The sequence below is a fragment of the Streptomyces sp. HSS9-12 genome (genome assembly GCF_054963655.1).
In genome coordinates this window covers 113,741-157,137 of record NZ_JBUEGC010000005.1, presented here as the reverse complement: position 1 = coordinate 157,137, position 43,397 = coordinate 113,741, and the positions used below count along the sequence as shown (strand labels likewise).

At 70.7% G+C, this 43,397-nt stretch carries 36 protein-coding genes and 7 pseudogenes (1 of these 43 cut by a window edge); 19 read left to right on the top strand and 24 right to left on the bottom strand.

Annotated elements, in window-relative coordinates:
• Positions 1–308: 308 nt before the first annotated feature.
• From ACY34J_RS04725 to ACY34J_RS04715, 3 genes and pseudogenes are all read left to right on the top strand, one after another.
• Positions 309–470, top strand: coding sequence for a hypothetical protein (locus ACY34J_RS04725; protein WP_462725192.1), 162 nt, complete (start codon positions 309–311; stop codon positions 468–470).
• 70 nt (positions 471–540) lie between these two features.
• Positions 541–850, top strand: a pseudogene (locus ACY34J_RS04720) (enoyl-CoA hydratase/isomerase family protein); the annotation flags it as partial.
• A gap of 98 nt (positions 851–948) precedes the next feature.
• On the top strand, positions 949–1,575 hold the full coding sequence (locus ACY34J_RS04715; protein ID WP_462725191.1) for a hypothetical protein: 627 nt from the start codon (positions 949–951) through the stop codon (positions 1,573–1,575).
• A gap of 54 nt (positions 1,576–1,629) precedes the next feature.
• On the opposite strand, the gene ACY34J_RS04710 is transcribed toward ACY34J_RS04715, so the two are convergent.
• Positions 1,630–4,239: an outer membrane protein assembly factor BamB family protein gene (locus ACY34J_RS04710; protein WP_462725190.1), complete on the bottom strand. Its 2,610-nt coding sequence runs from the start codon at positions 4,237–4,239 to the stop codon at positions 1,630–1,632.
• A gap of 987 nt (positions 4,240–5,226) precedes the next feature.
• On the opposite strand from ACY34J_RS04710, the gene ACY34J_RS04705 reads away from it, so the two are divergent.
• Positions 5,227–5,874 (top strand): TetR family transcriptional regulator, encoded by a 648-nt coding sequence (locus ACY34J_RS04705; protein ID WP_462725189.1) that lies wholly within the window; start codon positions 5,227–5,229, stop codon positions 5,872–5,874.
• A gap of 221 nt (positions 5,875–6,095) precedes the next feature.
• Here ACY34J_RS04705 and ACY34J_RS04700 read toward each other — a convergent pair whose 3' ends face one another.
• The 3 genes and pseudogenes from ACY34J_RS04700 to ACY34J_RS04690 form a co-directional block, all read right to left on the bottom strand.
• Positions 6,096–6,611 (bottom strand): nitroreductase family deazaflavin-dependent oxidoreductase, encoded by a 516-nt coding sequence (locus ACY34J_RS04700; RefSeq protein WP_462725188.1) that lies wholly within the window; start codon positions 6,609–6,611, stop codon positions 6,096–6,098.
• Positions 6,611–6,903 (bottom strand): annotated as a pseudogene (locus ACY34J_RS04695) (acyl-CoA dehydrogenase family protein); the annotation flags it as partial. The pseudogene ACY34J_RS04695 and the gene ACY34J_RS04700, both read right to left, overlap by 1 nt.
• A 107-nt stretch (positions 6,904–7,010) precedes the next feature.
• A complete protein-coding gene (locus ACY34J_RS04690) occupies positions 7,011–7,499 on the bottom strand; it encodes an N-acetyltransferase family protein (RefSeq protein ID WP_462725187.1) in 489 nt (162 codons plus the stop codon).
• A gap of 512 nt (positions 7,500–8,011) precedes the next feature.
• Between ACY34J_RS04690 and ACY34J_RS04685 the strand changes: the two are divergent.
• A pseudogene (locus ACY34J_RS04685) lies at positions 8,012–8,759 on the top strand (enoyl-CoA hydratase/isomerase family protein); the annotation flags it as partial.
• Positions 8,729–9,025 carry a flavin reductase family protein gene (locus tag ACY34J_RS04680; RefSeq protein ID WP_462725186.1) on the top strand — a complete coding sequence of 99 codons (297 nt, stop codon included), beginning with the start codon at positions 8,729–8,731 and terminating at the stop codon, positions 9,023–9,025. The pseudogene ACY34J_RS04685 and the gene ACY34J_RS04680, both read left to right, overlap by 31 nt.
• Here the strand turns inward: ACY34J_RS04680 and ACY34J_RS04675 are convergent.
• Positions 8,960–10,183, bottom strand: coding sequence for an MFS transporter (locus ACY34J_RS04675; RefSeq protein ID WP_462761936.1), 1,224 nt, complete (start codon positions 10,181–10,183; stop codon positions 8,960–8,962). The two genes, ACY34J_RS04680 and ACY34J_RS04675, sit on opposite strands and share 66 nt — an antisense overlap.
• Before the next feature lie 5 nt (positions 10,184–10,188).
• Here ACY34J_RS04675 and ACY34J_RS04670 point away from each other — a divergent pair, with 5 nt between their 5' ends.
• Entirely contained in the window at positions 10,189–11,598 is a 1,410-nt protein-coding gene (locus tag ACY34J_RS04670) for a recombinase family protein (RefSeq protein WP_462725184.1), read from the top strand.
• Between the two features lie 59 nt (positions 11,599–11,657).
• Here the strand turns inward: ACY34J_RS04670 and ACY34J_RS04665 are convergent, their stop codons facing one another.
• Positions 11,658–12,284, bottom strand: coding sequence for a helix-turn-helix domain-containing protein (locus ACY34J_RS04665; RefSeq protein ID WP_462725183.1), 627 nt, complete (start codon positions 12,282–12,284; stop codon positions 11,658–11,660).
• Positions 12,285–12,600: 316 nt separating this feature from the next.
• Here ACY34J_RS04665 and ACY34J_RS04660 point away from each other — a divergent pair.
• Positions 12,601–13,325 (top strand): annotated as a pseudogene (locus ACY34J_RS04660) (class I SAM-dependent methyltransferase).
• A 224-nt stretch (positions 13,326–13,549) separates the two neighbouring features.
• Positions 13,550–14,134, top strand: coding sequence for a recombinase family protein (locus tag ACY34J_RS04655; protein WP_242329732.1), 585 nt, complete (start codon positions 13,550–13,552; stop codon positions 14,132–14,134).
• Between the two features lie 228 nt (positions 14,135–14,362).
• Here the strand turns inward: ACY34J_RS04655 and ACY34J_RS04650 are convergent, their stop codons facing one another.
• The 8 genes and pseudogenes from ACY34J_RS04650 to ACY34J_RS04615 all read right to left on the bottom strand — a co-directional run bounded on the left by ACY34J_RS04650 (position 14,363) and on the right by ACY34J_RS04615 (position 19,472).
• Positions 14,363–14,569, bottom strand: a complete 207-nt coding sequence (locus tag ACY34J_RS04650; RefSeq protein ID WP_462725182.1) for a DUF7848 domain-containing protein — start codon at positions 14,567–14,569, stop codon at positions 14,363–14,365.
• A gap of 281 nt (positions 14,570–14,850) precedes the next feature.
• Positions 14,851–15,657 carry a helix-turn-helix domain-containing protein gene (locus ACY34J_RS04645; protein WP_462725203.1) on the bottom strand — a complete coding sequence of 269 codons (807 nt, stop codon included), beginning with the start codon at positions 15,655–15,657 and terminating at the stop codon, positions 14,851–14,853.
• A 23-nt stretch (positions 15,658–15,680) separates the two neighbouring features.
• On the bottom strand, positions 15,681–16,190 hold the full coding sequence (locus ACY34J_RS04640) for a DUF6879 family protein (RefSeq protein ID WP_462725181.1): 510 nt from the start codon (positions 16,188–16,190) through the stop codon (positions 15,681–15,683).
• Positions 16,177–16,392 carry a hypothetical protein gene (locus ACY34J_RS04635; RefSeq protein WP_462725180.1) on the bottom strand — a complete coding sequence of 72 codons (216 nt, stop codon included), beginning with the start codon at positions 16,390–16,392 and terminating at the stop codon, positions 16,177–16,179. The genes ACY34J_RS04640 and ACY34J_RS04635 overlap by 14 nt, the downstream gene beginning before the upstream one ends.
• 172 nt (positions 16,393–16,564) lie before the next feature.
• Positions 16,565–16,816 (bottom strand): annotated as a pseudogene (locus ACY34J_RS04630) (hypothetical protein); the annotation flags it as partial.
• 33 nt (positions 16,817–16,849) lie between these two features.
• Positions 16,850–18,121 (bottom strand): MFS transporter, encoded by a 1,272-nt coding sequence (locus ACY34J_RS04625; protein WP_462725179.1) that lies wholly within the window; start codon positions 18,119–18,121, stop codon positions 16,850–16,852.
• Positions 18,122–18,377: 256 nt separating this feature from the next.
• A pseudogene (locus ACY34J_RS04620) lies at positions 18,378–18,599 on the bottom strand (short-chain dehydrogenase); the annotation flags it as partial.
• A gap of 390 nt (positions 18,600–18,989) precedes the next feature.
• The gene (locus tag ACY34J_RS04615; protein WP_462725178.1) at positions 18,990–19,472 is read right to left on the bottom strand and encodes an ATP-binding protein; all 483 of its coding nucleotides are present in this window, start codon (positions 19,470–19,472) and stop codon (positions 18,990–18,992) included.
• Between the two features lie 542 nt (positions 19,473–20,014).
• On the opposite strand from ACY34J_RS04615, the pseudogene ACY34J_RS04610 reads away from it, so the two are divergent.
• Positions 20,015–20,260 (top strand): annotated as a pseudogene (locus ACY34J_RS04610) (hypothetical protein); the annotation flags it as partial.
• Between the two features lie 29 nt (positions 20,261–20,289).
• Positions 20,290–20,706, top strand: a complete 417-nt coding sequence (locus ACY34J_RS04605; protein WP_462725177.1) for a hypothetical protein — start codon at positions 20,290–20,292, stop codon at positions 20,704–20,706.
• A 31-nt stretch (positions 20,707–20,737) separates the two neighbouring features.
• Here ACY34J_RS04605 and ACY34J_RS04600 read toward each other — a convergent pair whose 3' ends face one another.
• Entirely contained in the window at positions 20,738–21,112 is a 375-nt protein-coding gene (locus ACY34J_RS04600; protein WP_462725176.1) for an STAS domain-containing protein, read from the bottom strand.
• 313 nt (positions 21,113–21,425) lie between these two features.
• Between ACY34J_RS04600 and ACY34J_RS04595 the strand changes: the two genes are divergently transcribed.
• Together ACY34J_RS04595 and ACY34J_RS04590 are read left to right on the top strand one after the other, a co-directional pair.
• Positions 21,426–22,007, top strand: a complete 582-nt coding sequence (locus tag ACY34J_RS04595; protein WP_462725175.1) for a sigma-70 family RNA polymerase sigma factor — start codon at positions 21,426–21,428, stop codon at positions 22,005–22,007.
• Positions 22,004–23,371 (top strand): zf-HC2 domain-containing protein, encoded by a 1,368-nt coding sequence (locus ACY34J_RS04590; RefSeq protein ID WP_462725174.1) that lies wholly within the window; start codon positions 22,004–22,006, stop codon positions 23,369–23,371. The genes ACY34J_RS04595 and ACY34J_RS04590 overlap by 4 nt, the downstream gene beginning before the upstream one ends.
• A 13-nt stretch (positions 23,372–23,384) precedes the next feature.
• Here the strand turns inward: ACY34J_RS04590 and purU are convergent, their stop codons facing one another.
• Both purU and ACY34J_RS04580 read right to left on the bottom strand, forming a co-directional pair.
• Positions 23,385–24,257, bottom strand: coding sequence for a formyltetrahydrofolate deformylase (gene purU / locus ACY34J_RS04585; protein ID WP_462725173.1), 873 nt, complete (start codon positions 24,255–24,257; stop codon positions 23,385–23,387).
• 33 nt (positions 24,258–24,290) lie between these two features.
• On the bottom strand, positions 24,291–24,791 hold the full coding sequence (locus ACY34J_RS04580) for an SCO4402 family protein (RefSeq protein WP_462725172.1): 501 nt from the start codon (positions 24,789–24,791) through the stop codon (positions 24,291–24,293).
• A 118-nt stretch (positions 24,792–24,909) separates the two neighbouring features.
• On the opposite strand from ACY34J_RS04580, the gene ACY34J_RS04575 reads away from it, so the two are divergent.
• Positions 24,910–26,235 (top strand): ABC transporter substrate-binding protein, encoded by a 1,326-nt coding sequence (locus tag ACY34J_RS04575; RefSeq protein WP_462725171.1) that lies wholly within the window; start codon positions 24,910–24,912, stop codon positions 26,233–26,235.
• A gap of 83 nt (positions 26,236–26,318) precedes the next feature.
• Here ACY34J_RS04575 and ACY34J_RS04570 read toward each other — a convergent pair whose 3' ends face one another.
• Entirely contained in the window at positions 26,319–27,839 is a 1,521-nt protein-coding gene (locus tag ACY34J_RS04570; protein WP_462725170.1) for a hypothetical protein, read from the bottom strand.
• Between the two features lie 664 nt (positions 27,840–28,503).
• Positions 28,504–29,901: a transcriptional regulator gene (locus ACY34J_RS04565; RefSeq protein ID WP_462725169.1), complete on the bottom strand. Its 1,398-nt coding sequence runs from the start codon at positions 29,899–29,901 to the stop codon at positions 28,504–28,506.
• A gap of 265 nt (positions 29,902–30,166) precedes the next feature.
• Here ACY34J_RS04565 and ACY34J_RS04560 point away from each other — a divergent pair, with 265 nt between their 5' ends.
• The 3 genes from ACY34J_RS04560 to ACY34J_RS04550 all read left to right on the top strand — a co-directional run bounded on the left by ACY34J_RS04560 (position 30,167) and on the right by ACY34J_RS04550 (position 33,431).
• Positions 30,167–30,856, top strand: coding sequence for a bifunctional DNA primase/polymerase (locus ACY34J_RS04560; RefSeq protein WP_462725202.1), 690 nt, complete (start codon positions 30,167–30,169; stop codon positions 30,854–30,856).
• A 149-nt stretch (positions 30,857–31,005) separates the two neighbouring features.
• Positions 31,006–31,824, top strand: a complete 819-nt coding sequence (locus ACY34J_RS04555; protein ID WP_462725168.1) for an ABC transporter ATP-binding protein — start codon at positions 31,006–31,008, stop codon at positions 31,822–31,824.
• Positions 31,821–33,431: a transporter gene (locus ACY34J_RS04550; protein ID WP_462725167.1), complete on the top strand. Its 1,611-nt coding sequence runs from the start codon at positions 31,821–31,823 to the stop codon at positions 33,429–33,431. The genes ACY34J_RS04555 and ACY34J_RS04550 overlap by 4 nt, the downstream gene beginning before the upstream one ends.
• Before the next feature lie 55 nt (positions 33,432–33,486).
• Here the strand turns inward: ACY34J_RS04550 and ACY34J_RS04545 are convergent, their stop codons facing one another.
• The 3 genes from ACY34J_RS04545 to ACY34J_RS04535 all read right to left on the bottom strand — a co-directional run bounded on the left by ACY34J_RS04545 (position 33,487) and on the right by ACY34J_RS04535 (position 38,575).
• Positions 33,487–35,742 carry an ABC1 kinase family protein gene (locus tag ACY34J_RS04545; protein WP_462725166.1) on the bottom strand — a complete coding sequence of 752 codons (2,256 nt, stop codon included), beginning with the start codon at positions 35,740–35,742 and terminating at the stop codon, positions 33,487–33,489.
• 661 nt (positions 35,743–36,403) lie between these two features.
• Entirely contained in the window at positions 36,404–37,270 is an 867-nt protein-coding gene (locus ACY34J_RS04540; RefSeq protein WP_462725201.1) for an alpha/beta fold hydrolase, read from the bottom strand.
• 612 nt (positions 37,271–37,882) lie between these two features.
• Positions 37,883–38,575 (bottom strand): metal-dependent transcriptional regulator, encoded by a 693-nt coding sequence (locus ACY34J_RS04535; protein ID WP_462725165.1) that lies wholly within the window; start codon positions 38,573–38,575, stop codon positions 37,883–37,885.
• A 201-nt stretch (positions 38,576–38,776) separates the two neighbouring features.
• Here ACY34J_RS04535 and ACY34J_RS04530 point away from each other — a divergent pair, with 201 nt between their 5' ends.
• Positions 38,777–39,532: an SIS domain-containing protein gene (locus tag ACY34J_RS04530; protein WP_462725164.1), complete on the top strand. Its 756-nt coding sequence runs from the start codon at positions 38,777–38,779 to the stop codon at positions 39,530–39,532.
• Between the two features lie 13 nt (positions 39,533–39,545).
• Here ACY34J_RS04530 and ACY34J_RS04525 read toward each other — a convergent pair whose 3' ends face one another.
• On the bottom strand, positions 39,546–41,021 hold the full coding sequence (locus ACY34J_RS04525; protein WP_462725200.1) for a PAS domain-containing protein: 1,476 nt from the start codon (positions 41,019–41,021) through the stop codon (positions 39,546–39,548).
• Positions 41,022–41,466: 445 nt separating this feature from the next.
• On the bottom strand, positions 41,467–42,096 hold the full coding sequence (gene pdxH / locus ACY34J_RS04520) for a pyridoxamine 5'-phosphate oxidase (RefSeq protein WP_462725199.1): 630 nt from the start codon (positions 42,094–42,096) through the stop codon (positions 41,467–41,469).
• Between the two features lie 566 nt (positions 42,097–42,662).
• Between pdxH and ACY34J_RS04515 the strand changes: the two genes are divergently transcribed.
• Positions 42,663–43,397, top strand: partial view of a citrate synthase 2 gene (locus ACY34J_RS04515; protein WP_462725163.1) — the 5' portion only. The gene runs 369 nt beyond the window's last position; 735 of the gene's 1,104 nt are visible here — the first part of the coding sequence; it begins with the start codon at positions 42,663–42,665; the stop codon falls past the right edge of the window.

Here is a 43,397-nt window from a genome sequence, read left to right as displayed (position 1 = left end):
CCACTCTCGACAACCACACCACCGGCGGAGACATCACCACCCTGGACAACCACACCACCGGCGGAGAACTCAAGCTGCCCGGCGGACACGCCGGCTGACCCGTAGCAGGGGCTGGCCGGCACAGCGGGGGCACGGCCGCGGCGGCGAGGAGGGGGAGCCGTCGCGGCCGATCACATTCGCACTGTTTGCAATCGCGCCAAGATTGACCCGGTTCAGGCCAAGGCATTCGAACCTCCGGCTGCCCGCCGTTAGTTCTGCGTCACAGCAGGAGAAATAGCAATTCCGGCCTTCTCGCACCAGGAGTCGCAATGTCCCGCGCCAAGAAACTTCTCATTACGTTCGCACTCACGGCCGCCGCAACCGCCGGCGCCGCCGTTCCGGCCGTAGCCGACAATCACTCGACCGGCACGGCGACCACGCAGGACAACCACTCGACCATCGCCAACCCGCGGGGCGACGGCACGGTCTGATGCGGTGGCGCGGCGGCGGTGCTCCGCCGCGCTGCATCTCACCCGTGTTCCGGCCTGGCTCCAGCGCTCAGTCGCGCGGATGGCGCTGATGGGGTCGGCGGAGCGGCTGTCGGCCGCCCGCGCCCACGAGATCGGGCTGGTGTCGGAAGTCGTGCCGCCCGGTGAGGTGGTCGAGTCGGCGCTGCGCGCGGCCGCGGTCACGGCCTCGTATCCGGCCCGAGGCCGTCCAGGGGACCGTACGGGCGGTGTGGTCGGTCCGCGAGGCGGCGCGTGCGCAGGCGCTGGCGGGCGCGCCGCAGCTGATCGCGCTCGGGAATCTGCCGGCGGAGCGGCAGAAGGAGCTGTTCACGGCCCGGACGCGGGAGTACCGGGTGCGCTGAGTGCCGCGCTGGTCCGCGCAGGTCACCTTACGTGGCGCAGGCCCGGAGAGCGGGCGTAGCGTCGAATACAGGACGCACCGGAGACGAGGTGATCCGGGATGTCGCGCATGGCAGGCAATATGCCCGGCTCCGTGGTGGCTCTTCTTGGAGCCGCGGCCGCTGTCTACAGCCCTTTCCGCGCCTGGTACGACGGCCGTCATGGGCAGGCCATCCGCATTGAGGATCTGTTCACGGGGATCAGCGCGAACGCTGCCGCCTCGCTCTTCACCTCGGTGTTCCTGCCGATGCTGGTCGCCGGGGTGCTGGCCTTCATCGGTGTGGTGCTGAGGTCTCGGACGGTGGTTGCCGTCGCGGGCATCGTGGCCCTCGGCTTCACCATCTTGTGGATGGTCCAGCAGGGGCAGGAGCTGGGGAGCCTGACGGCCGGCGGGCAGCAGGGCGTGGGATCCGGGGCGGCGCTCGCGGCCGGCGGAGGTCTGCTGATGCTGATCGGGGCGCTCCTGATGCCCGGGCGGCGGGTGGTGACCGCGCGGCACCGGCGCGGCAGGCGGCCGGTGGAGCGCGAAAGCGAAGGCGAGGCGCAGGCGCGGCACGGCGGATCCGGCGCACCGGGCCTGGCCGAGCGGTCGGGGCCCGCGCCGGCGGCGGACCCCACTCACGGCCAGCCGCCGTCGCCACCGCCGGACGGGCCGTGGGGCCCCCACTGCCCCCGCCATACGTCCTGAACCCCGGGCCTGGCTGAAGGGACGTTGCTGCAGGCGCCAACCGCCGGGCGCGGCCTACGAGGTGGCTGCGCGGGCCTGGCCGGTGCCCTTCAGCGCATCCAGGGCGTAGACGCAGCGGTCCTTGCTGCACGCGTAGACCACGCCACCCGAGACCAGCGGCGAGCCGGTGATCTCGCCGCCCGTCGCCAGCTTCCAGCGCAACTGGCCGCCGCCCGCGTCCAGCGTGTAGAGGCAGTGGTCGGCCGACCCGAAGTGCACCCGGCCGTCCGCGACGACCGGAGCGCCGACGACCTCGCCCTGTGCCGCGAAGCGCCACTTGGGGGTGCCCGTGACCGCGTCCAGCGTGTACAGCGCACTGCCGCTGCCCACGTGCACCGAGCCGCCGGCGACCAGCACCGGCTCTGTCGACTGGCGGGCCTCGGTCGCCAGCCGCCACCGGTCCCGGCCGTCCGCCGGGTCCAGTGCGTAGACGGTGCCGAGGTAGTCGGCGATATAGACACCGCCACCGGCGACCGCGGGCCCTGGCGCGTACGCGGGCGGGCTCAGGAAGACGGCAGGCGCCTCGAACCGCCAGCGCACGTCGCCGCGCGCGATGTCGATCGCCAGGACGCGGGTACCGGCCGCGACGTACACCACGCCGTCCGGCGCGTGCAGCAGTCGCACCGGCACACCGCCGCAGGAAGCGGCGTCGCCGACCGGGTACGACCAGCGCTCCACGCCCGTACGGGCCTCCAGCGCGCGCAGCCGCCCGTCGGAGCAGACGTACACCGTGCCGTCGTGGATGGCCGGCCCGGCCTCGGGCGTCTCGAAGTCGGACTGGGCGCCGGACAGTTCCCACAGCTGCTCGCCGTTGGCCGCTTCCCACGCGCGCACGCCGCCGCCGCGGGTGCCCGTGAGGACGGTGCCCCGGTCGACCTTCAGGGAGTACACCCAGCCGTCGGTGTTCAGCCGCCAGCGCTCGGAGCCGTCCGTCGCGTCGAGCGCGTACAGCGTGGGTCCGTCCGAGGCGTGGATCCGGCCGTCCGCGACGGCCATCGCCCACGCCACGTCACGGGTCTTGAACTGGCGCCGCCCGGTCGCGACATCGAGGGCGTGCACTTCGAACGAGGTGACGTACAGCAGATCTCCGGCGACCGCGGGTGTGCCCCAGACGTCGTTGGACATCCGGAACCGCCACGGCCGCCAGCGTGCCTGGCCGGGCGGCTGGGCGCCCGGCACGCCCTGTCCGCCGCCCTGCGCGCTCAGCCCGCCGGGTGCACCGGGCGAGCCGTCGGCCGGAGCGGGGGACGGCACCGGCGCGGCCGGGGCGGTCAGCGGCCCGGCCGGCACGCCCCTGGGCGGCCGTACCCAACCGGTCGCGGGTCCGGCGCCGGCTCGCGCCGGCAGGTCGCGCACCTCGCCTGCTCTTGGTCCCGGTCCTATCGGCACCGGCGCACCGGGCAGCCGTACGGGGCCTTCCTGGATGCCGCCGGGCGCGACAGTGGGGCCAGGGCCGATCGGGGGCCCGGAGGGCGGTGCGGTGGCCGGGGCGGAGACCGGAGCGGGATGGGCGGCAACGGGGGCGGACACCGGAGCGGGATGGGCGGCAACGGGGGCGGACACCGGCGCGGGGACAGCGCCTGCGCGCCCCTCCTCGGGTGCGCCGTCCGCGGTGTACGGCTCCGGAGCGTACGGCGGAGGCGGCGGAGCGGCCGCGGGTCCGCGCCCCCGGCTCGCGCTTACAGCCTGCGCGCCCCCCTGGGGCGCTGGCGCGCCTGCGGCCAAGGTCCGTCCGCCACGACGCGCTTCGATCATCGAGACGGCGCGCGCGGGCAGCCAGGCGGACGCTGTGCCGCTGTCGTCCCCGCCAGAGGCGAACAGGTGCGGTGCGAGCTGTGACTGCAGGTCAGCAGGGCTGGGCCGGTTCTCCGCAGTCATCTGCATACAGGACTCGATGAGCGGCCGAAGCTCCTCCGGCAGCCCCTCCAGGTCGGGCCCTTCCCGCAGCAGCATGAAAACCGTCTCGACCGGGTTCGCACCGTGGAAGGGCGCGTGGCCGGTAGCCGCGAACACCAGCGTCGACCCCAGCGAGAAGATGTCGCTGGCGCCGGTCACACTGCGCGAGTCACGCGCCTGCTCGGGCGACATGTACGCGGGTGTGCCGACGGCGACGTTGGTCATCGTCAGCCGGGTGTTGGACACCCCGGAGGCGATGCCGAAGTCGATGACCCGCGGCCCGTCCTCGACCACGAGCACATTGGACGGCTTCAGATCCCGGTGGACGAGACCGGCTCCGTGAATGGACTGCAGCGCCTCGGCCACACCGGCCGCGAGCCAGCGCACCGCCTGCGCCGGCAGCGGACCGCACTCATTGACTATCTCTTCGAGCGAGGGCGCCGGGACGTACGCGGTCGCCAGCCACGGCACCGCGGCACGCGGATCGGCGTCCACGACGGCAGCCGTGTAGAAGCCGCTGACCGCTCGCGCGGCCTCCACCTCGCGCGTGAAGCGGACCCGGAACAGCTGGTCCTCGGCGAGCTCGGTCCGGACCGTCTTGATCGCGACCCGCCGGCCCGACGCCGAGCGGGCGAGATAGACCAGCCCCATGCCGCCGGCACCGAGTCGGCCGAGCACCTCGAACGGCCCGATCCGTCTCGGGTCGTGCTGCGTCAGCTGCTCCACCACTTGCCTGCCACCTCCCCGTGGGGCTTGAAGGATTCCAGCCCCGTGCAGCGTCTCACCGTGAACCGTCCCGGGGTACGCAAGCTGATTCTTCCTGGCGAAGGCGGTCGTTGCGAACCCGGGGGCGGATCGGGGTGTGTCGCGCGACAAACCCGAACAAATTCGTAGGCGAGCGGAGGTTACCGGCGGTTAGCTGGAGAGCCCCCGGAGCGGACAGCTGACCGCCCCAGGAGCTCTGCGGCGGCCTGGACGCCTTGGCGAGGTCGATCACCGCGAAGCTCGCGCCCTGGTTGTTCGGGGATGAGCGCAGCCACGCTCCTGCCCTCGTGGAATGCCTGCGCGTAGTGGCCGAACTCCCCCCCCGCTCTCGTGGAACGTCCAGCCGAACAGGTCGCCGCAGAAGCGCTTGCCTCCCTTCAAGGTCCGGAAGCGTCGCGTCGGCCCAGATGGGCTCGGGGGCTCGCCCTCCGCGATTACGGCCATGGCGCCGGCTCCTCCCAATGAGACAAGGGTGGAAAGTGCGGAAAATTCAGCAATCGTCACGCTAGCCCGGGATTATGCACCCCTACGAGATATTGAATCTTCGATCAATTCTTTCGGGGTGAAGCGGATTGGCGGCGAGGCAGCCCTCATTTCGGTTGTCCACCTGAGTTATCCACAGGCTGTTGATAAGAGAATCATTCGTATGGCCGATGGGTCGCATACGAGCCGGGGGAGCGGACCCCGGACGGCCATCTCGCAGTCACCACCCGGCGGACTCCTGATGTTATGTCAGTTCCGTAGCCATACGGGCCTGATGATGCTGATGAGTGCTAAAGAGACCTGAGTTGCCTTGTGCTGCCACCGCAAGCCGGCATCGCGGCCGGTTCGAGGGTCGCCTCAGTACGCACTGTCACCGGTCCTGAACTGGCGGTTCATGCTGCAGTGAGTGCCCTCCCCATTTGCAGGCAGCCGAATCGCGCTTCGATCACCCCTCGGTAAGCTGACGGCATGACAGGACAAGTTCGCACCGTCGATGGACGGGTGGCCGGGCGCCGCGGACAGGCCACGCGGCAAAAGCTGCTCGACTGCCTCAGAGAGATGCTCAGCTCCTCGCCCTACCGGGACGTCAAGGTCATCGACGTCGCCCGCAAGGCGGGGACGTCCCCCGCGACCTTCTACCAGTACTTCCCCGATGTCGAGGGCGCCGTACTCGAAATCGCCGAAGAGATGGCCAAGGAAGGCGCGGGTCTTACCGAACTGGTCGCCGGCCGCTCCTGGGTCGGGAAGTCCGCCTGGCAGAGCGCCGAGGACTTGGTTGACGGCTTCCTCTCCTTCTGGCGCAGAAACGACGCGATCCTGCGCGTCGTCGACCTTGGCGCGGCAGAAGGCGACAAGCGGTTCTACAAGATCCGCATGAAGATCCTCAACCCCGTCACCAACGCCCTGACGGACGCCATCCAGGAGCTCCAGGCCAAGGGCAGGGTGGACAAGGAGGTGAACCCCGCGGCGATCGCCGGGTCGCTGGTCGCGATGCTGGCCGCGGTGGCGTCGCACCAGAAGGGCTTCCAGAGCTGGGGGGTCAAGCAGGCGGAGCTGAAGCCGAATCTGGCGTTGCTCGTGCATCTGGGCGTCACCGGCAAGAAGCCGACCAGGTAAGTGCCGCACGCCTGCTTGGTCAGGCGCGGCGTATATCAGCGGCGCTGACGCGTACGCGCGCCGTGCGCGCCGTGCCTCGGGATTTCGTCGGCCTCATCGGCTTACTGGACCGTCGGCCGCCTGCCCGCGCAGATCTCCGCACGTCCTGTCATCACAGCGGCGGACCACTCGGTTGGGACATCCAGCCCGAGCGGTCCGCCGCTGTGACGCCCGCCCGAGGCTCAGGCCTCGGAGACCTGGCTGGTCTCAGACGCCCCGGCCGAGCTCTCGCGAGGCGTCAGCCGGAAGAGGCGGATCTGCCGTTCCACCCGGGCCTGGTACGTCGCGTACGGGGGCCAGAACCTCAGCACCGCCGCCCACGCCTCCGCCCGCTCCTGACCTTCCAGCAGCCGGGCCCGTACGGCGATGTCGCGGCCCCGCCAGCTGATGTCCGCATCCGGGTGCGCGAGCAGGTTCGCACTCCACGCGGGGTGGCCAGGGCGGCCGAAGTTGCTGCCGACCAGGAGATACGTACCGCCCTCCTCCGGCATGCAGGCCAGCGGCGTACGCCGGGGCCGCCCGCTCTTCGCACCCGTCGCCGTCAGGACCAGCCCCGGCAGCATCCGGGCACTCAGCAGCACTTTTCCGCCGGTCACTCGGTGCACGGCCCGGTCCAGCGCCGGGATCACATACGGCGCGATCCGCGCGAAGGTCCGCGTGGACGACACCTTCTGCACCATCCGCACCCCTGCGGGCATCAGAGCGCCACCGCCTCTCGTACCGACCTGTCGGCCGCATGGCCTTCACCGACGTCTCCACTGTCACGGCTGCCGGCACGGTCGCGCGAACCGTCGAACAGCCCGGCTCCCTCCGCCGCCGCGCAGCCGCGCAGCTGGTGCACGGGCCCGAAGAGCAGCTCGTCAGAGGCTGCCCGTTTGACGTACAGATGCGCATCGTGCTCCCACGCGAAGCCGATGCCACCGTGCAACTGGACCGCTTCGCCCGCAACCGTACGCAGCCCTCCCGCGCCTGCGCGAGGGCGAGCGTCCCACGACCGCGAGGTCACAGTCGCCCCCGCCCACCGCCCACGCCGGCGGCTGGTTCTGCTCGTCGGGGACGGTTGTCCTGGGCCGAGACTGATACGGCCCTGGGCGGGTTCACAGGCGGTGGTGCATGATGTGCAGGCCCACGTAGCCCTTGACCGGGTGCTTGAAGCCCTCCGGGATGGTGCCCAGGATCTCGAAGCCGAGGCCGCGGTACAGCGCGACCGCCCGGGTGTTGGACTCCGCTACGGCGTTGAACTGCATCGCGCGGTAGCCCTCGAGGCGCGCCCACTCCAGGGCGTGCTCGACCAGGGCCCGCCCGACGCCGCGCCCGCTGTGCTCGGGGTCGACCATGAAGCTCGCGCTGCAGATGTGCGAGCCGGGGCCCATCTGGTTGGGGTTCATCTTGGCCGTGCCGAGTACGGTGCCATCGATGGCCCGGGCGACCACCGTACGGCCCGGGGGGCTCAGCAGCCACATGCCGCGGGCGTCGTTCTCGGTGAGTGCCGGGTCGTAGGTGAAGGTTTCGCCGGCGGCGACGATGCGGTGGAGGAACGGCCAGATGGCAGGCCAGTCGTCCTCGATCGCTTCTCGGATCAGCATGGCGGACAGCATGGCCGCCCGGCGCACCGCCCGCCATAGGATTTCTCGCCCCGGTTGATCATCAACTGGTGGACTTCTGGTTGACGCCTTGGCCGATGCGCACGACGGCGAGCCACTCGGCCCCGTCGAGCCAGATCGTCTGCATCAGGGCGCACTCAGGGCGCACCTCCACGAGCGCCAGCACTCTGACGGTACGTCAGTTCAACCGATGCGAGCCCCTCGCGCAAGGACTGCGGCATGGGCGAGTTCGCACACCCGACTGGGGGCCAACCCCTCCTCTTTGCTTGATTGCTTAGCACCTGCCCCTATTCCTGACAGCTTGTAAATTGCTAATCTGACTTAACGTCAGATAACCCGGTCCCGTCATCATCGGCCTCGAGCAGGAGAGCAGGCGAGAACGATGCTTGGATCGACTCACGGCACCCTGACCACCCACTCCCGACCGGCTCGCGTCGCGCTGGCGGTGTGTCGCTGACCGCACGTACGACGGCAAGAAACGAAGCCGATCCCCCATGACCCACTCCCCCGAGTCCCCCGAAGAGTCCGTGGAGTCATTGGTACTGCACGCCACTGACAACGGCGTCTCGTGGATCACGCTCAACCGGCCCGAGGCGATGAACGCCGTCACCTGGGAGCAGCGCGAACGCCTCATCGCGCTGCTCGAGGCCGCCTGGTAGGCGGCCCGGAGGTGTTCTGCGGCCTGGACTGCTGCTTCAGCCTGCTGGTTCTGGCGGCGGGTCTGGTGCCAGTGCCGGGCGGCGATGACGGCGAGGAGGAGGGCGTCGAGGAGGATGACGAGGAGCGCACCATCCTTGGGGGCGGGTTCACGCAGGACCGCCTTGATGGCAGCCCTGGTGGCCCGGGCCTGCTGGTGGTTGGCACGGATACGGGAGCGGCTTGCGCGTTCGAACGCGGCTGCTGCCTGCACGAGCTGGGGCCGAAGGTCGTCGGGCGCCGCCGCCGTGAACGGCACCGCCGCGGGCATCGGCGCGCATCTCGCCTTCGCGTGCGACCTGGTCCTGGCAGCCGAACCGGCCCGGTTCATCGAGGTGTTCGTATGGCGCGGGCTGGTCCCCGACGGCGGCGGTGCGTATCTGCTGACCCGCCTGGTCGGCCCGCAGCGGGCCAAGGAGCTGATGTTGTACGGTGACGCGCTCCCGGCCGCCGGGGCCGAGCGCATCGGCCTGGTCAACCGGGCCCGCGGAGGAGCTGGAGAAGACCGCCCGGGTGTGGGCCGAGCGGCTGGGGGCGTCTCGTACGGACCGGCGCCGGTGACGGGGGCGCCGCGCCTGGAGGGCGTACCGGTCGACTGCACCATCTATGCCGTGCACACCGGCGGTGACCATCTGATCGTGGTGGGGCGCGTCGAGGCGCTCGGCACGGACGACGCCGCGGCCGACAGCGGTCCCCTGCTCTTCCACCGCGGCACGTTCGGCCGCTTCACTGACCATCCGAGTCCGTCAGCCCGTCATCGCCGCGCTCATCACCGGCGCCTCACGCACCCTCCGGCGCCGGATGACCAGTGACATCAGGGCCGCCATCGCGCACAGGGCGCCAGCCGTGTACCAGGCTGTGTCGTACGAGCCGGTGAGGTCCCGCACCAGGCCTGTGAGGAAGGCGACCAGGCCCGCGCCCACTTGGTGGGAAGCCAGCACCCAGCCGAAGACGATCGCGCCGTCCCCGCCGAAGTGCTCGCGGCACAGGGCGACGGTCGGCGGCACGGTCGCCACCCAGTCCAGCCCGTAGAAGACGATGAAGAACAGCATCGGCGGGTGGACCGTGTCGGCGAGCAGCAACGGCAAGAACACCAGGGAGATGCCGCGCAGGCCGTAGTACACGGCGAGCAGGCGCCGCGAGTCGTAGCGGTCGGTGAGCCAGCCGGAGGCGATCGTGCCGGCCAGGTCGAAGATGCCGATGACGGCGAGCAGGCTCGCGGCCGCGGTGGTCGGCATGCCGTGGTCGTGCGCCGCGGGCACGAAGTGCGTGCCGATCAGGCCGTTGGTGGAGGCGCCGCAGATGGCGAAGGTGCCGGCGAGCAGCCAGAAGACCTTGGTACGGGCCGCGGAGCGCAGCGCGGCCAGGGCCCGGGCCGCCGCGCCGCCGTCCACGCGCGCGTGGGGCGCGGCGTCCTGGGTGTCGTCCGGTCCGGCGCCGTAGGCGGTGGTGCCCACGTCCTCGGGGCGGTCGCGCAGCAGCCACACCACCAGCGGCACGACCGCGAGCGCAGCGAAGGTGACGGACAGGGTCGCCGTACGCCACCCGTAGCGCTCGGCGAGGTAGGCGACGAGCGGCAGGAAGACCAGCTGTCCGGCCGCGCTGCCCGCCGTCAGAACGCCCGTGACCAGCCCGCGCCGGGCCACGAACCACCGGCTCACCACGGTGGCGACGAACGCCAGCGCCATGGAGCCGGTACCGAGGCCGACGAGGACGCCCCAGCACAGGACGAGCTGCCAGTCGGCGTTCATGAAGACGGTGAGCCCGCTGCCCGCGGCGACCAGCAGCAGGGCGGAGGCGACGACCTTGCGCATGCCGAAGCGCTCCATCAGCGCGGCGGCGAAGGGCGCGGTCAGCCCGTACAGCATGAGGTTGACCGAGACGGCCGCCGAGATCGTGCCGCGCGACCAGCCGAACTCGTGGTAAAACTTTGGGGCACTCAGCACGGTGAGCAGGAACAAGGGGGGCACGACAGGTGGACGTCACCATCTACGTACGACTCAGCCTCGATCAGCACGGCGACGAGTTGGGCGTTCAGCGGCAGGAGGCCGAGTGCCGGGCGTATGCCGAAGCCCGTGGCTGGACCGTACGCGAGGTAATCGCGGACAACGACATCAGCGCCACCTCGGGCAAGGTACGACCCGGGTTCGAGCGGCTGTTGGCCTCCAAGCCGGACGCGATTCTCTGTTGGCACACTGATCGACTCGTACGCAAGACGGAAGACCTGCTGCGAGTGATCGCACTCGGGGTCAACGTCCACGCCATCCACGCCGGACACCTCGACCTGTCGACTCCGGCCGGTCGGGCCACGGCCAAGACGGTCACGGCTTGGGCGGAGTACGAGGGTGAGCAGAAGGCGCTACGGCAGAAGGCGTCGAACCTCCAGGCGGCGAAGAACGGCAAGCCACACAAGGCGGGCTTGCGAACGTTCGGATACGAAGACGACTACGTGACCGTGGTCGATGCCGAGGCGGAGGCGATCCGCAAGGGTGCCGAGATGGTTCTCCAAGGCGAGACCCTGGCGGCTGTCGCTCGCTTCTGGACCGGCCTCGGTCTGCTCGCTCCCCGCTCGTCGTCCGGCAAGGCGAAGGGTGAGGCAGATGGCGAGGCGAAGGGGTGGGGCGTGGGCGGTGTGAAGAAGGTGCTCATCTCCCCTCGGTACATCGCTCAGGTCACCTACCGGGGCGAGGTGATGGGCGCGGGCAAGTGGCCCGCGATCCTGGATGAGGCGACGCACTACGCCCTCGTGTCGGCACTGACGAACCCCAAGCGCTTCACGGGTGGTGCACGTACCGGCTCGGCCCCTCAGACCCTGCTCGCCGGGCTCGCTACGTGTGAGCGTTGCGGGGAGACCGTACGAGGCGGCATGTACCGAGGAACCCCGGTCTACCGCTGCGGACAGAAGCACGTACGCGTGCCCCGCGAACTGGCCGACAAGCGAGCCGGTAACGCCGTCCTGGCGCGGATCGTCTTCCCCGACTTCCTGCCCTGGGTCCTCGCCGCTCGACAGGAGGAGGGCGACGACTCGGCCCACCTTCACCAGGAAGCGCAGACCCTACGGGAACGGCTCGACGGGTTGGCCGTGGCCTACGCCTCGGGATCCATCACCCTGTCGCAGATGACGGCCGGTACCGAGGCCATCCGAGCCAGGCTCGACGAGATCGACGAGAAGCTGTCCGGTGTCACTGGCCTGCCCCCGATCGACCCTGTGTCGGGCATCGCCGGCCTGATTCAGGACTGGCCGAACACCCCGCTCCCCGTCCGTCGAGCGTGGGTCAAGTTCGTCACCACGATCACGATGCACCCGAACGGCTTCAAGAAGGCGGCGAAGATGACCGTGGACGACTACATGACCGTGGAGTGGAACCACACCGCCGACGACTAACAAGACGCGTAGCCTGCCTCGCTCAACCGGCCCCGCTCTCACCAGAGAGCGGGGCTTCGTCATGCCGGATCAGAAGGGGGCGGCTCTTGCCCCGCTTCTTGGAGCCGGTCGGTCAAGCCGTCGTAGTCGAAGCCCATCGGCAAGGGAGCCGCGTACGCGTCGCCGAACCAGCGTCGCCGCTGTTCCTCTTGCTTGACCTTGCCAAGGTCTACGAAGGACAAGGTGGGGGCCGAAGGCCCCCCAAGAGACCCAGCCCCTTCGTCTTCCTGCTGAGGGCCGCTCACGCGGCCCACCCTCGTCGGCTGCTTGCGCTCTTCGTCTTCGCCCTGTCGGCCCCCTACGGGGGGCCGCTCTTCGCCTTCCGGCTTGCTCTCCGCCGCTGGCTCCTCACTCTTACCGCCGTCGCTCTTGAAGGTATGTAGGTTGTATGGCTCCTCAGCCATACCCCGCTGCTGCGGCAAGGTGAGTCGGTAGATCACTGGACCATCCGGCACCTTGCCGGTCTTCGTGAGCCAGCCAGCCTTACGGAGCCTGCCTACGATCTTGTTGACCGTCTGCTCCGGAGCCTTCCCGCCGTAGCCGAGTTCCCTGGCGATCGTGCCGTTCGACGGGCACACGTTCCCGCCCGTCTCGTAGTCCGCGTACAACGCCATGGCGACGCCGACCAACTTCTCTGCGGGCTTCATGTTCGAGCGCACCAGCGCACGACGCCACACGTGCTCCTGTATCGCGGGTTTCCCTTCTCCGAAGACTCACGAGGACTCCAAAATTTACAGGTCTCCAGAGACGAAAGAGCAGGTCATCGTATGTGAGGCACCTCTCAGACGGACCCCAGAACCGTGGCAGAATTTGAGCCGCCAAGACCCGGCGGTCGGCAAGCACTGGCCAGGGGGTCATACCCCACCCCTCCGCCGCCGCTCTCTACCGTGCCCTGGTGCCGCAGGAGAACCGTCGGCAAAACTCGGTAGCTGTTCGGACCCAGCTCTGCATACGTTCGACCGCATGGCTGACGACTGCTTCGCACATCCACGGCTCGCCGCGATCTACGATCCGCTCGACCCCGACCGCAGCGATCTCGATGCCTACCTCCGGGTCGCAGAAGAGTTCGAGGCACGCCGAGTGCTGGACATCGGCTGCGGCACAGGGGTGTTCGCACTTCTCCTGGCTGACCGTGGGATCGAGGTCGTCGGCGTCGATCCCGCGCTGGCGTCCGTCGATGTCGCCCGGGCCAAACCGGGCAGTGAGCGCGTGCGCTGGATCTGCGGTGACCGACAGACCTCCCACCACTGCGGGTTGACGTCGCGACGATGACCGCGAACGTTGCCCAGGCCATCGCCGATCCGCAGACATGGCAGACGACGCTACGGGGAGCCTACGAGGCGCTGCGTCCTGGCGGGCTTCTGGTCTTCGAGACGCGCGATCCGGCCAGACGCGCCTGGGAGGAGTGGACCCGCGAGAACTCCTACCGCGTGACGGAGATCCCCGGTGTCGGCTCCGTCGAGAGCTGGGTCCAGCTGATCGAGGTGAGCTGGCCTCTGGTGACGTTCCGCTGGACCTACGGGTTCGCAGCGGATGGACAGGTGCTGACGTCGGATTCGACCCTGCGTTTCCGCGAGCGGGAGGAAGTCGAGCGGGACCTGATCGCGCACGGATACGTGGTGGATGACGTTCGCGACGCGCCCGACCGTCCAGGAAGGGAGTTCGTCTTCCTGGCGCGACGTCCGTGATCGTCGGTGATTCGCGCCCAACTTCGATGACGCACACTCACGGTTCCATGGCACAGGACAACGACCCTGGCGCAGCGTGACCAGTAGCGGACGTCTCGAAAACCAAGGTTTGTGAGACGAGGTGGCAGGCACCCCGGAAGGGGGCGCAGCCCTGTTCAAAACCCGTCTCGAAACTTCCGTCTCAGGCTTGACATTTTGAGACGAGTTCTGAGACGGTCCGTGTCATGACGACGAACACGATCACCGGCCAGCTCATCGGTTACGCCCGCGTCTCCACCGACGACCAGGAAGCGCAGCTCCAGCGCGACGCACTGACGGCCGCAGGCTGCGCCCGCATCTTCGAGGACAAGGCCAGCGGGAAAAACACCAACCGGCCAGAGCTCACGGCCGCACTGGACTACGCCAGACCCGGCGACACCCTGTGTGTCTGGAAGCTCGACCGCTTCGCTCGATCCCTCATCGACCTTGTGACCATGGTCGACACCCTTCGAGAGCGGGGCATCGGGTTCAAGGTGCTCACGGGGGCACTGGCCAACATCGACCCCGGTACGGCAGACGGCCGTCTCATGCTTCAGGTGGTCGGAGCCATGGCGGAGTTCGAGCGCAGCCTCATCAAGGAGCGCACCCGCGCAGGACTGGACGCAGCCAAGGCACAGGGGCGTACCGGCGGACGGCCGACTGTGGTCGATGAGGACGTGCTCACCGTGGCCCGTGCCAGGAAGGCCAAGGGCGAGAGCGTGAGCGCCATCGCCAAGGCACTCGGGATCTCCCGAGCCACCCTCTACCGCCACCTTGGAGAGAGCGCCTGAGACAGGCGCACAGCGCCTTCCGGCAGGCCCTCGGCTTACGCCGGGGGCCGTTGTCATACGTGGGCGTCTGACGCCGTCTGACAGGCGTAACGATGCCTGCCCCTGCCGACCACGGGGGGGAGTCGACAGAGGCAGGCACGGGGGGGTGCAGGTCGCTCGAACCGCAACACTTCCGGCGCACCTCGGTCGTGGTGCTCGCCGTCCCTCAGAGCGCCGGGGGTCTGTCAGTCACTCGTCCCGGACCACCATCGCGAACGACGTACAGACACGCCGGAAACCCTTGTGTCCGCTCCGGCCTGTGTGGCTCATGCACTCCACGTCGACCGCCGCGCCGTCCGTGGCGGGCGTGGCCGTCCACTTGCAGTGAAGGCACTCCGCTTCGAAGGTCACGTCAGTGTCAGGGTGCTGCGTGATCCTGTGCCTCACGTACCGCATGACGGAGCGCACCATCACTCGGCCCCGTGGTCTTCCCGCAGGTGCGTACGGAGAACGACGTTCGCATCGGACACCTTCGAGTAGTCCCCGACCGATCGCGCGTTGGTCCGAGTCACAGCGATGCCGAGGCATACGCCGCAAGCTGCCACAGGGTCCGGCTCCCCGACCGGAGCTGTCAGGTGCACTGGCTCCGCCATCGTCGTCTTCGGTGTGCTCATCCTGTACGGCCTCCCCGCCTGGATCTCGCTGCGATCCATCCTTGGGGCGCCGGCGAAACGGCCCTACGTTCTTTCCTGTTGAGGCAAGAACTCGTCTCGGATGCTCTCGACCAGGGCGCGCATGTCATCTCCGAAGAGCGCCACGTCGGCGAACCGCTCGAAGGTGTCGACGTACGTCTGTATGTCCCTGGGGTCCCGTGTCGTGATCTCCGAGTGGAACGTCTCGACGATCACAAGCCGGTCATCGTGGATGCTGAAGCACGTCATGGGGAAGTCCGGCATCCGACCAGCCAAGGGCACCACCCCAACGGTCACGTTGGGAAGCCGGGACAGGGACACGAGCTGATCAAGTTGTACCGCCATCACGACTGGCTCACAGATCAGCCACCGTAGGACGTGCTCACAGATCACGAAGGAGAACGACCGGCCGTCTTCGTAGAGCGTCGCTTGCCGCTCCATCCTCGCTGCCACCGTCCGAGCCCTGGTCTCGTCCGGCAAAGCTGGGGGCAGGGAGAACACCGCCGTGGCGTACTCAGATGTCTGGAGGAGTCCGGGGATGAGTTGCCCCTGAAACAGCCTGAGGGCAGCTGTGTTGGCCTCGATGGCCTTGATGGTGTTCTGGTGCTTCCACGGGCCCATACGGCGCAGCAGGCGCCACGCTGTGGCCTCGGTGACCTCGGCTCGGGCAGTTGCGAGGAACTGTTCTTTCACTGCTTCCGAGACGCCGAGCGCGGACAGGATCAGGTCGACGTCCTGAACGGTGGGCAGGGTCCGCCCGTTCTCGATCTTCGAGAGCTTCCCTGCGGACATGGAAGCCCTGCGGGCTACCGCGTCACCGGTCAGTCCCGATGCTTCCCGCAGTGCCCGCAGGGCTCTCCCGATCGACTCCGCGGTCAGGGATGCCGCTCCCAGTAGGCCGCGAACGGCACGGCGCGGGTGAGCGCCACGTCACGGTAACCCTGGTACTCCCTCAGCCGGTCGGCAGGCAGGAGTTCACCGCCGATGAACTTGCCCTCGGGGGTGTAGTGCATGCGGTACACGTCACGGTCGTCGAAGAGCCAGAAGTCGTGATCGGGCAGGCCGGTCACCTCCTGCTCGGCAAGGTCGATGATCCCGATGGACTCTCCGGCCTTGATGTTGCCGGGGTAGGCCGACAGCTCGTAACGCAGGTAGTCAGTCAAGGGAGAGCGCAGGACGTGAACGCGGGACACGCTCTTGCCCTTGTCGGTCATCGAGCGCACCCATGGGTTGTCGCTCCACTCCGGGCCCATGTCCTCGCCCGCGAGGAACCGAGCGATCTCCTCCCGCTCCTCCTCCACGTCGTACACGTCGAGCGTCTCCAGCCGGAACGCGGTCCGCTCGAAGGTCTCGAAGAGACGGCCGAACTCCTCACCTGCGAGCACTGAAATACTCCTCAAGCACTGCGGCCGGGACCATGACAGCCGTCTCGCCCTCGGGGAGGTCGAGCTGTGCCAGCCGCTCAGGGTCGGTGACCACGTAGCCCTGCACTACGAAGTCCTTGCCGTCGTCCGTACCCCACAGCGTCGGGCAAGTGCCGTTCTTGCAGTCCGGGTCTCCCGACAGCTTCCGCAGCGGTGCGCCCATGGCTTCCCCCTCGCGTCGACAGTCCTTGTCGCGTTCGATGCTTCTGGCTTGCGGGCAGCATGGTCAAGATCCGCGGCTTTCCAGAACGGGAAAGTCGCTTGCTCGACGCACCTCTACGCGGGCTTGTGGGGCCGAGAGGGGTACACGGGCCCTCTGATTCCCCAAAGCATCACCATGCGAACTCGGCGTGCAGCGGGTCGATCAGCACGCTCGGAGCCGCTCTGAAGGCCGCCGCACCGACAAGCGCGACGAAGGCAACAGCGGCCACCCACCAGGCGCGGTGGATGCGCGGGGGGCGCTTGGCGATGAGTCCGCGCCCCTCGGCTCGGTTCTCGCGCGTCTCCGGTGCGGGGAGGTGAGGTGTCTGCGTCACCGGACCAGCATCGGAACTCCGGCGCGGGGAGACGAGTGGCCGGAGGGACAGCCATCGCAAGGATCAGGTCATGGCCTCGGTGGGTCACCGTGGATCGATCCTGCGCAGGCCCCGTATCGCGGGCACGGCCATCAGCAGCGCGCACACGACGACGTTGATCCCCATCCCCGCCAGCAGCACCCTCTGGGCCCCCACGGCGTCCGCGACCGGCCCGGCCAGCGCCCGCCCTGCGGACAGCATCACCAGCGAGCCGGCCACGTCGTAGGCGTGCAGACGGTTCAGTGCGTCCTGCGGGATGTGCGTCTGCACGGTCGTGGACCACATGACCAGCCAGAAGGCGAAGGCGGCGCCGACCACGAACTGCCCCACGGCGAGGACGGGTACGGGAAGACCCGCACCCAGCACGGCCAGGTTGACGGCGACGCCGATGAGCGCCATCGCTCCGGCGGCCAGCGGCCTGGCCGGCCGCAGACGCAGGGCCAGCAGGCCGCCCGCGACGTTGCCCGCGCCGTTCACGGACATCAGAACGCCGTACGCCGCCACGCCGTGCTCCGAGGTCACCAGCACGGCGGTCAGGGGCAGCATGGGGCCGAGGACGGTCAGCCCGTACGCCATCCAGATCGCGATCACGCCCCACAGCCAGGTCCGGGTCCGGAACTCACGCCAGCCGTCGGCCAGTTCGCGGAGCATCGAGCTGCCATGCTGCTGCCTGCCCGTCCCGGCCAGCCTGAGCAGGAAGAGACAGCCGGCGCTGGCGCCGAAGGTCGTGGCGTTGACCGCAAACACGGTGCCGGCGCCGGCGAGGACGACGAGGACGCCGGCAAGCGCTGGGCCGGCCATGGTCATCAGCGCCTCGGAGACCCGGAGCACGGCGTTGGCACGCTGGACGTCCCGCGCGATCCGCGGAACGGTGCCGGCCACTCCCGGCTGGAAGAGCGCGGCGCCGACACCGTTGAGCCCGCTCAGGGCGTACACCTCCCACACCGGCGGGTTGCCGACGGTGAAGGACACGGCGAGCGCGCAGCCGCCCACCAGCCGCAGCAGATCGGCGATGACCATCATGCGGCGGGGGGTGAAGCGGTCGGCGAGCACTCCGCCGAACAGGACGAACAGCGCGAAGGTCGCCATCCAGGCGGCGAGCGCGTAGCCGACGGAGGACGCGCCTCGGCCGGCACCCAGCAGACCGGCCGCGAGCGCCACGGGCACCATGCCATCGCCGAAGACGGCGACGGTGCGGGCCACGAAGAACAGCCGGAAGTTGCGGTTCCAGAGCCCGGGCGGCGGGCTTGCGGGCGTCGCGTCAGAGGAGAGATCGGGACAGTGCGGGTCCGCCGACTGGTGAGCCTTGTGAGTCACAGGGAAGAGGTGTACCGGAACTGGTCTAGTCCGGCGAGAGGTTAATGCCCTCAGAAGGTCAGGACGCCCCGGGCGACCCGGCCGTGGTGGGCGTACCATCGTCAGGCGGATCTGGGCGCGCTCGTCGTCCGCCGCAGTCGCAAAGTCCTCGATCGGGTGGGTGGCGGTGACGAGTTCGTCCAGCAGCAGGCGTCCCGCGCGGTACAGCTCCGCGTACAGGGCGATGTCGCGCTGCGGACGGGAGGACCCGTAACGGCGACATCCGGGTGCGCGCCACCGGGCCACGCAGTCGCCGTCACCCCGTACTTGTGCAGCCCCAGCGCCGCGCTCCGCACCAGCGAGATGATCCCGCCCTTCGCCGAGGCGCAGTTGGCCTGCGCGACGCTCCCCTGGTGGTTGCCGCTGGTGAAGCCGGTCAGCGTGCCGCCGCTCCCTGCCGCCGCATCACCGCGGAGGCGGCCCGGAAGACGGTGAAGGTCTCCTGCTGTCGGCGACGCCTGAGCCGTTCGTCGGCGGGGTGGGCACCCCGGTCGCGCCGGTCGCGGTCCGCCAAGACCACGACAAGGCACGACAAGGCACGACAAGGCACGACAAAGACCTACCAGGAGACAACCCCGACGAGGACACGGCGGCACAAGGCAAGGGCGGTCGGGTGGCGGTGCGTCCATGCGCACCCCGAGCACGGCACGGAGGACCGCCACCCGGCTCCGGCGTTCAGGCCCTGTCTTTCCCTACGCCGGACCACGACCCGCACTCGCCGAGGAACCGCTCGACCCGAGGACCCTCGACGTCCCCTCGCAACGAATCGCTGAGCCCAAGAGTGATCAACTGGACACCCGACGTCAACACCGGCCAGATTCTTTGCGAGTTATGCCCGATTTGTCATAACGCTTGGGGATTCACAGCTGACATCCAGCGGCTCATGGCGACCGCCGGCCTCCCCGCGGTCGATTTCGCACCAGATCCTCTTGCCGAGCCCCTCGGGCTGCCAGCCCCACCGGTCGGCGAGTCCATCCACCAACTCCAGCCCGCGGCCACCGGTGTCATCGCCCCCCGCGTGCCGCTGAATCGGCGGCCGGGCGCAGGTGTCGGCCACCTCGACTCGGACGGTGGCCTCGGCACCCGCCTTCGGCACCTCGACATCCGGCAGCAGCATGCGCAGGACAGCCGGACACCCGGTGTGCACCACGGCGTTGGTGACCAGTTCGGAAATCAGCAGAATGAGCGTCTCGGCAAGCGGTTCATCAGGCCCTATTCCGGACCCGGCGAGCCGTTTGCGGGCCCATCTCCGGGCTCGCCCCACCTCCGCGGGGTCGGGCCGTACCTCCAGCTGAACTTGAAGCACCTGCACTGCTCACACCATCCGAACCGGCGGAAACTTCGCCGCGCGCCTCCATGTGATCACTGACCGTGACCGCGACGGAGAACAGCATGGTTGACGTACAGTCACGCCAACAAGCGCTTCGGGCATATTCCGGCGCAAAGGAGTACGCGTACTGCATACTGTGCGGCGCGCGTTGCGGAGACTCGAACGGCGGGGCTTTCCGCGCCCCCACCCGGCACGAGCGGCGCACATTCGCCACCCCGGGGCCGCCGCACGGGCCGCGCCGGGATGGTTGCGCCTCAGAACCACTCGCACCTGAGCGAGCGTACCCGAGCCCGCAGCCGACTCCCCCCAGTGACGAGTCACGTGTAGGACACAACCCGGTATCGACGCTCCGTAAGCAAGGGAAACCTTCCTTTCCGGATTTTCTTCCGATGCCCCGTTACGCAGCGAAATCGCCACTCGCCAGCAGCCCGGCGGCGAGCGACTCCTCCGCCTCCGCACGCGTCTGCCACCGCTCGGCCCGCACCCACGCCCGCTTGAGGTGCAGAGGTCCATCGGCCTCCCAGGTGGTCGGCCTTCCGGACCCAGCGCGCGGCGAACGCGTGTGCGCCGTTGTGGAACAGCCCGCGAGCGCCGCGCCGCTGAGCCTGGAAGCGGTCACGGCCTATCAACCCGTACGGCGGCCCGCAGCAAGGCAACCCGTACGCCGGCTGAGCGGGCTTCGCGTCCACTGTCAGCGAAGGCGGTGTGGTGCGGATTCAGGCGCACGTGATCGACTGTCCGTGTGGAGGCAGTTGCGGCAAGTGTCATAGCAGTGCTCGGGACGCTGCTGGGATCGAGCGTGACGCATATCTTCCAGCGCCGTACCGCCCAGCGTGCCGAGCAGTTCACGCGCGACGAGAAGTTACGGCAGGAGCGGCTCGACGCATACAGCGCCTACGCGGGCGCGCTGCTGAACTACCGGCGCAGCCTGATCGACAGATGGTGCTACGAGCACGAGCCCGAGAAGAGCATCGGCGAGGATGCGACGCAGGTGCTGGCGAGGTCGTACGAGTTGGGCTCGCAGGCCCAGGAGGCCTTGTTCCGGGTGGAGATGCTCACCGATGACGCCGAGCTCGTCCACCGGGCGGAGGCGGCGCTCAAGCGGGTCACCAAGCTGCACAAGGCCAGGGACCGGGTGGATCTGGAGGCTCGGCGCGCGGCCACCCGCTCGCTGATACGGGAGTTCGTGGCCTCCGCCAAACTCCACGTCGGCTGAGGACCGTGCTCCCCGAAGAGGGGGGGCACGTTCACGCCGACAGCGGGCTGGCGGTCCGGTCCACGGCGGTTGTCACATCCGGGTAGACCTCGAAGAGGCGGCGGACGCCCAGGGCCGCCAGCACCCGGTTCACATGGGAGCCCTCCTCCGCGCCGCGCGCCGGGAGGATCAGCCGCAGCTGCCCCTGGCAGGACCGCATCAGCCGACGGGCCGCGATCAGGACGCCCACACCGCTGGAGTCGCAGAAGCGGACGCCCGACAGATCCAGGACCAGGCTCCGGCGCCCCTCGGCCACCGCGTTGTGCACATGCTGGCGCACCGCCGGTGAGGTCACCAGATCCATCTCACCGGAGACCTGGAGCACAGCCCACTCCTCGTGCTCATCCTCAATCACCTTCAACGTCACGCGTCCGGGTTCCCTTCGCCCGCGTCAGCCATCGCCACCTGCCGGAAGCAGTCCTTCCTGCCTCGGCTGCCCGGCTGTTACCCCATGAAACACCTGTCATGGGCAACTGCCCTACCGACCCCCGGCGCTGTGCCGCCTCAGTGACGGGATCTTTACCATCCACTCTTCTGCAAAGCTCCACATTGCCGCAAAGGGGCGTGCGTTGTCCGCGTCCCGCATTACATTCGATGTGACGGTGGGCACAGCACAGGACAGTACGAACAGGCAAGGACGAACAGGCGCGGCAGGGACACCGCACAGGGATGGGGGCCGTATGGCGCACGACGCACCACCCCGCTGGGACCGGAAGATGCAGCAGCGGCTCGCGCGCGGCGAGGCGGCCGCGCTCGGCGAGCTGTACGACCGGTTCGCCTCGCTGGTGCACAGCCTCGCCCATCGGATCCTCGGCGAGGAGGACGCGGCCGACCGCATCACCCGGGAGGTCTTCGGTTATATCTGGGAGAACCCGGACGCCTACGACCCCAAGCAGGGGCCGCTCCGCTCATGGATCGCCACGCTCACCCATCGCCAGGCCGTGCACCGGCTCCGCCAGGCCGAATCCGCGCTGCTGCGGGAGGGCGGGCAAGGCACGGTCGACGACCTCGAGGAGAAGGTTCGCTTCGCCTCCACCGCGGCCCGTGCCGACTACATCAGAACCTCCATGCCCGCGCCGCTGCGGGATGCGCTGGAGCTGGCGTACTTCCAGCGCCGCGACTACCGGCAGACCGCCGCCGACCTGGGGGTGACGGAGGACGAGGCGCGGCGCCGGCTGCGGCTGGGCCTGCAGCTGCTGTCCACCGCGCACGACCACGCGCCACCCGTCGCGTCGCCGCCCCGTTGTGGCAGGGCTCTGTGAACGGGCCGTTCGCCTCCGGCCCGTGGGAACCGGACGACCGCCACTCCCGCGGTCATCGCGGTGGTCATGACGACGGCTCCCCGCCCGGCTCCAGCGGGGCGACCGGCCCGCACGGCGCGGCCAGACCGCCGCGCATACCGCCGCCGCGCCCGGCCCCGGACGACAGCACGTTCTGCGGCCTGCCGTCGTCCGCCGAAGCGGAGCAGCAGGTCCAGCCGCCGGAACCGCCCGTGTACGACCACCGGGTGCTCAAGTCGCTGCTCGGCGCCTGGGCGCTGTGCGCATGCTCCGGCGAGGAGACCACCGCCGTCGAGGCGCACCTCACCGACTGCGCCCCCTGCGCCGAGGAGGCCCTGCGGCTCCGCGACGCCGTCGGCCTGCTGCAGAAGGACGAGACCCTCGATCTGGACCCGCTGCTGCGCTCCCGCGTGCTCGAGGGCTGCCTGGGCCGCAGGCCCGCCCGTATCCCGGTGCCCGAGTGGGCGGCCCCGTACGACGCGGAGACAGCGCGGCTGGACGCGCTGCTGCGCGACATGGGCGAGGCGGAGTGGCAGGCGCCGGTCCGCCTGAGGTGGTTCGACGGCGAGCGCGGGGTGGAGCGGGAGGTCACCGTCGCCAGAGTCATCGGCCATCTGATGACGGTCGACGGTCTGGTGGCCGCCACCCTGGGGCTGTCCGATCCGCTGGGCGTCCGGGCCGCGGCCTCCCCGACGGCGCGTACGGAGGCGTACTGGCGCCACGGTGTGCCGGATCCCCCGGGCTCCGTTCGCGATACCTGGCGGGAGCAGTCCCACACGCTGATCCGCACGGTCTCCTTCGCCGGGCACGGGGTCGCCGACCTCACAGTGCCCTGCGGCCCGTACGACCACCCCGGCCCGCACGGCCAGGTTGAGGGCTGCTCGCTCCCGCTGCGCGACTCCTTCGTCGACCGCGCCTTCGAGTGCTGGGTGCACGCCGGGGACATCGCCGAGGCCGTGGACTACCCGTACGAGCCGCCCGCCTCCGGGCATCTCAACCTCATGATCGACCTGGCGGTGCGGATGCTGCCGGGCGCGCTGGCCGGGCGGCGCCGCGCCGGTCTGGCCGCCCCTCCGCGCCGGCTGGTGACCGCGGGCTCGCCGGGCCGCACACTCCACCTGGAAGTGGAGGGCAGCGGCGGCGGGCACTGGTACATCCCGCTGGACTCGCCCGGCGCGGTGCCGTCGCCCGACCAGGCGGTGGCGCATGTGGCGCTGGACGGGATCGAGTTCTGCCAGCTCGCGGCCGGGCATGTGCCGCCGGAGGAAGCGGCGGCGGGGCAGGAGGGCGACCGGGAGGCCATCCGCGACGTCCTCTCGGCGGCCGCCTCCCTCTCGCGTCTGTGAGCCCAGCGCCGGTTCAGGCGAAGACCACTGTGCGCATGCCGTTGAGCAGCACCCGGTGCTCGCTGTGCCACTTCACCGCGCGGGCGAGCGCCTGGCACTCCACATCGCGGCCCACCGCGACCAGCTGCTCCGGCGTGACCTCGTGGCCGACCCGCTCGACCTCCTGCTCGATGATCGGGCCCTCGTCCAGGTCCGCGGTCACGTAGTGCGCCGTGGCGCCGATCAGCTTCACCCCGCGCGCGTGCGCCTGGTGGTAGGGCTTGGCGCCCTTGAAGCTCGGCAGGAAGGAGTGGTGGATGTTGATGATCCGCCCGGACAGCTGCTTGCACAGATCGTCGGAGAGCACCTGCATATAGCGGGCGAGCACCACAAGCTCGATGTCCTCGGCCTGGACGATGTCCAGCAGCTTGGCCTCGGCCTCCGCCTTGTTGTCCTTCGTCACCGGGATGTGGTGGAAGGGGATGTCGTAGGAGGCGACGAGTTCGGCGAAGTCGGTGTGGTTGGAGACCACGGCCGCGATCTCGATCGGCAGCGCGCCGATCCGGGTACGGAACAGCAGGTCATTCAGGCAGTGCCCGAACTTGCTGACCATGAGCACGACACGCATCTTCTGGTCGGCCCGGTGGATCTGCCAGCTCATCCGGAAGGAGTCGCCGACGGCGGCGAAGCTGGCCCGCAGCTTCTCCAGCGTGACCGGCTCCTCGGCCGAGAAGTGCACCCGCATGAAGAACAGGCCGGTGTCGCGGTCCCCGAACTGCTGGCTGTCCTGGATGTTGCAACCTGTCATGAACAGATAGCTGGACACGGCGTGCACGATGCCGCGCTTGTCCGGACAGGACAGCGTGAGCACGTACTGATCAGGGGCGGCGGGCTGCGACTCGGTCATGACCCTATAGCGTCGCACACCTGCGCGGTTGAGTCAGACTTCCCGGTTCATGATGGCCAGCACTTCCAGCGAGCGGGGCGGGGCGTCCGGGTCCTCGCCGTCGTTCATCGCCAGCCGTACGTGCGCCTCCCGCGCGGCCCGTACGGCCTCCGGCCAGCCGTGGTGCGCGAGGTAGGTCGCGACCGGGGCGTCCGCGCCGACCTGGTGCATGATCCGCAGGACGCGCAGCACGGCGACGTCGACGAGGGCGGCCTCCTGCGAGTCGCGGAAGATCGTCCCGACGTACTTCTCGGCCGACCAGTTGTCGAGCCAGGTGTCCTCGACCAACCGGTAGACGGCATCGGTGACGTCCCCGTAGCCTTCCCGGCCGGCCAGCCAGCACTCCTGCTGGAAGACCGGGTCGGAGAGCATGTGCAGCGCGGAGCGCACATTGCTGCGCCAGCGCCACCACGGCATGTCATTGAGTGGCATGCCGCCCATGGTGGTCGAGCGACGGCCGCGACGGGAAGACCTCTCCGAACCTTGCACGGTCACCGATCGTACGTTCTTTGCAGGCGCAGCTGCTTCGCCCCCCCGCAATTCACCTCTCGGCCACCATCCGTTATCCAGACAGCACTCCCGCGTTACGGATGTGTCGGAAGAGTGCAGGGACATGACTGCACGGCGAGGCTTCCGCCTGTCCCCCACTTTCACTCGAGCCGCCGCGGTCACGGCAGCAATGGCGGTGTGTTCCTCGCTGGTCACCGGCTGCGGCACGCTGGCCGGCGCCTCGGAGCCGTCGAAGGACCCCGTGACCGTCATGACCTGGGCGCCGCAGGGCACCCGCGCGACCAACATGCCGGGCATGCCGGCCATGGCGCAGGCGTACGCGCGCTGGGTCAACCAGCAGGGCGGCGTCAACGGGCATCCGCTCAAGGTTCTCAACTGCAACGACCGCAATGACACGGTCGGCGCGGGCCGCTGCGCCCGCCGGGCCATCACGCAGAACGTCGTCGCGGTCGTCGGGTCGTACAGCCAGTACGGGCAGTCCTTCATGCCGCAGCTGGAAGCCGCCGGGATTCCGTACATCGGCGGATACGGCATCACCAGCGAGGAGTTCAACAGTCCGCTCTCCTACCCCGTCAACGGCGGAGTGGCCACGCTGCTCGCCGGCAACGGCCGGCAGCTCGCACGGTCCTGCGACCGGGTCTCCCTGGTGCGGCCCGACACCCTCTCCGGCGACCAGATGCCGCCCCTGCTCGACACCGGGCTGCGGGCCGCGGGGCGCCGTCCGGCGGCCGACGTACGGGCGCCGGAGGACGCGACCGAGTACACCGAAGAGGCCCGCGTCGCCATGGCGAAGGCAGGCGCAGACCCGTTGCTCTACTCGCCCTACAGCACCGCGTCGTCAGGCGCGTGCGTCACCGCGGTGCTCGGCGATCACACCGACACCTTCTTCGACTCCTTCCGCCGGATTCAGGAACAGAACGGGCGGGTGCACATCGCCTCGGTGCTCGGCAGCGTGCAGCAGTCACTGGTGACCCGCACCGGCGGTGCGTCCAGCCCGCTGAACGGCGCGCTGGTGACCAGCTGGTACCCGCCCGCGAGCGACCCGCGCTGGGAGCCGATGCGCACGGTGGTGCGTGAGCAGGCGTTCAACGACAACCGCATCGACACCGCCGACCCGGGCGTCCAGACGACCTGGATCGCCTACACGGTGCTGCGGGCGGCGATCGAGTCGCTGGGGGACCAGGACATCACGGCGAAGTCGCTGAGGCGCGCTCTGGACGGGCCGATCGGCAATGGCGGGGTCGACACGGGTGGGCTCACGCCGAAGTTGAGCTGGCGGTACGAGGACCTGCTCGCGGTACGGGACTTTCCGCGCATCACCAACGCGATGGTGACGTATCAGCAGGTACGGGACGGTCTCCTGGTGTCGACACGGAGGGGCTTCGTCGATCTGGCGAGGACCCTCGAGAACCGTCCCATGGAGGGCTGAGCGGTCCCGTGGAAGGCTGAGCGCCTTCCACGGGGAGGTCGCGGCCTTCCGGCTCTTGCCGAGCCGGGCCCTCGAGGCCCCGGTCAGAGCTGGGCCGGGTCGCGGCTGGTGAGCCTGTACTTGCCCGCGATCTCGTTCCAGAGCTGGGACGCCTGCTGCTTGGCCTTGGTCGCCACGCCGCTCGCCCGGTCGCCCGCGGACTTCTGCGGCGTGCTGCGGGCTTGCCCATCGTGGCAGCCCTTCCTGGGCTTGGCTGCCACCTGGTCAGCCCAGGCCGCGTAATGGGCATCGGCGGACGCGGAGGCCTTCCAGGCGCTGGTGAGGGACGACGTGAGCGCCGCGTGGTTGGGCAGCTTGTCGACGGAGATCTTCCCCAGCCGGGTCACCAGGTTGTTGCGCTGGTTCGCGGCGCTGCGCAGGTCCGCGGCCGCCTGCCCGAGGCTCGAGCACGACTTGATGTTCTCGACGGCCTTGATCACGGAAGCGCGGCTGTTGTTGCTGTCGTTCAGCAGCGCGTCGAGCTGCTTGGCCTGCGCCTCGGCGGGGTCGGCCGCCGTAGACGGCTTGCTGTCGCCGCCCGCCTTCTGCGACTCCTTGGTGGCTGTCGTCTCGTCCCCGCCGCTGCTGAGCGCGGCACCGGCCGCCAGGCCCGCGATGGTGCACCCGGCGACGACGATGGCGATCAGCGCCGCGGGCGACAGGCCGCGACGGCGGGCGGCATTACGAGCGGCAGCCCGGCCCTGCGGTTGCTGCGGCGGCTGCTGGTACTGCGGCATCTGCTGGGTGGCATCCGCCGCCGGGCGACCGCCGGTCTCCGTGCGGAACAGCCCGTCGAACTCGGCCGGGGGCGGCCGGTCGCCGGGCATCCCCGGGCGAATCCCGTACGGGGCGCCGGGGGGCGGCGCGGGGGCCTGCGCGGCACCGGCTATGGGCGGTATCAGCTGCGTGGCCTCGGCATCGGACCCGCTCTGCGGCGGCAGCGGCGCGCCGTGGGACCGGCCCTGTGCCGGCTCCTGGTCGGGAAGGGGCCGACGGCCCAGGAAGGTGGTGCTCTCCGAGGAAGATTCAGGCGGCAGCGGCGCACCGGGTATCGGGCCGGCCGCCGGTGTCGGCGGTATGAGCTGGGTGGCCTCGGACTCGGCCGAGGCGCCCGGGGCGTACGGCGGAGCCTGGGGCGGCAGGGCATGGTCGAACTGCTGAGCCTGCCGCTGTGGCAGCACCTGGGTCCCGTCGGAGGGAGGCGGAAGCGGCTGCGCCTGCGGCGGGCCCGCGGGCTGCGGAGGCGGCTGCGCCTGCGGCGGGCCCGCGGGCTGCGGAAGCGGCTGCCGATGTCCTGGGCCGGCAGGCTGCGGCAGCGCGTACGCCTGCGCATCCTCAGAAGGTCCCGGGAGCGGCGGCGTGGGCGACTGGGCCGCTTGCTGCCGGGGCTGCGGATGCGGCTGCGCCGCATCCGGACCCCAGGGCTGCCCCCACGGCTGCCCGGCCGCCGGGACGGCGCGCTGCTCGGGCACCCACGGCTCGCCGTTCGCGGGCAGCACGACGCCCTCATGCGCGGGCGGGACCGCAGGGAACTGCGGCTCGTTTCCCTGTCCGCTCTGCGTCACCGGGACTCCTATACGTCTGCGTCTGCGTATGCGGTACTTACGGAATCGTCGGTTCACGCTACCGGGTCGCCACAGCGGCTTGCCAAGGCCCCGGCCCCGGTGTGGAACCGCACACGCCGCCCGGGCCTCCCCCGGCCTGCCACCCACCTCCCGGTGAACGTGCGGAGGCGCACACCACCCAGGGGCACCATGGCGACAACCCCTCAGCGATCCGTCCGGCGACGCCCCGCTCCGAACCCAGGGGCACCATGGCGACAACCGCTCAGCGATCCGTCCGGCGACGCCCCGCTCCGAACCCAGGGGCACCGTGGCGACAACCGCTCAGCGATCCGTCCGGCGACGCCCCGCTCCGAACCCAGGGGCACCATGGCGACCACCGCTCAGCGATCCGTCCGGCGACGCCCCGCTCCGAACCCAGGGGCACCATGGCGACAACCGCTCAGCGATCCGTCCGGCGACGCCCCGCTCCGGCCCGGCTGGGCACGGTGGATGGGTTGCCACCGCACCGCCGCGTAGGGCGGGCTCGGGTTCATGCGCGCCCGCCCACCCCAAACAGGGGTGGGCGGGGGAGAGAAACCCCGGGCCGCCCCGGCGCGGAGCGGCCACGCCGGCGAGGCGACCGGCCCGCCGGCGAGGCGACCGGCCCGCCGGCGAGGCGCTGGCGCTATGCCGCCTCCGCCTCCAACCGCGCCCCGAACTCCCGCACCACCGGCTCATCCCGATACGGCTCCAGCCGTAGCCGCAGATCCTCCATATACTCCGCGCCACGGTTCGAGCGCAGCCCGCCCAGCAACTCCAGCGCCCGCGTCCCCGTATGGCAGGCCTGCTCCACCTCCCGCTGCTGCACCTGCGCCGTCGCCAGCAACATGAGCCCGATCGCACGCCGCCGTGCCCGCGACTCCGGATGGCCCGCCAGGGCCTCCTCCGCGCGGCGGCCGGCCGCGTCCCCCTGGCCGAGGTCGCGGTGGCAGTGGGCCAACTCGTCGGCCAGATAGGCCTCGTCGAAGTGCGCGATCCACACCGGGTCGTCACCCGTGCCCTCCGCACCGGACGAAGCCCCCGCGCGCTCCATCGCCGACACCGCACGCCCCGCCACCGCCGCGAACGCCTTCGCGTCCCCCATCAGCGCATGCCCGCGCGCCTCCGCCGCGCAGAACATGGCCTCCGCCCGGGGCGTGACCTGCCCCCGCGCACCCTCCTGCGCGGCTCTGGCCAGTTGGGCGATCTCGCGCGGGTTCCCCAGCGAGGCGGCCAGGTGGCTCATACCGGCGGCCAGGACGTAGCCGCCGTAACCCCGGTCGCCCGCCGCCTGCGCGAGTCGCAGCGCCTGGATGTAGTAGCGCTGCGCGAGGCCCGGCTGCCCCGTGTCGACGGCCATATAGCCGGCCAGTTCCGTCAATCGCGCGACCTCACCGAAGAGTTCGCGCCCCACCGACTCCCGGTACGAGCCGCCCAGCAGCCCCGACACCACGCTGTTGAGGTAGTGCACGACCACCGGGCGGACGTGCCCGCTCCCGAACCGGTGGTCCAGCTCGACGAGAGCCTGCGTCGTGGCCCGTACGGCCTCGACGTCCGCCCACCCCACCCGCGCCCCGGCCGTACGGGCGACCTGCGGGTCCGCGCCGGTGATGAGCCAGTCACGGCTCGGCTCGACCAGCGCCGAGGCGGCGACCGTCGAACCGGACAGGAAGTCCCGCCGCCCCACGTCGCTGCGCCACAGCTCACACACCTGCTCGATCGCGCCGACGACCGTGGGCGAGAACTGCAGCCCCACACCCGAGGCGAGGTTCTTCCCGTTCGCCATCCCGATCTCGTCGATCGTGACCGTTCGCCCCAGCTTGCGCCCGAGCGCCTCGGCGATGATCGCGGGGGCGCGGCCGCGCGGCTGCTGACCGCGCAGCCAGCGGGCGACCGAAGTCTTGTCGTAGCGCAGGTCCAGCCCATGCTCGGCGCCCACCATGTTCACCCTGCGCGCCAGACCGGCGTTGGAACAGGCGGCTTCCTGAATGAGCGCCTGCAGCCGTTCGTTGGGCTGACGCGCTACGAGTGGCCTTGCGGCCATGGCACTACCCCCTTAGTCGACAGTCGACGCTACGGATCTCTGCCCCGCCCCAATGCCGGGAATTCATGGTATTTCTGCTGTTCAGCAGCTTTGGAGCGGTAATAGCGGATGACCCGTGCGCAATGTGCCGCAGTACGGACTACCCGCTCTTCCTGGGCTTTCCGCTTGCGCGCCCCCGCCCGTGCACCCATGCGCCCCACATGCCAAAACGATGCATCCGGGCGGGCCGCGGCCGGTGCCGTAACCCTTGGTGACGAGGGAAGTTGTGTTCTGCGTGGACGAGACCATCGGAGTCACCCGAACCCCCCAGATCCCCCAGCAGCGCGGTGACCAGCTGCTGCTCGACACCGCGCTGCGGTACGCGGAAGAGCGGCACTGGGACGTGTTTCCCGGCACCTGGCTGGAGGCAGCGGACGGCACCGAGCGCTGCTCGTGCGCGGCCGCCGACTGCCCGGCCCCCGGCGCGCACCCGGCCCGGGCGGACTGGCCGGCCCTGGCGACCGGCAGCACCGTCGTGGTGCGCCGCCTGTGGTCGAAGCAGCCCCGGGCGTCGATCCTGCTGCCAACAGGCCGCACTTTCGACGCGCTGGACGTGCCGGAGGCGGCCGGCTGTCTGGCACTGGCCCGGATGGAGCGGATGGACCTGCCGCTGGGCCCCGTCACCAGCACGCCGGACCGGCGCATGCTCTTCTTCGTGCTGCCCGGGGCAGCGGCCAAGATGCCGGACCTCGTACGGAATCTGGGCTGGCCGCCGAACTCGCTCGACCTGGTGGGCCGGGGCGAGGGCGACTACGTGGCGGCTCCCCCGACCCGCTACGGCCGGGGCCGCGGCTCGGTGCAGTGGGCGCGGAAGCCGACCGTGGCGAACCGCTGGCTGCCGGACGCGGAGGAGCTGATCAGTCCGCTGGCGTACGCGTGCGGGCGCGAGGCCGCCGCCGCCCGCGTACGCCACTGACCTGCCGACGCAGCCTGCCGTCCCGCCCAACCGCCCAGGAAGAAGGAGAGGGCAGCTCAGGTCTGGCTCAAGTGCCTTACCCGGCCGTTGGCCCTGGTTCTAGGGTGAGTCCCGTCAGCGGGGAACGACGGGGATCAAGGGGCAGGCACGTGGCGCACGGCATCGACGGCACGGGGCGGACGGAAGCGGAGACGGCACGTCCGCCCGCGGTCCGCGTTCAGGGTCTGTGGAAGCGGTTCGGGGAGCAGGTCGCGGTCGCCGGCCTCGATCTGGAACTGCCCGCCGGGCAGTTCATCGGTCTCGTCGGCCCCAATGGCGCGGGCAAGACGACCACGCTGTCCATGGTCACCGGGCTGCTGCGCCCCGACTCCGGGCAGGTGGAGATCGGCGGCCATGACGTCTGGCAGGATCCGGCGGCCGTCAAAGCCCGGATCGGGGTACTGCCGGAGGGCCTGCGTCTCTTCGAGCGGCTGTCCGGCCGCGAACTCCTCGCCTACGCCGGGCGGTTGCGCGGACTGCCCGGCGAGGAGGTCGACAAGCGGGCCACCCAGCTGCTGGACGTGCTCGACCTGGGCGGTGCCCAGCACAAACTGGTCGTCGACTACTCGACCGGTATGCGCAAGAAGATCGGGCTGGCGGCGGCCCTGCTGCACAACCCCGAAGTGCTGTTCCTGGACGAGCCGTTCGAGGGCGTCGACCCGGTGTCGGCGCAGACGATCCGCGGGGTGCTGGAGCGCTACACCGTCTCGGGCGCGACCGTGGTCTTCTCCAGCCATGTGATGGAGCTGGTGGAGTCGCTGTGCGACTGGGTCGCCGTGATGGCCGCCGGACGTATCCGGGCGCATGGGACGCTGGAGGAGGTACGCGGCGGGGCGCCGTCCCTGCAGGCCGCGTTCCTGGAGCTGGTCGGCGGAGGCGGCCGGGGCGCCGGACAGGACCTCGACTGGCTGGGCGGCGGCGCCCGATGAACACCGCCTCCCCCTCCCTCACCGCTGTCTTCGTCCGGCTGAAGCTGTCGCTGCTGCGCAACGGTCTTCGGCTGTCGTCGGGGCGCAAGGCTGCATACATCGCCTCGATCGTGATGGCGCTGCTGATCGCCGCCCTGCAGCTGCTCGGGCTGATCGCGCTGCGCGGCACCGCGTACGCGCCCGCGCTCGTCATCACCCTGGTCACCGTGATCGCCCTGGGCTGGGCGGTCATGCCGCTGTTCTTTCCCAGCGGCGACGAGACGCTGGACCCGACCCGCCTGGTGATGCTGCCGCTGCGGCCGCGGTCGGTGGTCCGCTCGCTGCTGGTCGCCTCGGTCATCGGCATCGGCCCGGTGTTCACCCTCACGCTCGCCGTCGGTTCGGTGATCGCGGTGGCGCGGGGCACCGCGGCCGTGGCGGCCGCGGTGGTTGCGGTGCCGCTGGTGGTGCTGGTGTGCGTGGCGCTGGCGCGGGCCGTGGCGGCCGGCAACATCCGGCTGCTGACCAGCCGTAGAGGCCGTGATCTCGCTCTGCTGAGCGGTCTGTTCATCGCGGTCGGCGCACAGCTGGTGAACCTCGGGGCGCAGAAGCTGTCCTCGCCCGACGGTTTGAGGGTGCTGGCGCCCGCGGCGGAGGTGCTGCGCTGGGTGCCGCCCGCGTCGGCCGTGGACGCCGTACGGGCGGCGGGCGAGGGCTCGTACGGGCTCGCATGTGCGCAACTGGCCCTGAACGTGCTGGCGCTGGTGCTGCTCGTCCGCTGGTGGGAGCGCAGCCTCGGACATCTCATGACCTCCCCCGACGGCTCGACGCTCCAGGCCGCCACCGGTGAACGCGAGCAGCGGACGGGGCGCGGCTCGGGGCTTCTGGCGGGCCTGCTGCCCGCGGGGCGTACCGGCACAGCCATGCAGCGCACGCTGCGGTATGCCTGGCGGGACCCGAAGACGCGGGCGGCGTGGGCGACTTCGCTGGGCATCGGCCTGCTGCTGCCGGTGGTGGCGGCGGTGCAGGGCAATGGCAGCGTGTACACGGCGTGCTGGGCGGCCGGACTGCTGGGCATGCAGATGTACAACCAGTTCGGGCAGGACACCTCCGCCTTCTGGATGGTGGCGCAGACGATCTCGTCGCGGCGCGACGCGTATCTGGAACTGCGGGGCCGGGCCATGGCGCTGGCGGCGGTGGCGCTGCCGTACGTGACGCTGGTGGTGCTGGGCTCGGCGGCCTTCATGCGGCAGTGGGCGGCCCTCCCCGAGGCGCTGGGGCTGTCGCTGGGCCTGCTGGGCGCGCTGCTGGCGACGGGGGCGCTCTCATCGGCGCTCTTCCCGTACTCCATCCCGCAGGACAGCGGCTACAAGAACGTCGCGCCGGGGCAGGCGGGGCTGGCCTGGATCAGCATCATGGGCGGGATGATCGTGGGGGCGCTGCTGTGCGCACCGCTGATCGCGCTGACGATCTGGCTGCATGTGGCGGGGGCGCACGAGTGGCTGTGGCTGGTGCTGCCTGCCGGGGCGCTCCAGGGGCTGGGGGTCGCGGCCGTGGGCCTGCGGCTGGCGGCCCCGCGGACGGCTGCCCGGCTCCCGGAGATCCTTGCCGCGGTCAGCAAGGGCTGACGTTCAGGGCCGCCTGCCCGTGGCAGGCGTCCACCCGCGGCGATGCGCCGGGCCCCTACGGGCTGCGGCGCATCGCCGCATAGAGCACCCGAAGCGTCAGCACCGCGCTGACCGCCAGCAGGTTGTAGCCCAGCAGCGGGAAGAGGTCCAGCTGCGCGGTGACCCGTGGACCCCGTCCCGTGCCGAGAGTCAGCAGCAGGACGGCCATCAGGCCGGTCCCGGCCGCGAGCACGGTCACCAGCAGCTGATGCACCAGGCCCGAGAGGAAGCGCCGGTCGCGGTCGTCGGCCAGGAGACGGACGCACGCGGACAGCCGGCCCTGTTCCAGAGACGCCGTGATGCGTTCCGCGCGGCGCGGCATACGGCGCAGCATCGGCACCAGCGGGAGGAGTTCCTGCGCGACCGTACGCGCCAGGGCCGCGCCGTCCAACGGGTCCCCTTCGGGCAGAGGAAGGGAGGAGCCGTCGTACGAGGTGCCGGTCCAGTCCGCGTACGTCCGTCCTGCGCGCGCCGCCAGGCGCCCTGCCGGCCCCGCCGCCAACCGCTCCCCGACCAGGCCTGTCGCCACCCGCCGGGCCTCCTCGACCAAGTCGAAGCCCGGCGAGAGCCGGGTGAGTGTGCCCTCCAGGGTGGCCAGGGTGCGGAAGACGGCCGCGACTTCCGGCGGGACCGCCAGTCCGAAGCGGGTGAGCAGCCGGAACAGCGCCGTGAACATCTCCACGTCCGGCTGCGAGGACGGGCCCAGGTGCCGGGCCATGTACCGGCCGAGTTCGCGTTCCAGCAGCAGGATGTCGACGGCCGGTCCGTCGTGGTCCTCGGCGCGCGGGCCGAGGAGTTCGAGCAGCGCGTCGCACATGCCGGCCGGGTCGCCCCGGTCGACGGCCAGCAGCAGGTGCTGGATGGCGGCCCGTACGGTCGGGTCGATACGGCCCACCGAGCCGAAGTCCAGAAGTCCGATGCGGGCGGGTCCGGGGCCCGCGAGCAGCAGCATGTTGCCGGGGTGCGGGTCTGCGTGGAAGACGCCGTCGCGCATGATCTGACGCAGCATGGCGCCCAGCACCGTACGGGCGACGGCGTCGCGGTCCAGGCCGCGGGCGTCGGCGTGGGATCCGGCACGTTCGAGGGTGACGCCGTCCAGCCGCTCCTGGACCAGCACACGGGCCGAGGACAGCTCGTGGTGAACCCTCGGCACACGGACCCGGGCGTCGGGCGCGTGGCCGTCGCTGGCGGCGGCGACGGCGTCCGCGTTGCGCGCCTCGATCCGGAAGTCCAGCTCCTCGCGGACAGCGACGGCGAAGCCGTCGGCCAAGTCCCGCAGGCCCAGGCCCTGGGCGGTGCGGGCGCGGACGTGCAGGCCCTGGGCGATGGCGAGGACGATGTCGAGATCGCGTTCAACGGACTCGCGGATGCCGGGCCGCTGGACCTTGACCACCACGGTGGTGCCGTCGCGCAGGGTGGCCCGGTGGACCTGGGCGAGGGAGGCAGCGGCCAGCGGCTCATGGTCGAAGTCCTTGAACACGTCCTCGACCGGGGCGCCCAGCTCCTCGCGCAATACGGTCTCGACCTCGCTCCAGGGCGCGGGCGATACGTCGTTCTGCAGGCGGCTGAGTTCCTCCACGATGTGCGGGGGCAGCACATCCCGGCGCGTGGAGAGCACTTGGCCGAGTTTGATGAACGTACCGCCGCACTCCTCCAGTGCCAGCCGCAGGGAACGGGCGGCCTGAAGGCCGCTCTCGTTGGCACCGGCGGCCCGGTCGAGGCTGGCGCGGCCCCGTACGTAGCGGCCGAGGCCGTGACGCATGAAGATGCGGCTGATCTGGGAGTAGCGGCGGGCGCGGCCCAGGCGGCTGCGAACGACCGTTACCCAGTGCATGGGGCGCGGCCAGCTGCCGGACGGCACGACCAGCTCGATGAACACGAGGACCGCCATCGCGGCGAAGAGGGAGACCGTGAGGGAGACGGTGGAGAGGGCGGCCTGGCTGTCCCGGTCGCCGATGCTGTGGTTGAACAGCTGGAAGGCCGTCATGCCTGCCGCGCAGGCGACGAGCGTGCGCAGGGCACCGATCCGAATGCCGAGGAGGCGGCGGGCGCCGACGGAGATGCCGGTGAAGAAGAGGCCGACGGTGACGGCGACGGCGAGGGCGGTGAAGATCCAGGCGGCGACGTGGTCGATGGCGGTGGCAGCGGTGGCGGCGGTAGTCGCTTTGGTGACGGTGGCGGCTTTGGTGACGGTGGCGGCTTTGGTGACGGTGGCGGCCGTGGCGGCTTTGGCCACGGTGGCGGCCGCGTCGGCGGCCAGGAGCGGCGGCATGCAGGGTGCCCTTCCGGGGTTGCGGCGGCGGACGGGCCGTATGGCGGTGCGGGAGCGGTGCGTACGGCGTGACGGCGTTACGACGCGGCGGGCGTGACAGTCTGGCAGATCGCCCTATCGGCGGGGTGGCCGCTCGCCTCTCCGGCGGAGCTGGTCGCCTCTCCGGCGTGGCCGGTCGCCTCACCGGCGTGGCCGCTCCGCGCCGGCGGGGCCGCTCCGCGCCGGGGTTGCGTGCGCGGCCCGGTGATGGGTGCCGGGGTTGCCTGCGCGGCCCGGTGATGGGTGCCGGAGTTGCCTGCGCGGCCCGGTGACGGGTGCCGGGGTTGCGTGCGCGGCCCGGTGATGGGTGCCGGGGGCCGGGGCCTCCGGGGTGGGGGTCCTGGACTGCGCATCCTCGGGCCTGGCGGCCCTGCATACGCTTTTACGTCCAGAACCCCCACCCCTCCGACCCCGGCCCCCTCCCGCCTCGTCGGCGAGTGCCGGTGCCCGTCAACGGGATGCCGATTGCGGAACGTCGCACGTCGTTGGTGTCTGCGGATGCCGACCCCCGCCCACCCCCCGCCTCGTCGGCGAGTGCCGGTGCCCGTCAACGGGATGCCGATTGCGGAACGTCGCACGTCGTTGAAGCGCCCTCCCGCCTTGGTGGGGTCCGCTGAGCCGGTTAGAGCGTTGGTAACGTCCGTTCCAGGAAGGGCTCCACGACCGCGCGCCAGGCTTCGGGCTGGTCGTAGTGGACGAGGTGGCCCGCGTCTGGGACCTCGGCGTACTCGCCGCCCGGCAGTACGCGGACCATCTCCTGGGCCTCGGCCCGGCCCAGTTGCCCGTCGATACCACGGACGACCAAGGCTGGGCACCGGACTTGGGCGAGCTCGTCCCAGTGCGCGTCGTAGACCCAGGTCTCCCGGACAGTCAGCATCCGGCGGCGGGAGAAGACCGGGCGCCAGCCGTCAGCGCGCTCGGCCATCACCTCGGCGTAGAACTCCCCGCGGGCGGGCCGGGGACGCTCCAGCCAAGGGTCGTCCTCGCCGAACCACTTGCGGACGTCTGCGAGCGTGGCGAACGGCACCGGCCACGACGTGAACCACTGCTCCCATTCACGCTGCGACTGCGCCCCCAGCGCCGAGGCCCTCATCTCGCAGATGACCAGGGCTTGTACGAGGTCGGGCCGGCGGGCCGCGAGCTGCCAGGCGGTGAGGGCGCCCATCGCGTGCCCGATCAGGGTGACGGGGGCGAGGCCGAGTTGCTCGACGGCGGCCTCGGCGTCGTCGACGAAAGACTCGCGGCTGTACGGCCCGTCGGCGGGCTTCTCGCTGCGGCCGTGGCCGCGCTGGTCGAGGGCGACGGCCCGGTGGCGGGCGGAGAGCCAGCGGGCGGTGCCCGCCCAGTGCGAGGCGCGGCCCATCAGGCCGTGCAGGAGTAGCACGCCGGGGGCACGCTCCCCGTCTCCCCCGCCCTTGGGCGGATCGGCGAACTCCCAGGCTGCGAGCCGCAAGCCATCGGCTCCGGTCACGTCGATGCGCCGCACCATGTGTCTTCGCACCCCCATTCCTTCCGGCCGCTTCGCTTCGTCAGTTCGTCCGTTCGGTCACGGACACATTATCGAACCTGCATTCGAACAGAGGGGTCTGCCACACAACACCCCTCGTTCGAGTGACTGCGTGGGGGGATAGACGTGCCCGCCCAAGGGGAGACAGCTAGCGGAAGGCGGGCTCTGCAGGGAAGAGGGCCTGCCGGGACCGACCCTGAGAGCTCGGGGCTCCGGGTCGCCACCGGGGGAGCATGGGGAGGTGAGGCCCCGGCCGCGGATCCACCTAAGGACCGCTCCGGGGCCCTCGCCACAGGCGGCATCAGGACCATCGCCGCCAACAGCCCCCTCCATAAGGCGCCGCGCCCGTTCAACGGGCCCATCACACCCCTCCCCACCCCAGCGACAGGCCGCGCAAACCCCCCAGCCATATGCCACAGCGTGGCACGGCTTGGGCCCAAACCGCTGCCCCTCCAACGCGATTCAGGGCGGGCGAAATTCCGCCAGTTGGCAGCAACTGGCGAAATAAAGGAGTTGAACCCCCTGAAAAGGACTCAGGGGGCTCAACAAAACGTAAGGTTTTGTCCGTCTTGGCGTCCAACGACGCGCAAGACGTCAGCGCTTGGCGACGAACACGTGCGAGGCGATGTCCGCCGACAGCTCCGCGGCCTCCCCGCCGCTGCCGACCAGCACACCGCCCGCCGAGTCGGTCACGCTCACCACCGCGCCCGGCTGCACACCGGCCCTGCGCAGCGTGTACATCAGCTGGGCGTCCGTCTGGATCGGCTCGCCGATTCGCCGCACCACCACGGTCTTGCCGTCCGACCCCGCGTCAAGGTCCGCCAGGCTCACCATGCTGTCGTCCAGGAACGGGTCGACCTCCGCCTTCTCGCCCAGCTCCTCCAGGCCCGGGATCGGATTCCCGTACGGCGACTCGGTCGGGTGACGCAGCAGCTCGAGCACGCGCCGCTCCACCGCCTCGCTCATCACGTGCTCCCAGCGACACGCCTCGGCGTGCACCTGCTCCCACTCCAGCCCGATCACATCGACGAGCAGGCACTCGGCGAGGCGGTGCTTGCGCATCACGCGGGTCGCCAGCCGGCGGCCTTCCTCGGTCAGCTCCAGGTGCCGGTCCCCGGCGACCTGGACCAGGCCGTCCCGCTCCATCCGCGCGACGGTCTGGCTCACCGTCGGGCCGCTCTGGTCGAGCCGCTCCGCGATCCGGGCGCGCATGGGGACCACACCTTCCTCCTCCAGCTCCAGGATGGTGCGGAGATACATCTCCGTGGTGTCGATCAGTCCGGACATGCGTGCCCCTCGAGAATGTCGTGCGGTGGCCCTGCACCCAATTCTGACGCATCCCGCTGACAACCGGACCCCGTCCGCCAACACGGTATTGACAGCGAAGTGGTCCAGACCGCAACGTGATCCGCGCCACCCGGGTGGACACCGGTGGAAATCCGGGCCGAAGCCCGCGTGCCGTCCCCCTACCGAGAGGGCCCCGCAGCGATGAGCGAGAGCAAGCTCGCCAGGCACTTCTTAGACGCCGCCATCGGCCTGCTGCAGCGGGTCCAGGACGAGGAGGCGGAGCATATCGGCGCGGCCGGCGCGCTGGTCGCCGACACCGTCGAGGCGGGCGGGCGCCTGTTCGTGTTCGGGGCCGGGCACTCGTCCCTTCCCGCCCAGGACGTTGTCTACCGGGCGGGCGGACTCGCGCTGGCCAATCTGCTCCCGGTCCCCGGTGCGACGGGGGTCGACGTCGTACCCGCCCCGCTCGGCAGCGCACTGGAGCGGGTGGACGGCCTCGCTTCGGCCGTACTGGAGACCAGCCCGGCCCGGGCCGGGGACCTGCTGGTGATCATCTCGTTGTCCGGGCGGAATCCGCTGCCGGTGGAGATGGCCATGGGCGCCCGGGCGCTGGGGCTCAAGGTGATCGGGGTGACTTCGGTGGCGTACGCGGAGGAGACGCGGTCACGGCACGCGTCCGGCACCTATCTGAAGGACCACTGCGACCTGGTCCTGGACAGCAAGATCGCGATCGGGGACGCGGAGCTGACCGCCGAGGGCATCGAGGCACCCTTCGCGCCCGCGTCGACGGTCGTGACGAGCGCGATCATGCAGGCCGTCATGGCCACGGCATCCGGCGAGCTGGCCGCTCGCGGGATCACGCCGCCCCTGCTGCGGTCCGGGAACGTGGACGGCGGGCACGAGTGGAACGCCCGGGTCTTCGCCGAGTACGCGGACCGGATCTTCTACCGACGCTGACCCGCGGCAGCGCTCAGCGCGGCGGGTGGGCGAGGTCCAGGCAACCGGCGACGCGGCCGGCGACGTCCTCCGCGTACGCCGCGTCCGCGCGCTCGAAGGGGCGGCGGCTCGCCGAGCGCAGGAACGTCGCCACGCCCAGTGTCCGGCCCCGGCTGCGCAGCACCACGCACAGCGCGTGCACCGTGTCAGCGGGCCACTGGCGGGTGCGTGCCCACTGCTCCGCCGTCGCGCGGTCCGCGAGCCCGGCGCTGGCGCGCACCGACCCGGTGCGCTCCGCTGCCTGAAGTGCCGGATGGCCCTGGACGTACCGCACCGGGATACGGCCCCCGGTGACCGGGGAGCACGGGCCGCCCGGCCCGGCAGGTGTACTCGCGGCCCGGACCAGCCGGACCGGGTCCTCACCCGCCACCAGGTCCAGCAGCACATGGTCGGCGAAGCCCGCCAGCGCGAAGTCCAGATGGACCGTCGCCGCCTCCGCCGGGTCCTCGCACTCGGCGGCGGTCAGGCCCGCGCGGTGCAGCTGGTTGGCGCGGAAGCGCAGCAGCGCACCTTCCTGCTCGAGCTGCCTTGCCTCGGTGACATCGTGGAAGAACCAGCCGACACCCAGCGGCACCGGTTCCTCGGCGAGCGGCGACGCGAGCCGTACGAAGCCGCTGCGCCAGCAACGGCGCTCGCTCTCCACCAGCTCGCCGGAACCGCCCTCGGCCTTGCCCCGCAGGGTCACCCACAGCTCGGACGGCTCGGGTGGCGCGCCCTCCGCCAGGACGTGCTGGAGCGCACTCTCCAGTTCCTCCACGCCATGCGACAGCAGGTCACCCAGGGGGCGCCCGAGCAGCTCCGTACGCCCCATGCGCAGTGCACGCGCCGCGTAGGCGTTGACGACCGCCGGGCGCAGATCGGCGTCGATGAGGACGACGCCCCACGCCGCGTCCTCGAACAGCGCCTCGCTCAGTGCGATGGACCGTTCCAGGTCGATCTGGGCGTGCACCTCGCTGAAGGCGCAGTAGACGCCCGCGGGGCGGCCGTCGGCGCCGCGTACGCCCCCGGACTGGGTACGTACGAGCACACGGCCGCCGTCCTTGGTGACCAGCGCGAACTCATGGACCTGACGACCGGGGGCACGCATCGCACCGAGCAGCCGCTCCTGCACCTCGTCCGCGTCCGCGGTGCGCACCGCCCAGCCCGCGAAGCCGCGGCGGCCGACGGCCTCCTCGGCCGTCCAGCCGAGGATGCGCTCGGCCTCCCGGTTCCAGTGGGTGATGACGCCGTCGGCGTCGAACGCGCACAGCGCCGCGTCCATGCCGTCCAGGAGCGCGGCGAGCAGGTCGGAATCGTCGCAGTCGGTCGGGGGCGCCGACGGCTCCGGGTCAGGCTCCGACGGGGGCGAGGAGGAACCGCGCCGCGAGGGGGCGCCGGAGTCCGCGGCGCGCGCGGGGCCGGATGGCGGCCGGGAAGCAGTCACCTGGCACCTCCTGCTGGACGGCTGCATGTGCTGCATGTCGGATCATTCAAGTCCAACGTGACGCAGCCCACAGCGTGTTCCCGGAAATTGGTGCGGGGCGGAAATGCGGTTGTGCACGGCGGGGCGGGTGCCTAGCGTGTGCCGTACACGAGAAGGGAGGTGGTTCGGCAGATGTATGAAATCCGGACGCGTGAGGTGGCTGCGGGCTAGCGGTCCGTCGTCGCGCTCTGCGCACCGCCGGATGCACACGTGTGTGTGCCGCCGGCCCAATCCCAAGCAGTCACCCGACCCGCGAGCTGCCGGTACGTCCGACCGGCCCCCATCCGCCGCCCAGGCGCTGGGGTCAGGCTCGCGGGTCGTCTGCGTTCGCGCTCGCCGCTGCGGCCGCCCCGCGAACGCGCCCCGCGCCTCCGGCCCGGGCTCTCCCCGCCCGCAGGCGGACCGCGGCGGACCGGAGATGCTCAGCGCAGCGTCACGGGCAGAGGCGTTCGATCGTCCAGCCGCCCGGCTCCTCGGTACGGACGTAGCGGAGACGGTCATGGAGGCGGTTTTCCCGGCCCTGCCAGAATTCGACCGTCTCCGGGCGGACCCGGAAGCCGCCCCACTCCGGCGGCACCGGCACCTGCTCCCCCGGCGGATAGCGGTCCGCCAGCTCCCGGTACATGCGGTCCAGTTCCGCCCGGCCGGCCACCGTCGACGACTGCCGGCTCGCCCACGCACCCAGCTGCGACCCGTGCGGACGAGTACGGAAGTACGCGGCCGTCTCGTCGCGGCCGATCCGCTCCGCCATGCCGCCGATGATCACCTGGCGGGCGATCGGGTGCCACGGGAAGAGCAGCGAAACGTACGGGTTGGCGGCCAGTTCACGGCCCTTCCGCGAGCCGTAGTTCGTGAAGAAGACGAAGCCGCGCTCGTCGAACTGCTTCAGCAGCACCGTCCGCGAGCTGGGCCGCCCCTCGGCGTCGGCCGTGGACACCACCATGGCGTTGGGCTCGAACATCCCGCTCGCCGCGGCCTGCTCGAACCAGCGGGCGAACTGCTCCATCGGCTCCGCGGCCAGGTCCACCTCTACCAGCCCCGCCGCCCGGTAGTGCTCGCGCATGGCAGCCGGGTCCAGGGAGCGTACGGGCGTTGCTGCGATCGGGTGTTCCGGGTCGACGTGAGGCACGGGGTTATCTTGCAGCATGTGCGGTGCGGACTCCCGCGCTGGGCCCCACGGTCACCCTGCTCGCTCCCGCGCCGCCACCCGTCGAGCGCGCTCGGGCGCCAGCCGAGTCTGCCCCCGCCTGATCCGCCCTAACCCTCCCCGACGGAAATGGCGAGCTGTGCCGCATCTCACGCTTCCCCCGCGGCTGCCCAACCCGCCACAATCGTGCGCCGGACCGCTGCGGCGTAAGGACAGAGCGAGATATCGTCCGCCCTGTACTGACCTGTATCGACCGGTGAACAACCGTCCATGATCGCGGCACGACCGTACGCAGGGCCCGGCACCCCTCACGGACCCTGTCCTGCCGCGGCGGGGTGAGCACCACCCTCGCGGGGCATCACCGGGGTGACTGATACGGCCGCGAGCCGCACGCGGCGGCCGCGTAGCCGTCCCGGCGCCGTAGTCAACCCTGACAGCTCGGTCACAAGCCGCATGTCGACCACATCTTGAGGAGCCGCCTGATGTCCGACTTCGTACCCGGACTCGAGGGAATCGTCGCGTTCGAGACGGAGATCGCCGAACCCGACAAGGAAGGCGGCGCGCTCCGATACCGAGGGGTCGACATCGAGGACCTGGTGGGCCAGGTCTCCTTCGGGAACGTGTGGGGTCTGCTGGTCGACGGCTCCTTCAACCCCGGCCTGCCGCCGGCCGAACCGTTCCCCATCCCCGTTCACTCCGGTGACATCCGGGTGGACGTGCAGTCCGCCCTCGCCATGCTGGCCCCCGTCTGGGGCCTCAAACCCCTGCTCGACATCGACGCGGCCCAGGCGCGCGAGGACCTCGCGCGCGCCGCCGTGATGGCCCTGTCGTACGTCGCCCAGTCGGCGCGCGGCCAGGGGCTGCCGATGGTTCCGCAGAAGGAGATCGACAAGGCCGAGTCCATCGTCGAGCGGTTCATGATCCGCTGGCGTGGCGAGCCCGACCCCAAGCACGTCAAGGCCGTCGACGCGTACTGGACCTCGGCCGCCGAGCACGGCATGAACGCCTCGACCTTCACGGCGCGGGTCATCGCCTCCACCGGCGCCGACGTGGCGGCCGCCCTGTCCGGTGCCGTGGGTGCCATGTCGGGTCCGCTGCACGGCGGCGCGCCGTCCCGTGTGCTCGGCATGATCGAGGAGATCGAACGCACGGGCGACGCCGTCGCGTACGTCAAGCGGGCCCTCGACAAGGGCGAGCGACTCATGGGCTTCGGCCAC

Coding starts and splice junctions, on each gene's coding strand:
- ACY34J_RS04665 (WP_462725183.1), bottom strand. CDS start 12,284: ATGAAGCCCGCAGAGAAGTTGGTCGGCGTCGCCATGGCGTTGTACGCG.
- ACY34J_RS04690 (WP_462725187.1), bottom strand. CDS start 7,499: ATGCTGATCCGAGAAGCGATCGAGGACGACTGGCCTGCCATCTGGCCG.
- ACY34J_RS04535 (WP_462725165.1), bottom strand. CDS start 38,575: ATGTCCGGACTGATCGACACCACGGAGATGTATCTCCGCACCATCCTG.
- ACY34J_RS04635 (WP_462725180.1), bottom strand. CDS start 16,392: ATGGGCGCACCGCTGCGGAAGCTGTCGGGAGACCCGGACTGCAAGAAC.
- ACY34J_RS04525 (WP_462725200.1), bottom strand. CDS start 41,021: ATGCAGCCGTCCAGCAGGAGGTGCCAGGTGACTGCTTCCCGGCCGCCA.
- ACY34J_RS04725 (WP_462725192.1), top strand. CDS start 309: ATGTCCCGCGCCAAGAAACTTCTCATTACGTTCGCACTCACGGCCGCC.
- ACY34J_RS04705 (WP_462725189.1), top strand. CDS start 5,227: ATGACAGGACAAGTTCGCACCGTCGATGGACGGGTGGCCGGGCGCCGC.
- ACY34J_RS04595 (WP_462725175.1), top strand. CDS start 21,426: ATGGCGCACGACGCACCACCCCGCTGGGACCGGAAGATGCAGCAGCGG.
- ACY34J_RS04545 (WP_462725166.1), bottom strand. CDS start 35,742: ATGCCGCCGCTCCTGGCCGCCGACGCGGCCGCCACCGTGGCCAAAGCC.
- ACY34J_RS04715 (WP_462725191.1), top strand. CDS start 949: ATGTCGCGCATGGCAGGCAATATGCCCGGCTCCGTGGTGGCTCTTCTT.
- ACY34J_RS04550 (WP_462725167.1), top strand. CDS start 31,821: ATGAACACCGCCTCCCCCTCCCTCACCGCTGTCTTCGTCCGGCTGAAG.
- ACY34J_RS04565 (WP_462725169.1), bottom strand. CDS start 29,901: ATGGCCGCAAGGCCACTCGTAGCGCGTCAGCCCAACGAACGGCTGCAG.
- ACY34J_RS04655 (WP_242329732.1), top strand. CDS start 13,550: ATGACGACGAACACGATCACCGGCCAGCTCATCGGTTACGCCCGCGTC.
- ACY34J_RS04700 (WP_462725188.1), bottom strand. CDS start 6,611: ATGCCCGCAGGGGTGCGGATGGTGCAGAAGGTGTCGTCCACGCGGACC.
- ACY34J_RS04575 (WP_462725171.1), top strand. CDS start 24,910: ATGACTGCACGGCGAGGCTTCCGCCTGTCCCCCACTTTCACTCGAGCC.
- ACY34J_RS04540 (WP_462725201.1), bottom strand. CDS start 37,270: ATGGTGCGGCGCATCGACGTGACCGGAGCCGATGGCTTGCGGCTCGCA.
- ACY34J_RS04650 (WP_462725182.1), bottom strand. CDS start 14,569: ATGCGGTACGTGAGGCACAGGATCACGCAGCACCCTGACACTGACGTG.
- ACY34J_RS04530 (WP_462725164.1), top strand. CDS start 38,777: ATGAGCGAGAGCAAGCTCGCCAGGCACTTCTTAGACGCCGCCATCGGC.
- purU (WP_462725173.1), bottom strand. CDS start 24,257: ATGACCGAGTCGCAGCCCGCCGCCCCTGATCAGTACGTGCTCACGCTG.
- pdxH (WP_462725199.1), bottom strand. CDS start 42,096: ATGCGCGAGCACTACCGGGCGGCGGGGCTGGTAGAGGTGGACCTGGCC.